We start from the raw sequence: 56,327 nt of genomic DNA on the forward strand, positions 1-56,327 counted from the left end.
GGTTATGGGGAGGGTGGGGCCTTGCGGGCGGAGCCTCGGTAGGTGTGGACCGGGTAGCGGTGCTCGACGCTGTCGAGTTTGGCGGCGGCCGCGGCCATCAGGTCGACGCCGAGGACGTCAGCCAGCCGCACGAGGTAGTTGGTCACGTCACCGAGCTCGGCGGTGATGCGGGCGAGCGTCTCGGGGTCGGGGGCGCGGGACTCCTCGGGCGTGAGCCACTGGAACTCGGCGACCAGCTCGCCCACCTCGCCCGACAGGGCCATGGCGAGGTTCTTGGGCGTGTGGAACTGCTCCCAGTCGCGCGCCGCCGCGAACTCCCGCAATCGTGCGGCATGCCGCTCCAAGTCCGTCACAGACCACGACCTTACGACGTCACAGGTCGGCGTCGTGGACCAGGATGGCAGCCTGGACGCGGTTGGTCAGGCCGAGCTTGGCCAGCACGCGGCTGACGTGGGCCTTCACCGTGGCCTCCGACAGGCGCAGCTCGCGGGCGATCTCGGCGTTGGACAGGCCGCGGGCCAGCGCTCTGATCACCTCTTCCTCGCGGCCGGTCAGCGAGGCGAGCTGCTTGCGGGCCGCCTCGGCGCGGGTGGGGGCCTTGTCGACGAAGGCGTGGATGATCCGCTTGGTGACCGACGGCGACAGCATGGCCTGACCGGCGGCGACCGTGCGCACGGCGGCGATCAGGTCGCGCGGCGGGGTGTCCTTCAGCAGGAAGCCGACCGCGCCGAGCCGCAGTGCCTCGTGCACGTACTCGTCGAGGTCGAACGTGGTCAGCATGATCAGCTTGGGTGCTCCGGGGGCGGCCAGAATGCGGGCGGCGGCGGTCAGCCCGTCCGTTCCCGGCATCCGTACGTCCATGAGGACCACGTGCGGTTTGAGGCGGGTCACGGCCGTGACGGCCTCGGCCCCGTCACGGGCCTCGCCGACGACCACCATGTCGTCGGCCGCCTCAAGGATCATCCGGAGGCCGGACCTGACCAGGGCCTCGTCATCGGTCACCAGCACCCGGATCATGCGGCCACCCCACGGTCGGCGGCGCGGGAGCGGGTCACGCGGGGGTCTCCGCCGGGATGGTGGCGGTGACGGCGAAGCCGCCGTCACCGTGCGGCCCGGCGCGCAGCGTGCCGCCGAGCAGTTCGACGCGCTCGCACAGCCCGACCAGCCCCCATCCGCCGCCCGGCAACGGCTCGCCGGCGCCGGGCGGCGGCTGCCGCGCGCCCGGTGGCGGGGCGTTGCGGACCTCGACCTGGAGCTCGCCCGGCAGGTAGCGGATGTGGACGGCGGTGTGGGCGTCGGCGGCGTGTTTGTGCACGTTGGTCAGTGCCTCCTGGACGACACGGTAGGCGGTGCGCTCCACGGTGCCGGCGAGTTGCCGGGCGTCGCCGTGGGCGTGCTTGGTGATCGTGATGCCGAGGGCCCGCGACTGGTCGAGCAGGCGGTCGAGGTCGTCGAGCGTGGGCTGCGGGGCGAGGGCGGGGGGCTGGGCGGGGCCGCGCAGGACGCCGAGGATCTCGCGCAGATTGGTCAGCGCCTCCCTGCCGATGTCGCCGATCATGGCGGCGGTGCCGGTGGTGCGCTCGTCGGCGGCGCCCACTTCGAGCGCGCCGGCGTGCAGCACCATGAGCGAGACGCGGTGCGCGACGACGTCGTGCATCTCGCGGGCGATGCGGGCCCGCTCCTGGGCACGGGCCTGGTCGGCGCGCATGACCTGCTCCCGTTCGAGCCGGTCGGCGCGCTCGCGCGCGGCGGCGAGCACCTCGCGCTTGGCGCGGACCCACAGCCCGAGCAGCAGCGGCAGCCCGACGATGGCGGCGGCCATGAGGGCGGCGTTGGCGGGGGTGGCGGTGATCATCTCCCGGGTGCCGCCGCTCGCCCGGCCGGCCAGCACCGACACGGCCATCATGACGGCGGCCAGGCCCAGGTAGGCGCCGAGCTCGCGCCTGGTGCGCCACCCGGTGCCCGCGTAGTAGGACGCCACGACGACCGGGGGCCAGATGACCAGCCACGGATAGAGCACGGCGCCGATGATCGCGAGCGGCCACCAGGACAGGCGGACGGCGACCGCCGCCGCGCCGCCCGGCCTGAGGGCGGCCGCGCCCAGCAGCGCGGGCGACCCGGACGCGGTGCCCCCGGTGACCGCCACCGCCGAGACGACGAGCACCAGCACGCCGACCAGGGCCGGCATGGCGGTCTCGATCCGTTTGCTCACCTGCACGTTCGCCAGGGTACGGCGGCGACCGGGGTGAGCGAATCCGACGTTCGTCTACCTGCGAGGTAGACGAAGGGCTACAGCGTTGACCAGGGGTCGTCGCAGTCGAGCGGGGTGAGCTCGAACACCGGGTGGCGTCCGGCCTCGGCGATGAAGTCCTCCACCGAGGAGTCCTTGGTGGCCTGGAAGGCCGATCGGGTGGGCGCCGGGAAGCTCGCGTAACGCTTCAGGACAGGTCCGGCCTCCACGGACGCGAGCTCCCGGACGGCGTAGGCGCGCGTGGTGCACCGGCGGCGCAGGATCACCTTTCCTGCGGCTCGGGCGTTGAGCACCCAGGAAACCGTCCCATAGGGGGCGACCAGGCAGCGCCTGCCCTCGAGTTCGACGATCGCCACCGGCTGGGTGCGCAGGCGGCCGCTCTTGCGGCCCCGGGTGGTCAGGAGATGCCCGCGGGGGATCGGAAGCGCCGGTCATCGGTCGGGCCGGAAGTGGTCGGCGTGTCTGGCGGCCCACTCGGCGTACGTGCGCGGCGGGCGGCCGGTGGCCTGGTGCACCCCTGGAAGGATCGGGGCGGTCGTGGCGGTGGCGGCGGCCAGGACGCCGACCATGGCGTCCGCGATCGCGGGCGGGTGGTCGGCGGCGAGGGCGGTGCGGAGCTCCTGCGGGGACAGCTCGGTGAAGCCCAGGTCCCGTCCGAGGACCTCGCCGAGGATCGCCACCCGTTCGACGGTGGTCAGCGGTTCGGGCCCGGACAGCTCGTACGTGTGACCCGCGCGGTCGTCGTCCAGCGAAGCGGCGGCGACGACCGCGGCGACGTCGTGTTCGTCGACCGGGGCCAGCGAGGCGTCGGGGAAGGCGTTGTGCACCGTGTCCCCGGCACGGATCGCGGGCGCCCATGACAGGTCGTCGGCCATGAACGCGGTCGGCCGGACGAACGTCCAGGGCAGGCCGGAGGCGCGTACGGCGTCCTCATGGGCCCGATGCTGCCGCTCGATCAGGCTGGGCCCGCCGGGCAGCGCCGCCGAGGACAGCAGGACGATCCGGCGCACGCCGGCCTTCCGCGCGAGCGCCAGCAGGTCGGCGACGGGCCACCCGGGCACGGGGAACAGGTAGGCCACGTCCACCCCCTCGAACGCCGGCTCGACGGACTCCGGCACCCGGAGATCGCCGGGCACGGCCACGGCTCCGCCGGGCAGCCGGGCCTCGCCGGGACGCCTGGTGAGCGCCCGCACCGCCGCTCCCGCCGCGGTCAGTTCGTGCACGACGCGCCTGCCTGTCCGGCCGGTGGCCCCGGTCACAAGTATCACGTGCTTGCTCCTTCCTCAGATGTTCAGCAGGGCGATGCTGTAGACGACGATCCAGGCGGCCCAGCCGAGCCAGCCCAGCAGGCCCGTCACCGCGATGCGGTGGGCGCCCTCGGCGTTGTACGGGGCGGCCGTGGAGGAGAGGAACAGCAGGGCCGCGCTGATCCAGCCCAGCCACGCGTGCCAGGCGGGGATGAACGCGAGACTCGCTCCGGCGGCGGTGAAGCCGAGCACCGCGATGGCCAGGAAGACCTGGTTGAACCCGAACAGCACGTTGCCGAACGCCCACAGTCCGGCCACCGAGCCGCGGTGATGCCGGGCGGCCGCGGTCGCCCCGAACCGCAGCGACTCGACCACCATGAAGGTGGCGTTCTGCATGAGGACGCCGGCGAACCCGGCCAGGGCCCAGATGTTGCTGCCGACCTGGTCACCGCGCCAGAGCACGGCGAGCAGCCCGGCGGCGAACAGCGTGGTGAACAGCCAGCTGACCGGCGCGAACACCGAGGGCGCGGCGATCCGCTTGCCGACGCCTGCCAGCGCGTCGGTGGCCGCGTCCAAGGACTGGCCGGAGGTGGGCAGCGGGAGTCCGGCGCGGACGTAGAGGACGTTGATGACGATCGCGAGCAGGACGAATCCCATGCCTGCCGCACCCGACAGACTGGTGATGGTCACGGTGACCACCAGTTGATTTTACGGCGCATATATTGAATGTAAGCCACGGAAAGACCAGATGCAATCATGGAGAACGAGACAGGGCGTCGTCGCTACAACTCACTGCGCCGCGTGACGCAGGCCCAGCGGACGCGAGCGGAGATCGCCGACGCCGCGCGCCGGCTGTTCGTGTCACGGGGATGGGCGGCGACCACCGTGCGCGACGTGGCCAGGGAGGCCGGGGTCTCCGTTCCGACCGTGTACGCGGCCTACCAGAACAAGGCGGGGCTGGTCCGGGCCCTGGCCGACGCCGCGGACCTGGCCGCGGGCCTGCCCCGGACGATCGACGAGCTGGAGGCCACCACCGACCCCAGGCGACACCTGGCCGCCATGGCCGGCTACGACCGGCGTCTCTTCGAGCGCGCGGGCGACCTCATCGCCCTGATGCGCGAGGCGGGCCGTACCGAGCCGGAGCTCGCGGACTTCTACCTGCTGGGCCGGCGACAGGTCGGCGAGCACCGCGCCCAGGTGTTCTCCTCCTGGCCGGACGGCACGCTGCGCCCCGGACTGGACGTAGCCACCGCCATCGACATCTACGCCGCCCTGTGCAACATCGACGTCTACACCACTCTGCTCACCGAACGCTCCTGGACGCCCGACCGGATCGAGCGCTGGTGGGGCGAGGCGCTGGCCCGCGAACTGCTGAGCCGCCCGGCCGGCGCCCCGTGAGATCAGCCGCCCAGCAGCACGATGCCGTAGGAGACGATCCAGGCCGCCCACCCGAACGCGGCGACCAAGCCGGCCAGCGCGAAGCGGCCGGTGCCGCCCAGGGTGTACGGAGTCGCCGAGGAGAAGACGGCCATCAGAGCGGCGGTCAGATAACCCAGCCAGGCATGCCAGGCGGGAATGACCCCGAGGGCGGCGCCGGCGGCGGTGAAGCCCAGGATCGCCATGCCCAGGAAGATCTGGTTGAAGCAGATCAGCGCATCGGTCAGCCTCCACAGGCCCGCCACCGAACCGCGGTCATGGACGGCGGCCGAGACCGCCCCGAACCTGAGCGCCTCCGCCGCGGTGAAGACGATGTTCTGCATCAGGACTCCGGCGAAGCCGACCAGCGCCCACGCGTCCGTCTCCATGTCGCCGCGCCACAGGGCCGACAGCGCCCGTAGCCGCCAAGGCGGTGATGGCCATCGGCGCCCCTTATTGACTTGACGATACCTCTATTGAATATCTGCAGAGATAAAGTCAACGGGCAACCACAGGGACGGGCGGGGCCGCCGCCTGGGGTACGCGGACCGGCTCGGCCCGGCGGCGGGCCAGGCGGTCGAGCAGGAAGGCGAGCGTGACCCCGTACACGACGTGAGCGGCGGCCATCACGGCGGGACGCCCGGGGTCGTCGCGGCCGATGGGCGGCAACTGGCTCAGCCGAGGCGCCCAGCCGGAGTAGCTGACGACCCAGATCGCCAGCGCGTAGCCGACGGCGAGCGGGGCGCGGTGGCTCCGGCCGCGTGACAGCAGCCCGAAGGCGGCGCCCGCGCCCGCGCCGAAGCCGAGGTGGGCCACGGCGCCGAGGACCCCCTCGCCGGGCTTGCTGCGGCGCTTGCCGCCGGGCAGCAGGCCGCGGGCGATGTGCTTGGGCGGCTGGCCGCGCATCAGCCCGGCCTTCTCGCCCGCCACCATGACGCCGCTCATCGCGACGGTGGCCAGCGTGCCGCAGGCGGCGCCGTTGACGAGGTCACGCATCATGCCTGTGCGGCTGCCCGCCGCCCCAGCGCCGAAACGCCGGGCAGCGCGGGCAGCGACGGACGCCGCGCGGTCTACACGGCGGCGGTGCTCTCCCGGACGATGAGCTCGGTGGCGAGCTCGACGCGCCGGGCCTCCGGCGACTCGCCCCGGCGCATGGCCAGGACCGTGCGGGTGGCCAGGGCGGCCATCTCCTGCAGCGGCTGGCGGACGGTGGTCAGCGGCGGCCAGGCGGACTCCGACAGCGGCAGGTCGTCGAAGCCGACGACGCTGAGGTCCTGCGGGACGCGCAGGCCGCGCTGCCGGGCGGCCTCGAAGACGCCGAACGCCATCAGGTCGGAGCCGGCGAAGATGGCCGTCGGCGGCTCGTCGAGGGCCAGCAGGGCGTGCCCCTGGTCGTGGCCGGAGTCGACGAGGAAGGTGCCGCGGCGGATGAGCTCGGGCGCGGGCGGCACTCCGGCGGTCTCCAGGGCGGCGCGGTAACCGTCGATCCTGGCCTGGCTGCACAGCATGTCGGCGGGCCCACTGATCATGCCGATGCGCCGGTGGCCGAGCTCCAGCAGGTGCCTGGTGGCGGCCAGGCCGCCGTTCCAGTTGGTGGCGCCTACGGACACGACGCCGGGGGCCGGCTCGCCGTCCGGGTCGACCACGACGAACGGCAGCGAGCGGGCGGCGAGCTGGTCCTGGACCCCGGCCGACAGGCGGGAGGCGACGATGACCACGCCGTCGGTGCGCCGCCCGGCGAGCCGGTCCAGCCAGTCGCGGCCGGGCCCGGCGTGGGTGTGCAGGACCGAGATGACGACGCTGGCGCCGGCCTCGTGGGCGGCGGACTCGGCGCCGCGCACGATCTCCATGGCCCAGGGCGACTCCACCTCGGCGAACACCAGGTCGATCAGCCCGGCCGGGGTGTCGTCCTGGCTGATGCGCCGCTGGTAGCCGTGCTTGTGGAGCAGCCGTTCGACGCGGTGCCGGGTCGCGGGCGCGACCTCGGGACGACCGTTGATGACCTTGGACACCGTGGGGATCGAGACCCCGGCCTCCTCGGCTATCAGGGCGATCGTCACCCGCCTCTTCGCAGACATAGATCAGAAGTTTAGCCGAAAGTTTCGGAATACGGGGTTACGAGGGTAGTGGGATCGCTCCCAGCACGCCTATTGACGCGTAACACGGCGTTTACCTATGCTCCGGACATCGAAAATATCGGGGGGTTCACGAAATTTTCGTTCGCTAATGAAGGGCACCCCTGAAATGAGACGAACGCTCACCTTGCTCGCGGCAGTCATGCTCGTCGCGGGCTGCGGAGGCGGCGAGGCACCGCAGCCCCAGTCCGAGGGCGGCGCGCCGCAGAAGGTCACGCTGGAGTGGTGGCACCTGTCGACCGCCGACCCGCTCAAGACGGTCTACGAGAAGCGCGCCAAGGAGTTCCAGGCCGCCAACCCGAACGTCACCATCAAGATGACGGTCCTGGAGAACGAGGCGTACAAGGCCAAGGTCACCACGCTCACCCAGTCCGGCAAGGCTCCCGACCTGTTCGCCACCTGGGGCGGCGGCGTGCTCAGGCAGCAGGTCGACGCCGGCCTGGTCAAGGACATCTCAGCCGACGTGGCCCCGGTGCTCGACACGTTCACCCCCGCCGCCATGGCCGCCTACCAGATCGACGGGAAGACGTACGCGCTCCCGACGGACATCGGCATGGTCGGGTTCTGGTACAACAAGAAGCTCTTCGAGAAGGCCGGCATCGCCGAGCCGCCCGCCACCTGGACGGCCTACCTCGACGCGGTCAAGAAGCTCAAGGCCGCCGGCATCACGCCGATCGCGCTGGCCGGCAAGGAGAAGTGGCCGGGCCACTACTACTGGGCCTACCTGGCCATGCGCATCGCCGGACTGCCCGCGCTCCAGCAGGCGGGGGTCGACCACGACTTCACCAAGCCCGAGTTCGTCCAGGCCGGGCAGCAGCTCAAGGCACTGGTGGACCTGCAGCCGTTCCAGAAGGGCTTCCTCGGCGCCGCCTACTCCACCCCCGACGGCCAGTCGGCCGCCGTCTCCAACGGCAAGGCCGCGATGGAGCTGATGGGCCAGTGGGCGCCCAACGTGCAGAACGACTCCGGCAAGGGCCTCGGCGAGGACCTCGGCTTCTTCCCGTTCCCGGCGGTCGAGGGCGGCAAGGGCGCGATCGGCGAGGCGTTCGGCGGCGGTGGCGGCATGGCCGTGGGCGCCGACGCGCCGCCGGAGGCGATCGAGCTGCTGAAGTTCCTCACGAGTGAGGAGAACCACACCAAGGCCGTCGCGGAGAACGCGGTGCTCCCGGTGCTCAAGGGCGAGGAGAGCGCGGTCAAGGACGCCAACCTCAAGATCGTCGCCGACTCCCTGGCGAACGCGACGGGCTTCCAGCTCTACCTGGACCAGGCCTACCCGCCCGCGGTCGGCGCCGAGGTCAACGACAGCGTCGCCGAGCTGTTCGCCGGCGCCAAGACCCCGGAGCAGGTGGCCCAGGACATCACCGAAGTGGCAAAGAGCGAATGACGACGATCACCCGTAAGCCGGAAGCCGGTCGGCTTCCGGCTCACGCCCGCCCGACGCGGGGAAAGCGGCGGAGCTGGGTGACGATAGCCCTGTTCGTCCTGCCGGCCCTCGTCCTCTTCCTGCTGCTGGTGGTGGCGCCGATCCTGGTGGCCGTCTACGCCAGCGGCTTCAAGTGGAACGGGTTCGGCGGGCTCCCCACCGACTTCATCGGCTTCGACAACTTCACCCGGCTGTTCGCCTCGGACATCTTCCTGACCGACATGTGGCACCTGCTGGTCCTGGTGCTGCTCTGCCTGGTGATCCAGCTACCGCTGGCGCTGGGCATCGCCATGCTGCTCAACCAGCGGATCCGCGGCCGGGCGATCTACCGGCTGGTGTTCTTCGCGCCGTACGTGCTGTCCGAGGTCATCACCGGCGTGCTGTTCTCGCTGATCCTGTCGCCCACCTCGGGGCTGGCCAACGGGATACTCGGGCTGGTCGGGCTGGAGTCGGAGTTCCTGGCGAACCAGGACACCGCGCTCATGTCGCTGTTCATCGTCATGACCTGGAAGTACTTCGGCTTCCACATGATGATCTACCTGGCCGGCCGGCAGAACATCCCGAACGAGCTGCTGGAGGCCGCCAGGATCGACGGCGCCACCGGCTGGGAGGTCTTCCGGCACGTCACGCTGCCGCTGCTCGGGCCGACGATCCGGATCAGCGTGTTCCTGTCGGTCATCTACACCGTCCAGCTGTTCGACCTGGTCTGGATCCTCACCGAGGGCGGCCCGGCGCACTCGACCGAGACGCTCGCCGTCACCATGTTCGACCTCGGCTTCGGCCGCTCCCAGGTGGGTTACGCCAGCGCGATCAGCGTCGTGATGTTCGCACTCAGCCTCGTCTTCGCCCTGGGATATCAGCGGTTCGTGATGCGCCGCGACATGGAGGGCGCGACCACCGCCATGGGAGACACCCGTTGAAGCGCACCACCCTGCCTCTGCACGCGATCGCCTGGATCGTCGGCGCGTTCATCCTGATCCCGATCGTGTACGCGCTGATCGGCGGCTTCAAGGACACCAGCCAGCTCTCGACCAATCCGTTCGGCCTGCCCAGCCCGTGGCAGACCGGCAACTACACCGAGGTGCTGGCCGCGGGGTCGTTCTGGCGCCAGATGTGGAACAGTACGTTCATCGCGGTGCTCACCACGGTCGTCACGGTGTCGCTGTCGGCGATGGCGGCGTTCGTCTTCGCCCGGTTCGCCTTCCGGGGCAGGGAGCTGCTGTTCACGCTCTTCACGGCCGGGCTGATGTTCCCGTTCGCGGTGGCCATCCTGCCGATCTTCGTCATGCTGCGCACGCTCGGCCTGATCGACAACGCGTGGGGCGTGATCCTCGTCCAGTCGGCCTTCGGGCTGCCGCTGACGATCATCATCCTGCGCGGCTTCTTCCGGAGCATCCCGGGCGAGATCGAGGAGGCGGCCACGCTCGACGGCTGCAGCTCGTTCGCCTTCTTCTGGCGCATCCTGCTGCCGATGGCCAGGCCCGCGATGGCCACGGTCTCGGTGCTGGCGATCGTCGGGAGCTGGAACAACTTCATGCTGCCGCTGGTGGTCTTCAGCGACGAGTCGAGCTGGACGCTGCCCCTCGGCATCCAGCAGTTCCAGGGCCAGTACAGCTCCGACACCTCCCGCATCCTCGCCTACCTGGTGCTGGCCATGGTGCCCGCGCTCGGCTTCTACGCCGTCGCCGAGCGCCACCTCATCGGCGGTCTCACCGCAGGAGCTACGAAAGGCTGACCATGCTGCACGTCTCCGGAACGCGGCTCCTCACGGCCGAGAACCAGCCCGTACGGCTGCGCGGCGTCGGGCTGGGCGGCTGGATGAACATGGAGAACTTCATCACCGGCTACCCGGCCAACGAGTCGTCGATGCGCGCCTCGGTCAGGCAGGTGCTGGGCGAGGATCGGGCCGCGCTCTTCTTCGACCGGCTGCTCACCTCGTTCTTCACCGAGCGGGACGCGGCGCTGCTGGCCGGGCTGGGCATGAACTGCGTGCGCATCCCGGTCAACTACCACCATTTCGAGTCGGACGACCGGCCCTTCGAGATCATCGAGTACGGGTTCCACCACCTCGACCGGGTCATCGGGCTGCTCGGCGAGCACGGCATCTACAGCGTGATCGACCTGCACGCGCTGCCGGGCTCGCAGAACCAGCACTGGCACTCCGACAACCCCACCCACATCGCCGCGTTCTGGCAGCACCGGCACTTCCAGGACCGGGTGGTGAACCTGTGGGAGGCCCTCGCCGACCACTACCGCGACCATCCCTGGGTCGCCGGGTACAACCCGGTCAACGAGCCGGGCGACCCGAGCGGCAAGGTCGTCGGCCCGTTCTACGACCGGCTGGTCAAGGCGGTGCGCGCGGCCGATCCCCGGCACGTGCTCTTCCTGGACGGCAACACGTACTCGACGGACTTCTCGATCTTCCGAGAGGTGTACGAGAACACCGTGTTCGTCTGCCATGACTACGCGCTGGCCGGGTTCGCGCACGGCGGCGGCTACCCGGGCTACACCCGCGGCGAGTGGTGCGACCGGGACGAGCTGGAGCGGACCTTCGAGCGGCGATCGCGGTTCCAGCGGGAGACGGGGACGCCGCTGTGGGTGGGCGAGTTCGGGCCCGTCTACACGGGGGACCCGGAGCGTGACGCCGAGCGGTACCGGATCCTGCGTGACCAGTTGGAGATCTATGACAGGCACGAGGCCGGCTGGGCGCTGTGGACGTACAAGGACGTGGGGTTGCAGGGGCTGGTCAGCGCGGCGGGGCCGTACCTGGAGCGGTTCGGGCCGTTCATCGCGAAGAAGGCGCGGCTGGGCGCGGACCGGTGGGGCTCGACCATGGAGGAGTCGGCGGACGTCGTCGGCCCGCTGCACGCCATGGTGGAGACCGAGTTCCCCGGCTGGACCCCCTACCCGTGGGGCGCCCGCTACCAGACCGACGACCTCATCAGGCACATCCTCATCGCGCAGGCGCTGCTGCCGGAGTACGCCGAGCTGTTCAGGGGCCTCGGCGACGACGAGGTGACGGCGCTGGCCGACTCGTTCGCGCTGGAGCGGTGCGTGCGCCGGGAGCCGCTGCTCAGCCTGCTGGCCGAGAGCCTTTCAGGGGGTCCAGGTAGCTGAGACGAGGGTGGGCAGCGCGCACTCGCCCGGGTCGACGAAGACGAGCACGGGCGAGGTGGCCGGGGCCGGCAGGTCGAGCTCCAGCGTGTTGCCCGCCGTGGTCCGGGTGGGCATGGGCAGGCCGCCGTCCTGGACGCTGAGGATCCGGGTCACGGCCGGCGCCGCCGAGCAGAAGACCTCGCGGGCGGCGTGACGCAGCCGCCGGGCCTCGCCGCCCGCCCGGCGGACGGCCCGCCGCATCAGCGCGCGGTCGCGGGCGGTGGCGGGGCGCAGAGTGGTGTCGGCCCGGCTGCCGAGCCGGATCGTCAGGCGCCCGCCCGAGCCGAAGACGCCGGGCGGCACGGGGTTGACCACGAACAGGCCGGTGCGGATCGTCCGGGGGCCGCGCCGGTTCGGGTTGGCCAGGCCGCCCGAGCTGATCAGCGACAGGACCTCGCAGCGGGCGCCGTCGAGCGTCTCACCGCCGCGGGCGCCGCCATCCTCACGGCCCTCCTCGCTGCCCTCCTCGAACGCGACGCCGTCGATGCGCAGCCCGGCGGTGCCGCCCGCCATGACCGCTTCCGCCACCGCTTCGCGCACCTCGGCGTCGACGCCGGGGCCCTCGGTGATGTCGAGCGCCTCCACGCACACCAGCCCGTCGTCGGGCACCTCGTCGGGCAGCAGGTCGAAGGTGGCCTGGGCGCTGCGGATGCCGCTGCCGCCCTTGAGCAGCACGCACTGGCGCAGCCGCCCCTGCGAGCGGACCTGGATGAGCCGGGGCCGCGTCGCCGCCCTGCCCTGCGCGTCCGGCAGGTGCCAGCCCGGCATGGACATGGCGTCCACGGCCAGCGACACCTTGACGCGCAACCGCCGCCCACGCGCGGCGACCTTGAACCCGGCCAGCCCGGAACGCTCGAAGCGGCCCACGATCTGCTCACCGCGATGCAGCTGATCGGCCACCTGCAGCGCCGCCGCCCGCCCGCTGAACACCTCGACCGGCGGGGACAGCGCGACGATCTCCTCGTCGAGGGACGTGGCGGCGCCGGGCAGGGATGTCGTGGTCATGATGTGCTCCTCGATGCGGTCAGGGCCGCGGCCAGCCCCGCTTGGTCCCGGAAGTCGAACCGGCTGAGCAGCGGCTCGCGCCGCTCCCACATGCGGCGCACCGCGCAGTGCAGCGGGTCGCCGTCGCGTTCGACGTGCCGCATGCTGACGGCCAGCGCCCGCAGGTACTCCTCGCCGTCGCCCAGCTCCCAGTGCGGCAGCAGCGGCGAGGACACGTCGGCGCCGCACCGGTAGAGCCACAGCCACAGCCGGGCCCGCTCGCGCTGCTCCGGCCCCAGCGTCGACTCGCCCTTGGCGTGCCGGGCGACGGCGTCGGCGAGCAGCCGCCAGTAGTCGGCCCGCGTCTCGGCCACGTCGGACAGGCCGCAGCCGCTCCACTCCGACCAGCCCGCCTGGATGACGGGGATGCCGAAGGCGGGCAGCTCGCTGGAGATGCTGCCGCGCACGGTGACGCCGGCGTCGGTCAAGCTCCACAGCATGTTCTTCGACAGGTCCGTGCTCGGCGCGAACGCCAGGTGCGGGCGGCCCGCGTAACGGGCGGCCACGGACTCGAAGTGCCCGGTGACGTCGTAGCGGGCCTGGCTGGGGTGGTCGAGGAGGAGCCAGCTCACCGACTCCTCCGCGGCGGCGAACTCCGCGGTCTCCTCGAACCACTCGGCCAGGTCGCCGAACACCTCGCGGTTGCTCCCGACCGCGTCGGACACGGCGTGGTTGAACACGGTGAAGATCGGCCGGTCCGGCTCGATGCCGAGCCGGTCGCAGGCGTGCCGCCGGAGCTGGCGGCGCTCGGTCTCGGTACGGACCTCGAACGAGCTCACGTTGCCGGCCCGCCACCAGCTCGGCCTGCCCAGGTTGCCCTTGGCGCGCCAGGCCACCAGCTCGGCGCCGGGCCTAATGAGCTCGCGGTTCGCCCAGACGTGCTCGTCGAAGTAGGCGGCGATCCGGCGGGTCAGCTCCTCGCGGAAGCCGCCCCGGCCGCTCCCCTCGCCGGGGAAGAGGGCGTACGCCTTCAGCGACCCGGTGCTCTGGGCGTGCACGACGGGGACGTCCCGGCGCATGGCGGTCTCGACGGCGAGCCCCCACTGGTCGTAGTCGACGTGACTGGTGACCAGGGCGGCGGGCGTGAGCTCGGCGAACAGGCGGTCGTAGACGGCGGAGAAGGCGCGCGCGCGGGCGCGGCGGGCGCGGTGGTGCTCCTCCTCGGCGTACGGCAGCCGGGGCACCAGGTCGAGCCGGATCAGCGTGGCCTTCTCCACGGCGTCCAGCGCCGCCGGATCGATCCCGGCGGCGGGCGTGCCGCCCTCGTCGGCGAGCCGCCGGTCGGCCAGCTCGTGCACGTCGACGACCTCGGCCGCGCCGAACGCCTCGGCCAGCCGCCGCACCCGCTCGACGTCGTAGTCGTCCCACAGCGTCCGGCTCCAGTCGCGGTCGGTGCCGACGAGCACCACCAGCCTGGCGCAGGTGAGGTCGCACAGCGCGTTCGCGAGCAGCAGATTGCGGACGATCACGCGGATGTCCTGGTGCATGGCCTCGGCGACCACGCAGCTCCCCGGCCCGGCGGGGCGCCTGCCCCAGTAGGCCCTCGCTGCGGAGAGCAGCCGGTCGAACTGCTCCCCATCCCCGGCACGTCGCATCTGGCCCTCCCGGCTCGTCGCGGCGCCGTCGACCCTGCCAGCCGGGACGGCGTGCCCGCCCGGCCGACACGCCATCCTTTGCCATCACCGCCGTGCGCCTTTACCTGCGGGAGCTCGGCTACCTGCGGGAGCTCGGCGTGAATACGTGCGCGTTGTCGCGCCGGTCCGGGTCCAGCCGCGTGACGGGCACGCTCACCCGGTACGACGCCCGCTCCCCGGCCACGCCGCGGACCGGGAAGGACACCTTGACGGGGACGCCGGGACGGACGACGGCGGCCATACAGGTCACCCGCCGCCCGCTCGCCCGGCAGCGTGAGCCCGGCGCCAGGCTCACGCCGTGCGGCAGCGCGAACGTCACCGGCACGTTCGCGGCCGCCGCCAGCCCGCGGATCGTCACCACCGCGGTCACCCGGGTGCCGCTGACCGACCCCCTGACCGAGAGCGCGTCGTACACGCCGCCGGGGTCCGCCCCCCGCACCAGCGCGCCGTAGCTGGCGCGGCCGAACGGGTTGGCGACCGCGTAGCCGGCCCTGGACGCGTCGGCCGCGCCCGAGGTCAGCACCCCGAGCAGCAGTCCGCTGGCCCTGTCGAGCCACGGCCCGCCGCTGTTGCCACCGAACAGGTGGCAGTTGGCGGTGTAGATGCGGCCCGCCACCCTGCGGTCCGGGCGCGCGTAGCCCGGCCAGGCCCGCGTCCGGCCCAGGCACCACAGCTGGCGGGTGCCGTCGTACGGCTCGTCGCTCGGGTAGCCGAGCGTGGCGACGGTGTAGCGGCCGCCCTCGTTGCGCATCGGCGTGTAAGCGCCCACCGTGCCCTGGAGGGTCCGGTCACCCTGCCGCCCGACCTCGATCAGCGCGAGGTCGTAGATGGAGTCCCAGTCCCACCGGCCGGCGCCGGTGAAGGCGCGCGGCTTCCAGACCCGCTTCGCGCCCCACACCCCGTACGGCGCCCGCTCGGCGGACGTCTTGCCGAGGCCGTCGTACGCGGGGACGAACGCCAGGTTGGACGACCACCGGCCCCGGCCGGTCCGCTTGGACACCCCGTACACGCAGTGCGCGGCGGTGGCCAGCAGGACCTTGGCGGCGGAGTTCACCACGGCGCCGCTGCACGAGCGGCGGGTGCCGTCGGCGTCCAGGAAGAACAGGCGGCCGGTGGCCCGGCTGTTGGCGGCCTTGGTGTAGGGCCTGCGCATCTGGCCGTAGCCGTTGGCGTCGGCGCCCGGAGTGAGCCGGTCGGCCTGCGGCACGCTGAGCGGCCGCCCGGCGCGTCCCGGTAGCGCCGGACGCTCGCGCGGCCGCCGGTCCGGCAGCACCATGGCCTCCGGCAGCTCGGCGGCGTCCGCCTTGGACTGCTTCCTGGCAGTCCAGTAGTCCACCGCGCGTTCCGGGTCCATCACCGGCGACGCCTCGGCCGGCGGCGCGGGCTCGGGCGCCGCGTGCGCGGGTGGCACGGGCGGCACGGTCCAGGCCGTGCCGGCGACGGCGAGCGCGAGCAGGGTCCTTCGGCGTGACATCGGTCCCCCTGTGCATCGAGTACAAATCCCCCTCAGCACAGTAAGTCACTGAAGCCTCACAATCAGTGAGCCGCGCGCTGCCGGGCCCACCCAGGCAAGATGATGCGATATGACGGAAATTTCGGGGCGAGTAACGCTCGTCCCCCTGACTGTCGCCGACGCCGACGAGATGGTCGACGTGCTCGGCGGCGACCTCTACGCGTTCATCGGCGGCTCCGCGCCCACCCTGGAGGAACTCCGCGCCCGCTATGCCCGCCAGGTCGCCGGCGGCCCGCCCGGCCAGGAGTGGCGCAACTGGATCGTCAGGGTGGAAGGACAGGCGATCGGCTACGTCCAGGCGACGATCACGCACGAGGGGCGGCGGGCCGAGATCGCCTGGGTGGTGGGCGAGCGGTGGCAGGGCCGCGGCTACGCGTCGGAGGCCGCCCGCGCCCTGGTCGACTGGCTCGACGAGCGCGGCGTCAGCACCGTCGAGGCGCACATCCACCCGGACCACACGGCCTCCGCCGCCGTGGCGCGCCGCGCCGGCCTCGTCCCCACCGGCCGCTTCGACGACGGCGAACGCCTCTGGCGGCGCGGCCCCGCCTGACCCGCTTTCCCCCGTCGTCCGCCGACAATGGACGAGGCAGACCGATCAGGGGGCATCACATGCACATCGACCTCACCGGCAAGACCGCGCTGGTCACCGGCTCCACCCAGGGCATCGGCGCCGCCATCGCCACCGGCCTGGCCGCCGCCGGGGCGACCGTCGCGGTCAACGGGCGTTCCGAGGCGTCCGTCGAGTCGGCGCTCGGCCGCCTCCGCGCCGGGCACCCGGACGCCGCGCTGCTGGCCGCCCCCGGCGACCTGGCCACCGACGACGGCGCCGCCCGGGTGCTGCGGGACCTGCCGCACGTCGACATCCTGGTCAACAACCTGGGCATCTTCGGCGCGCAGCCCGCGCTCGACATCACCGACGCCGAGTGGCGCCGCTACTTCGAGGTCAACGTGCTGGCCGCGGTCCGCCTGACGCGCGCGTACCTGCCGGGCATGCGGGAGCGGTCCTGGGGCCGGATCCAGTACATCGCCAGCGACTCCGCCGTCGTCATCCCCGCCGAGATGATCCACTACGGCATGACCAAGACGGCGCTGCTGGCGGTGTCACGCGGCTACGCCAAGGAGGCGGCGGGCAGCGGCGTCACGGTCAACTCGGTGATCGCCGGGCCCACCCGCACCGGCGGCGTGGAGGACTTCGTCTACCAGCTCGTCGACCGCGACCTGCCGTGGGAGGAGGCGCAGCGGGCCTTCATGCGCGAGCACCGGCCGCAGTCGCTCCTGCAGCGCCTCATCGAGCCCGAGGAGATCGCCAACCTGGTCGTCTACCTGAGCTCGCCGTTCGCCTCGGCCACCACGGGCGCGGCGGTCCGCGTGGACGGCGGGTACGTGGACTCGATCCTGCCCTAGAAATGTCGGTGCGCCCTGCCATCCTCCCGGCATGGAGATCGCGATGGCACCGCACGAGACCACCTGGGACGCGCTGCGCCGCCTCATCGACGCAGGTGACGTCCCGGGCACGGTCGCCGCCGTGGCCGCCTTCGACGACGCCGCCCGCCGCCTGGTGGCCCGCGAGCTCCCCGATCACATACAGGTCGCCCGCGACGACGCGCGGAAGGCCGAGGCCGCCCGCCGCGCCGGCCGGACCTCCTCCCGTCACGAGCCCGCAGCCCTCTCCACCTTCTTCCAGGAGCTGTGGCACTACAACCGCCCGTCGCACCTCCAGGCCCCCGGGCACGACGACCTCTCGCCCCGCCCCCAGGGCGTCTGGCTGGGCGACTCCTCCCCCCTTTTCCAGGAGCCCCGGCAGGATGACGCCCCGCGCCACCTCCAGGGCACCGGGCCGGGCGCCCCCTCCCCTCGTTTCCTGGAGCCCTGGGAGGACGAGGACGACTTCGACTTCGAGACGGACGCCGACCAGGGCTGGATCGAGCCGATGCGGCTCGCGGGCGCGGGCGTGCTGAGCCCGGCCGCCGCGGTCGCCTGGATCAACCGGCGCGACTTCGACCGCTGGGACCTGAACGGCTTCCCCGTGATCGCCGATCACCGTCCCCTCCTGGACGTGATCGCCGCCCGCCCGCCCGAGTGGCAGGCCGACGTCGCCGTGCGGCTCGCCCTCCGGGTCCGCCCCCGGCGCCGCGGCGGCCGGTCCGGGCGTGACCGTGACGGCGACCGCAACCTGGCCCTGGCCCTGGCGCTGCTGCGCGCCACCGGCGCCGCCCCGCCCGACCACGATCCCCTGGTGGTCGGTTACGTGTCCCGCGACGCCAGGCCGGGCAGCCTCCGCACCGACCCTCTGCTGCCCCACCTGCTGCCACGCCTGTTCACGGCGCAGGGCGTCGGCCGGGCGCTGCGCGACCAGCAGCACGGCCCGCTGTCGTGGCTCACCGCCCTGCGCACGCTGGCGCATGACGGCGTGGTGAGCCGCGACCTGCTGCTCGACGGCTGCCGCCGCCGCTTCCTGCTCGGCGGCGACGCTCACGACCTGCGCTTCTTCGCCCGGCTCCACGAATCCCTCTCCCCCACCGAGGCCGAGGTCGAGGGGGCCGCGATCGCCTACCTGCGCATCCTGCCGACCGCGCCTGGCCCGATCGCCGAGCTGGCGATGAGGCACCTGCGCCGGCTCACCACTCTCGGCCCGGCCGACATCGCCGAGGGCTTCGAAGGGCTGCTGTTCCGGGGCGAGACCGGCCTGGTCAGCGCCGCCCTGGCCTGGCTCGCCGCCGTCCTGCGCGACTCCCCCCAGCTGGCCGACGCCCTGGCCCCGGCGCTGACGCTGACGTTCGGCCACCGCTCGCGCTCCGTACAGGAGAAGGCGGTGCGCCTGGCCGTCCGGCACGCCCGCCACTTCACCCCGCTCGGCGCCGCCACGCTGAGCGAGGCCGCCGGCCCGCTGGACGACGACCTGCACAACCGGCTCGTCGCGGTCTTCGGCGGTGAGCCGGTCGAGGAGCAGCCGCGCACGCCCGCTGCCACGCAGCCCGCGTTCGTCCCCCGAAAGCTGCCCGTCCCACCGTCGCCCGCTCCCGCCGAGGCGCCGCCCCGCACCGCCCGGCACCTCGCCGGCCTCTTCCTCCAGGACGGATGGCGGGCGGGCGAACGCGCCCTGGCCGCCTTCGTCCGCCTCGCCGCCGAAGACCGCGACGGCCTGCGCGCGGCCCTCGCCCCGCTCGTCGAGCCGCTGTACGGGAGGCGCTGGCGCACCCAGCGGGAGTGGATGGTCGCCCTCGCCACCGAGCTGACCGCCCCCGGGACGGCGGCCCGGCCGCTGCCCTTCGACCAGCGCGTCAGCCCCATGGACCGCTTCATCATCCGCAGGCATGCCGAGATCCTCGCCGCCCTCGAAGCCGGCGCCCTGCCGCCGCTCCTCCTGGCCACCCCCACCGTCTCCACCGGCCATCTCGACCCGGCCGAGCTGGTGGCGCGCCTGTCCGAGCTGGAGGCTGCCGGAGCCACCCCGCTGCCCGCCGACTTCGAACAGGCCCTCCTGCGCCTCCCCCGGCACGTCGACCCCACGGTGGCCGCGCGGGCCGCCGCCCTCCGCTCCCCGCACGGCCGCCGGGCCGCCCACTGGCTGGCCGCCCGCTCCCATGACGGCCCTTCCGCCCACGGCGCCGTACGCTCCCCCGCTCCCGCAGCCGGCGCGCACGGCTCCGGCGAGCCCTTGCGCGATCCCGACGTGCGGGTGGCGTGGTCCGGGGCGGACGACGGGCTGGGGTCGCGGGTGTGGATGACCGTGACCGTGACCGCCCACCCGGCCGGGCTGCCGCTGGCCGACGAGATGCTGGCCGCGCCGCCGCCGCACGTCAACGTCGTGACCGACGGGCATCTCGGCGCGTTCCTCGGCTGGTGGCCCTCGGTGCTGCCCTCGCACCGGGAGGTGGTGGCCGCCCATCTCGTCCCGCACCAGCCGCTCGGCTACGGCGACGGGGTGCTGCCGTCCTCGATGCTGGGCGAGCTCGCCGGGGCCGGCGGGCCCGCGGGGGCCGCGTTCGCCGTGCTGCTGGCGCACCGGGTGATGCCCGTCCCATGGCTCGGCGCCGACCCTGCGGAGGCGTTCCTGGCGCTGCGCCGGCTGGCCGCCACCGGAGACTTACCGGCCGCCGAGTTCGGCGCCGAGCTGGCCCGGCGGGTGCTGCGGGAGGAGGTCCCGCTGCGTGCCGTGGTCGACCTGCTGGAGGCCGAGGCCGCCAACGGCGCTCACGAGGCGATGTGGCACGCGGTCGTGGCGGCGCTGCCGTCGCTGCTCCCCGCGCCGGGTGATCGTCCGACGTCCGCCCAGACCGGGCTGGTGACCCTGGCGGTCACGCTGGCCCGCTGCACCGGAGCCCGCGGCGCCATCCCCGCCGTCACCGCCCTGGCCGCCCGCCCCGGCACCTCCCGCATCATCCGCCAAGCCCAAGCCCTCCAGAACCTCCTGTCCCCCACCCCCTGACGACCCAGCGGGGGCGGACTTCCGAACGCAACCGCCGCCTCCGGCAGGCGACCGGAACGCCCGGCGCAGGCGACCGCCGCGCTCCTGGTCGGCGGCCGGGCGTAACCACCGCTCCGTGGCGGACGGTCAGACTGGAGGCCGTCGGGCAGGCGGGGGTCGGCACCGGTGCGCGGGTCGTGCCAGCCCTGCGGGACGGACACCCGGGCGGCGGCACCGTCGCAGGTTCCCCTTAAGGCGAACCAGAAGTAGTCGCGAGTGATGTTGATGCGTCCGCCATCTCCAAGAGTCGCTTGGGCCCAGCACATGGCGGGTACGCAACCGCGGCCCCGCGGTTTGCGTTTACGCGGCAAGGCCGCCGTCAGGGCGCGTGCGTCCGTCAGTGATTCAGCCTCGGTACGACCTCGCCCTGGGTAGAGGATTTGCTACACTTCTGGACGTGGAGGAGCGGGAGATCCGCGTCACCGACGAGATCCTGGCCTGGATCGACGCCCTGGACGAGCGATCCCGGGTGCAGGTCGTCGATGCCATCGACCGACTGGCCGAAGCCGGTCCGAGCCTGGGCCGCCCGCTGGTCGACAAATTGGAGGGCGCCCAGGTCCACAACCTGAAGGAACTGCGTCCCGGCTCGGCAGGGCGCTCCGAGATTCGGATCTTGTTCGTGTTCGATCCGTGGCGGTCGGCCATCCTGCTGGTCGGCGGGGACAAGTCCGGCGACTGGTCGGGCTGGTATCGGCGGGCCATCCCCCGCGCCGAAGAGCTGTACCTGGAGTACGTGACGGAACGCGAGGCGGAGGAGAAGGACCGATGACGAATTTTCCCAAATGGAATGATGTCCGCGCCGACATCGTGGCCACCTCCGGCGGCGAGGAGGCCGTGGCTGAGGCCCGGCGGCGCAATCAGGCCTACATCGATGGTTACCGGCTTGCCGAACGGCGCAAGAGCCTGGGCCTGTCACAGACCGAGGTCGCTGACCTGATGGGAGTGACCAAGAGCCGCATCTCCCAGATCGAACGCGGTGAAGTGTCCACCGTGGAGGTCATCGCCCGATATGTGCAGGCCCTCGGCGGACAACTCCAGATCTCGGCAGTGTTCGGCGATGACCTGTACATCCTGCGCGGTACCGACACCCACGCCGCATAACTCGAACACCATCTCACGGCCCCGATCAAGCAGCTCTTCGGGTACATCCGCTGGCCGGCCTGGCGCCCGCGCCTTCCAGCCCTGGGAGCTTCCGATCAACTCGGGGCGTCTCACCTGGGCGGTCATCTCCTCGACGGGCGGGCGCGACCCGCGACGCATGTCAGGGAGCTCCCGCCGGTCGAGGTCAGGGGGTGGGGTGCCAGGCGTAGGGGGTTGTGGTGGTGTGGCCGGTGGCGTTGGTGGCGGTGATGGTGATCCACGGGTGGCCGGGGTCGGGGTCGTCCGGGGTGAAGGGGGCCCAGGCCGACTGGAGGCCGTCGGGCAGGCGGGGGTCGGCACCGGTGCGCGGGTCGTGCCAGCCCTGCGGGACGGACACCCGGGCGGCGGCGCCTCCGGCCTGCCGGTAGGTGAACGTCAGGGTGCCGCCGCCGAGGTGGTAGCCCTCGACGACGACCCCGTCCCGGCCGCCGAACGCGGCCCGGTAGGCGTGCGCGATGATCGGCTCCCGCCAGCCGGCCGTGAGGTCGTCGGCGAGCGACGGCGTGGTGTGGTCGTGGCGGCAGGTCAGGAACGGGTCCCAGCCATAGGCGATGATCTTGCCGGCGTCCCGCCCGACCGCCGCGACCTGCGCGTCGACCCGGCTCTTGGTGGTACGGCCACGCAACGGAAACGGGTTGGCCCTGCCGCACTCGCCCGCCGCCTGGGTGGGCTCGAACACCTCCACGTTCACCCACAGCTCCACGCCGGGCGTCACCCGGCGGGCGGCGGCGGCCACGTAGTCGCGGGTCGAGCCGTAGTACGCCGTCGCGTTGGCGACGCGCCCGACGACCGGCTCCAGGCGTTCGTCGACCGGGGCGGCGGCCTGGTCGGCGCCGTGGACGGGGACCTTGCCGACGCCGCGCCCGTCCTGGATGGCGATGGCCATGGGCGCGCCCGCGCGGGTGGCGGCGATGTCGGCGAAGCCCTTGGCCACCTGATCCGGCTCGAAGCCCCGGCCGCGTCTGGCGTCCCAGAAAGGGCTCACCATGATCTTCTCGCCGGGCAGCCCCGCGGCGACCACGGCGTGCTGGGCGGCGTACAGGGCGATGATCGGGTCGTCGTCGGCCCGGTCGCGCATGGCCAGCTCGAACGACTGGTAGACGCCGCCGAGCGCGGGTGAAGCCCCGTACCGCCGGCGGTAGTCGGCCATGATCCGCGCGGTGAGCTCGTTGAGCGCCGGCAGGTGGGCCAGGTCGGGCAGCCATGGCTTGGCCGGGTGCTTGGGCGGCACCGGCAGCCCGGGGATGACCGCCATGCCGTACGCGGCGGCCTCGGCCAGCAGGTCGCCCACGCCGTCGCCGTCGGTCGCGATCAGCAGCAGGTCGAAGGCGGCGGCGTCGCAGGAGGGGGCGAGCATGAGCCGGTAGTAGGTACGCCTGCCGCTCTCGACGCGCCGGTCCAGGCCGGGGCAGCGCAGCACGGCGTCGCCGAACCGCTCGCTGGTCACGTACGTGTAGATCCGGCGGATCGGCTTGCCGGTCGCCCGCGCGGCCTCGTAGCAGGTGCGGCCGTCCTCCACGCAGCCGGCGGCAGCGGCGACCCTGCCGTGCGCGTCGGGCTGGGCGGGCAGGATGCGGGCGCCGAAGGTGATCAGCGTGTCGCCGCCGACCGCGTGCACGGCCTCGACGGTCCGCTGGGTGACGCATCGGTCGGGGCGCGGGATCACCCAGTAGCCGGTGATCGGGTAGGGCGCGGTCACCCGGGTGTCGCGGGGCGGGCAGCCGTCGTCGACGACGCTGACCTCGCTGTCCGGAAGGACGGCCAGAATCACGACGGTGAGCGCGACCGCAATTCGCAGGACCCGCTGGAGCACCCACTCAGGCTACGCGATCATTTGGGCCTGCCCCAGCGGTACAAGATCCGTTTACGCTGTGGAAATCTCTCGTTCAAGAGGAGTTCATGGATGAGGCGGAGATCCTTCCTGGCCACCACCGGAGGCGTGCTCGCCAGCGGCATAGCCATCAACACCCTGGGCGCGCACGCCGCCTGGGCGGACGCGGGACGGCGATCGTCCCGGTCCGATGACGCCGGATACGGCGAACTGCGGCGCACCCCCACGACCAACACCGGGGAGGAACTGCTCGCCCTGCCCGCCGGATTCTCCTACGTCGTCCTGAGCAAGACCGGCACCCCCATGTCCGACGGCGTGCCGACGCCGATGGCGCACGACGGCATGGCCGCCTTCCCCGGCACGCGCTCGGGAACGGTCCGGCTGATCCGCAACCACGAGGTGCGCACGCCGCCCGGCTACCCGGACGGCCGCGTGCACGTGCCGGGCTCGGAACGTTACGACGAGCTGGGCGTCGCCGGCACCACCACGCTGGAGGTGGACCTGCGCACCGGCGAGTTGTTACGCCACTTCGTCAGCCTCAACGGCACCATCGCCAACTGCGCGGGCGGCCGCATGCTGCACAACCGGGGCTGGCTGTCGTGCGAGGAGACGTGGGCCGGCCCGCAGCAGGGATGGCAGCGCAAGCACGGCTACATCTTCGAGGTGCCGCTGCACGGCCCCGAGCCGGGCAGCCCAGCCGCGTCGATGCCGCTCACCGCGATGGGCCGCTTCTCGCACGAGGCCGTCGCCGTCGACCCGTACACCGGTTACGTGTACGAGACCGAGGACGACCCGGGCAAGCCCGACGGGTTCTACCGGTTCCGGCCGCGCGACCCGCGTGACCTGTCGGCCGGCGGCGTGCTGGAGATGCTCAAGATCAAGGGCGTCGACCGCTACGACTGCCGCGAGGGCCAGCGGATGGGCGCCCGGCTGCCGGTCGAGTGGGTGCGGATCGACGACCCGGACCCCGATCTGGAGGGCGGCGCGGCGACCTGCGCGCAGCAGGGGCTGGCCAAGGGCGCGGCCAAGTTCAACCGGCTGGAGGGCTGCTGGTGGGGCGACGGGTCGGTGTTCTTCAACTCCACCAGCGGCGGCGACGCGAAGACCGGCGACGGGCCCGACGAGGAGGGCTACCTGAAGGGCTTCGGCCAGGTCTGGCAGTACGTGCCCGAGCGTCACGGCGGCGGGACGCTGGTGCTGGTGTACGAGTCGCGCGGGCGCAAGGAGCTGGACTCGCCGGACAACCTGACGTTCACCCCGCGCGGCGGCATCGTCCTGTGCGAGGACGACGCGTCGGACGACGACGACCCGCATCCGCTGGCTCCCGGGCTGACCAACGTCAACCGGCTGATCGGGCTGGACCCGCGCCGGGGTGAGCCGTTCGAGTTCGCGGTGAACATCGCCGACGACAGCGAGTTCGCGGGGGCGTGCTTCAGCCCCGACGGCTCGGTGCTCTTCGTCAACCAGCTCGGCGGCACCGCCTCACTCCATCCGCCGGGCCGGACGTACGCGATCAGGGGCCCCTGGTGGAGAGGGCCGCTATAGACATCGGCGCTCCCGTCGTCAACTGCGAGATTGTCCCAAATCTCGCACACACCCTGGGACAGCCTGGACTTCTCAGCGGGGAAACGCGGTAATACGTTTCCCTTCAGCACGCATCGGGGGATACGGGTGCTTCAGGCTGTCCCATGGGAAGTGCGACATGATCGTTCGTCTCCGTAAAGGCGTCATCCGTGCCCTCGCCGTGGCCACGGCTCTCGCCATGCCCCTCGCCCTCGCGCCACCGGCCCACGCCGGCGGGCACGTCGACGACGCCTTCGCCAGGCTGCTGGTGAAGAAGGTCAAGGGCACCGCCGTCAGCAAACATTTGAAGACCTTCCAGGCTCTCGCCACGGCCAACGGCGGCAACCGGGCGGCCGGCACGCCCGGATACGACGCCTCCCGCGACTACGTGGCCGACAAGCTGCGCAGAGCGGGTTACAAGGTCTCCCTCCAACCGATCAACTTCGTCGAGGGCTGGACGGAGAACACGCCGCCGGTGCTCGGCACGTACACCCCGAACGAGGACTTCTTCACCTTCCAGCCGTCGCCTCCCGGGGACGTGACGGCGGTCGTGCAGGGCGTGGACCTGACGCTGCCGCCGGCACCGGCGCCGTCGTCCACCAGCGGCTGCGAGGCGTCGGACTTCGCGGGCTTCCAGGCGGGCAACATCGCGCTCATCCAGCGCGGCACCTGCCCGTTCGCCACGAAGGTACGGCTCGCCGGGTTCGCCGGGGCGTCCGGGATCATCGTGTTCAACGAGGGCCAGCCTGGCCGGACCGAGGCCAACCCGCTGGACATCGGCGAGTGGCGGGCCGGGGTGCCGATGGTCTACGCCGACTTCGCCGTCGGCCAGGCGCTGGCCGCCACGCCGGGCACGCAGGTCCGGATCAAGGTCGACGCGACGCTGACGCTCGGCACCGACGAGAACGTGATCGCCGAGACCCGGCACGGCGACCCGCGCAACGTCGTCATGGTCGGCGGCCACCTCGACAGCGTCCCCGAGGGGCCCGGCATCAACGACAACGCCTCCGGCAGCGCCGCGATCCTGGAGACCGCGCTGCAGATGCGGCACTTCCCGGTCAAGAACAAGGTCCGCTTCGCGTTCTGGGCCGCCGAGGAGATCGGCCTGCTGGGCTCCGACCAGTATGTCGAGAGCCTGAGCCAGGCCGAGCGGGACCGGATCAGGGTCTACCTCAACTTCGACATGATCGCCTCACCCAACCACGCCACATTCCTCTATGACGGCGACGACTCCGACGCCACCGGCGCGCCCGAAGGACCGGCCGGATCGGCCCAGATCGAGGCCCAGTTCGAGGACTTCTACGACGCCCGGCGCCTGCCCACCATCGGCACCGACTTCGACGGCCGCTCCGACTACGGGGCGTTCATCGCGGTCGGCATCCCGTCGGGCGGCATCTTCACCGGCGCCGAGCAGATCAAGACGCCCGAGCAGGCCGCGCTGTTCGGCGGCACGGCGGGCGTCGCCTTCGACGCCTGCTACCACCAGGCGTGCGACACGCTGTCCAACGTCAACGCGACGGCCCTGGACGTGAACTCCGACGCGATCGCGGACTCCACGGCCAGGTACGCGTTCAACCTGCGGGACATCCCCCGCCGTTCGGCCGCCTCGACGACCTGGTCGGCGCCGGACGCCCGCGAGTAGCCCCCGTCCCGCCGGTCCCGGGCGCGCCCGGGACCGGCGAGCGGCCTGGTCAGGCCGGAAACGCGCCGAGCTGCCGCATCTGGGAGAGGACGTCGACGACCGCCCAGGTCTCGGCGATCCGGCCGTCGGCGAAGCGGGCGACGAGGATCTCCTGGTACGTGACGGGCTTGCCGGTAGGCGCCAGGCCCATGTACTCGCCCCGATGCGTTCCGGTGCACGTGTTCCTGGTGACGACCTTGTCCCCTTCGGCGATCATGTCCTCGATCTCGACGTGAAGGTCGGGGAAGGCGCGATGGAGCGCCACGAGCACCTCCTTCAGGGTCTCCACCCCCGTCGTGCTGACGGGCAGCGGCGTGCGGATCAGCACGTCCGGATCGACGATCTCGTCGATCGTCGTCGAAATGATCTCCGGGTCCCCGGAGCTGACGGCGTCATGGAAGCGCCGGATCGTCTCCTTGTTTCTTTCCGCGACGGTGCGTTCTGCGGCGTTGCTTTCCGCGACGGTGGGCATGGGGTTTCCTCTCGGTCGGGTTTCACCAGCCGTAGGGGCCGAACCGCCCCCAGGCGACGAGGGCGGCGAGCACGAACAGCACGGCGGTGACCCGCAGCCCGGCCGGCTCCTTGCGGCGGATGTGCATGGCCGCCGCCAGGGCCATCATGATCGCCAGCCCGGTCCCGGCGACCGGCGTCAGGACGGGTGCGACGCCGACGGCCGCCGGCACGACGAGGCCGATCGCGCCGAGCAGTTCCAGCACGCCGATGAGCCGTAGCGCGGTCCGGGAGAAGTCCCGCATCCACGGATGGCTGCCGGTCAGCCGGTCCTTCGGCCGGCCGGCCTTCACCGCGCCGGACATGGCGAACCCGGCGGCCAGGACGGCCTGCGCGATCCACAGGAGCACGTTCACACCCAGGCGACGAACGAGCGGCAGCCCAGGGGACAGCCGGGCCGGGGTGGATCAGAGCTGTTCGAGCCGACGGGTGAGGAAGCGCCGTTCCGGAGGCGAGACGGCCAGCTCCAGCGCCCTGCGGTAGGCGGCCTCGGCCTCGGCGTCGCGGCCGAGACGGCGGAGCAACTCGCCGCGGGTGGAGTGGAAGTAGAGGTAGCCGTCCAGGTCGAGCCGGTCGACGGCGCGCAGCGCGGCGGCGGGGTCGCCGGCCTGGGCGAGCGCCACGGCGCGGTTGAGCTCGACCACCGCCGAACCGGTCAGGTCGGCCAGCCGCCGGTACAGCTCGGCGACCTGCGGCCAGTCGACCCGCTCGCGCGTCTGGAGCGAGGCGATGGCGGCCTGGACGACGTACGCGCCGCGCCCGCCCAGCGCGATCGCCCGGTCGAGCACCGCCCGCCCCTCGGCGATCTGGCGCGAGTCCCACAGCGACCGATCCTGGTCGTCGAGCAGCACCAGGTCCTCACCGTCCGCACCGTCCGCACCGTCCGCACTGTCGGCACCGTCCGCGCCGTCCGGGCCGGTGAACCGCGCCCGCCGCCTGGCGTGGTGGATCAGCATCAGCGCCAGGAGCCCGAGCGCCTCCGGCTCCCCCGGCACCAGCGCGGCCAGCACCCGCCCCAGGCGGATGGCCTCGGCGCCGAGGTCGACGCGGCCGCCGTAGCCCTCGTTGTAGATCAGGTAGAGGACGGCCAGCACCGCGTCGAGCCGGTCGGGCAGCAGGTGCGCGCCGGGGACCGAGAACGGGATCCCGGCCGCCTTGATCTTGGCCTTGGCGCGGGTCAGGCGCCGTTTCATGGTCTCCTCGGACACGAGGAACGCCCGGGCGATCTCGGCGGTGTTCAGCCCGCCGAGGGCTCGCAGCGTGAGCGCCACCTGCCCGTCCAGCGGCAGCGCCGGATGGCAGCAGGTGAAGATCAGCTCAAGTCGCTCGTCCCTGATCAACGTGTCGTCGACCTCGTCCACGGTGGCCTCCGGCGCCGCCAGCAGGTGCATCTTCCCGGCCAGGGCGCGTTCCCGGCGCAGCCGGTCGATCGCCCGGTTGCGGGCCGTCGTCACCAGCCACGCCCCGGGCTTGTCCGGGACACCGGTCACCGGCCAGCGCCGCGCAGCGACGGCGAACGCCTCCTGCGCGGCCTCCTCCGCCCGGTCGAAGTCGCCGAGGAACCCGACCAGCGACGCCACGACCCGGCCCCACTCGTCGCGGAACGCCTCCTCCAGCATGGTCAGGGCCGCGCCACCGGCCTGATCTCCACCGGCCTGATCTCCACCGGCCTGATTTCCACCGTGCCGCCGAACCGCACCGCCGGGATGCGCGCGGCCAGCTCCGCCGCCTCGTCCAGGTCGGCCGCCTCGATCAGGCAGAAGCCGCCGAGCACCTCCTTGGTGTCCGCGAACGGGCCGTCGGTCATCAGCGTCCGGCCACCGGCCACCCGCACACAGGTCGCCGTCTCCGCGGGCTGCAACTGGGCGGCGCCGACATAGCGGTCGTCGTCGGCCAGCGCGAAGTAGTCGGCCCGGGCCGCCTCGCGTTCGGCGTCCGACAGCTTCTCCAGGTAGCCGGGGTCGGCGTAGATCATCAAGGCGTACCGCATCGCATCCTCCGCGCAGGGGGTTCCCATCTTCACGACGAACGGGCGGCGGCGGAAGGGACACCATCGCATCCCCTGCTTTCCGGAGTGTGGAGGCTGCCGCAGCCCCTGCCGAAAATCTGTCGCGGCCGTAGTAGACATTCGCGGGCGAGGGGGGTAATGTTCCTGACATCGCAAGGACGGATTCGCCGGGCGGCAGAAGTTAGCACGAGCACCACGACGAACCGCCCGGAGCAGTTGGATGGCAGAAGGTCGGACGAGACGGGCCAGCGCAGTAGACAGGGCCCTGACCGTGGACGCGCTGCCGGAGTTGAAGTTGGACAGAGGTCCGGAAGAGAGATGAAGGGAGTGTTGACGCCATCGGGATCGCCCGTTGCCGGCTGACTATCGCCGCTCGGGTACCGCAGTTCCACAGATAGGAAGGTGGTCTACGGTCACGCATCCGCGATCCGCGCATCACCGCCGCTCAGTGCGGCGGATGCGGAAAACAGTAAGCCGGTCTGATGGCCGGTAGATGGTGTTGAACTCTTCGGGGCCCCGGCGCGACATGGCGCCGGGGCCCCCTGTGCGCGTCAACGGAAAGGACTATATGGATCAACGTCGTTCGAATGCCGAGGGTGACACGCTCGCTCGCGGCACGATTGCCGAAACGGCCGAACTCACGGCCGAAGACCGGTTCGATGACGAGGACTACCCCGCTTACAGCATGGGCGCGGCCGCCGAGATGCTCGGCGTCACACCGACGTTCCTGCGGGCTCTGGGCGCCGCCAAGCTGATCGAACCGAAACGTTCCGGCGGTGGTCACCGCCGCTACTCCCGATACCAGCTCCGCCTGGCGGCCCGGGCCCGCGAACTCGTCGACCAGGGCACCCCGGTGGAAGCCGCCTGCCGGATCATCATCCTGGAGGACCAGCTCGCCGAGGCGCTGCGCATCAACGCCGCCTACGTACGCGAGCGCGCGGCGGAGGACCGCTAGCGCCGCGACCCTCGTCACCCTGCGGCCTGGTCCTGACTGCGCTGACCAGGCCACCCGGCGTGAAGGCACCCGGCGTCACAGCAGACGTCACAGCAGGCGCAGGTCGACGGCGTCGGCCATCGCCCGGTAGCCGGCGGCGTTGGGGTGGAGATGGTCGCCCCCGTCGAAGGCGGGCCGGATCCGGTCGGGGTCGGCCGGGTCGGCGACGGCGCGCTCGAAGTCGGCCACCGCGTCGAACTCACCGCTGGTGCGGATCCACGCGTTCACCGCGTCGCGGGTCCGCTCGGCCTCGTCGGTGTGGAACTCGTACCCCTTCGCGGGCAGCAGGGTGCCGCCGACGATCCGGACCCCGTGCGCGTGGGCGGCGCGGATGAGCTCGCGGTAGCCGGCGATCAGGTCCCCGGCGCCGACCTTGACCGCGGGCGTGGTGCAGGGAGTGGGGTCCTGGTAGCCCATGAGGATGTCGTTGATGCCCTCCAGCACGATCACGGTCCTGACGCCGGGCTGGGCGAGCACGTCCCGGTGGAAGCGGGCGACGCCTCGATCCCCCAGGCACGCCGAGTCGGCCAGCAGGCGGTTGCCGCCGATGCCGAGGTTGAGCACCGGCCTGCGGCCGTCCAGCCGGCGGGCGAGCGCGTCGGGGTAGCGCTCGTCGGCGTCCTGGGTGGCGCCGTACCCGTCGGTGATGGAGTCGCCGAAGGCCGCCACCGCGCCCCGGCCGGCCCGGACGTCCACGCCGGCCAGGTAGAACCACGAGATGTTGGTCTCGGTGAACGCGGCCGCGCCGGCGTCGCGGGTGTGGTCGCCGGCGGCCCGATAGGACGTCGCCACGGCGAGGTTGTGGTAGGTGGCCGGGCCGGTCGCGCCCCGGAAGTAGAGCGTCACCGCCAGCCGCTCGCCCGCCTTGACCGGGAGCCGCACCGGGTCACTGGCGGCGTGCCCGCCGGCCGGGATACGCACGGAGGCGGAGCGGTGGAAGGTGAGCGGGCGCAGCGTGCCCGGCCGCACGCCCGCACCCGTGTCCGCCCTGCCCACGCTGGCGCCGGTCAGCCGGAGGGGTGTGCCGCCATGGGCGTTCGACAAACGGACGCGGATCTCGGGGCCGCCGGCGGTCACCCGGACCACCTGGCGCACCGAGTGGTTCTCGAAGCCCTTCTCCGCCCACGTGGGGTACCACACGTCGGCCGACGGGCGCTGGACGGCGGTCGCCCAGGCACCCGTCCACCTGCCGGTTCCGGCGGCGGCGGTGGCCGGCGCGGCCATGAGGGCGGCCACCAGTGAGGCGGCCGTCAGGATCTTCAGCATGGAACGCTCCTTCGTCAAGGTGGTGTAACCCGGTTGACGGAGGCGCGCGGAGAAAGGTGACTCCTGTCCCGTCGAGCCGGACTTGTTCGTCCATGGGGTGACAGCGAATCCGGCAGAGGAGTTCACCATGGACGCCCGTTTCGACTACGCGGACACCCCGGTCGCGGCCAAGGTCGCGAAGTACGTCGTCTCCGCGAGCAAGGCCGTGCACGATTCGACGCTTCCCGCCGCGACGCAGGAGCTGGTGGCCTTGCGCGTCAGCCAGATCAACGGCTGCGCCGTCTGCGTCGACCAGCACACCAAGGACGCGGCGCACGCGGGGGAATCCTCCGTGCGGCTCAACCTGGTCGCGACGTGGCGGGAGGCGAAGGTCTTCACCGAGGCCGAGCGGGCCGCCCTGGAGCTGGCCGAGCAGGGCACCCGCATCGCGGACGCGGCCGGCGGCGTCACCGACGAGGTGTGGGCGAACGCGGTCAAGCACTACGACCAGGAGCAGCTCGGCGCCCTGGTGTCCACCATCGCCCTCATGAACACCTGGAACCGCCTCAACGTCATCACCCGGCAGCCCGCCGGCGACTACACGCCCGGCCAATGGGGTTAGGGGGCGCTTCCACGGACACGACAGGCGACGGCGGCCGGCGGTCGAGCGGGTGCCCCCGGCTCCGTCCCCCCCTGCACCGGCAGGCTCTCCTGGGGTTAGGCTCGCCCTGATCCGACAGGGGAGGGCGTATGCGTGTAGTCGTCACCGGAGCGCACGGCAAGGTGGGCCGGGCGGCGACCCGGGCGCTGACGGCGGCCGGGCACGAGGTGACCGCGGTCGACGTCACCCGCCCGGTGTGGGAGCGCCCCGACCCGGGCGAGCCGGCCTACAAGCAGGCCGACCTGACCGACGCCGGCCAGGCGTTCGCCGTCGTGCGGGGCGCGGACGCGGTGGTGCACGCCGCCGCCATCCCCGACCCGACGGCCAACGCCCCGCACGTGGTGTTCCACAACAACGTGATGGCCACGTTCAACATGGCCGAAGCGGCGATCGCGGCGGGCGTGACCCGGTTCGTGAACATCTCCAGCGAGACCGTCCCCGGCTTCTTCTTCGCCGAGCACCCGGCCCTGCCGGAGTACGCCCCGGTCGACGAGGAGCACCCGATCCGCCCGCAGGACCCGTACGCCCTGTCGAAGCACTTCGGCGAGCAGCTGATGGACGCGGCCGTGCGCCGTTCGCCGATCCGCTGCGTCTCGCTGCGCCCGAGCTGGGTGCAGCACGAGGGCAACTACGAGCGCAACCTGGGCCCGTGGGTGCGGGGCGAGGCCGAGGGCAGCTCGGGCCTGTGGAGCTACATCGACGTGTACGACCTGGCCGACGCCATCGTGCTGGCCACCGAGTGCGACCTGCCGGGTCACGAGGTGTTCTACATCGCCTCCCCCGACAACGGCGGCGGCCGTGACCTGGAGGCGCTCATCCGCAAGCACTACGGCGACGCCGTCCGGGTGCGCCCGCTGCCGAGGCCGGACGCCTCCGGCATCTCGTGCGCCAAGGCCACCCGGCTGCTCGGCTGGCAGCCCAGGCGCTCGTGGCGCGACTACCTGGACGAGAACGGCCGCAGCAAGGGGTAGGGGCCGCCGCCCCCGGCAGAAAGGCGGCGGCCCCGGTCTGTGTGTCAGCCGGTGAGCGGGCCGAACTCCTTGCGGGTGTCGATCACGTCGCCGAACAGCTCCCACCGCTCGCCCTTGAACCGCATGAGCTGCAGCGACTCGATCGGGAAGCCGTCACCCTGGCCGGTCTCCAGCTTGACGCCGGGCAGCAGCATGTCGACCTGGACGCCCTGCAGGTTGCGCACCGAGTCGCGCAGCCCTTCGCGCGTGGGGCACTTGGCGGCCTCCATCGCCTTGTGGAAGCTGCTGGCCGCGGCCCAGCCGAAGGCGTGGTAGGGCACCTGCGGGTCGGCGTCGGGCGCGTACTGCTGCATCTTGGCCTTGTAGAGCTTCATCTCGGCGTCCTCGGCCCAGGTCGGGTCGACCGGGTCCTTGTAGTAGGTGGCCGAGACGACGCCCTGCACGTTCTCGAAGCCGACGGGCTTGAGCACGGTGATGGAGGCGGCGACGTTGTTGACGATGTGCAGCGGGTTCCACGAGGCGTTCTTGGCGTCGGCGGCCAGCGCCTGGGAGCCGAACTTGGGTGTGGTGACGTTGAGGAACACGTCGGCCTTGGACTCGGCCAGGTTGCGCATCTGCGGGTCCACGGTGGGGTCGGAGACCTCGTAGCTCTGCTCCGCCGCGATCGTGATCTTGGTGCCGGAGATGGCGTTCTTGAAGCCGCCGAGCAGGTCCTTGCCGAAGTCGTCGTTCTGGTAGAGGACGGCGACCTTGGCGTCCGGGTGCTCCTTCTTGAGGAACTGGGCGTAGACGCGGGCCTCGGAGACGTAGTTGGGCTGCCAGCCGATGGTCCACGGGTGCTCGGTGTCGGTGCCCCACACCGAGGCGCCGGTGGCGACGAAGACCTGCGGCACCTTCTGCTGGTTGGTGTAGTCCCAGGTCGCGGTGGTGGACGGGGTGCCGAGCGTCTGGAAGAGGGCGAACACCTGCTCCTGCTCGACCAGCCGGCGCGCCTCCTCGACGGCCTTGGGCGGCTGGTAGCCGTCGTCACGCACGACGAACTCGACCTTGCGCCCGCCGATGCCGCCCTTCTCGGCGTTGACGTAGTCGAAGTAGGCCTTGATGCCCTTGGGAATGGCGCCGTACGCGGACGCGGGTCCCGACAGCGGGTAGATGCCGCCGAGCTTGAGACTCGTGTCCGTGATGCCGGTCGTCTGCTGGCCGGCGCACTGGCCGCCCGTGGCGCCGGTGGCCTGGGTGCCGCCGGCCTCGCCGCTGTCGCGCCCCCCGCAGGCCGCCGCGGCGATCAGCAGGGTGGCCGTCACCGCCGTACGGCCGATCGCAGATAAACGCATCCCATTACCCCTTCCGGAGGGTCTTCTTGATCGAGTTCGTCGCGCGCCCGGCCAGCCCGGCCAGCCCGGTCGGCGCGACGTACATGACCGCGATGATGAGGAGGCCGAAGATGACGCCGGGCGCGGCCTCGTTGATGTCCTGCGAGATGCTCGGCACGAACATCACGAACAGCGCGCCGAGCACCGGGCCGGACAGTGACCCGAGCCCGCCGACGACGAGGCCGGCCAGCAGGGTGATCGACAGGTTGACGACGAACGAGTCGGGCGAGACAAACCCGATCACCCACGTGTAGACGCATCCGGCGATCCCGGCGAACATCGCGCTCCACGCGAAGGCCAGCGTCTTGTAGTACGCCGGCCGCACGCCCATGACCTCGGCCGCGGCCTCGTTGTCGCGGATGGCGTGCAGCGCCCGCCCGACCCGTGACCGCAGCAGGCTCGCCGCCAGCAGGAACGCGGCGACGGTGACGGCCAGCGCGAGGAAGTACAGCCACTGGTCCTCGGCCAGCCCGGTCCACGCGGGCGGGGCGGGCTTGGCCAGCGACAGCCCCATGGACCCGCCGGTGACCTCCTCGAACCGCTTGAGCAGCGGCACCAGGAAGATCGCGATGGCCAGCGTGACCAGGGCCAGGTACAGCCCGCGCAACCGCATCGCGGGCACCCCGAACGCCAGCCCCAGCACGAACGCGACCAGGGCGGCGACGGGCAGCGTCAGCGGGTACGGGGCGTCCCACCGGTCGAGCAGGATCGCCGCGGTGTAGGCCCCGACGGCGAAGAACGCGCCGTGCCCGAGCGAGATCTGCCCGGCGTGCCCGACGAGCAGGTTCAGCCCGAGCAGCGCCACGGCGTAGATCAGCACCATGGTGAGCTGGAAGACGTGGAACGGCACGAGCTGGAAGGGCGCGTAGACGGCCGCCGCCAGCAGCGCCGCGGCCGCGGCCCAGCGCCACTTCGTCGCGCCCGGACGTACCGGGGCCTGCTCACGGGTCGTCGTACGGTCGCTCACCTGTGTCGACTCGCTCATGCCCGCTCCACCACCGCTCGCCCGAACAGGCCCTGGGGCCGCAGCAGCAGGACGCCGAGGATGATCGCCAGCGGCACCCCCACCTTGAGGTCGGGCCCGATGGCGGTGACGTAGGCGCCGGCCAGGGTCTCGGCCACGCCGACGACGAGCCCGCCGACGACCGCGCCGACCGGGCTGTCGAAGCCGCCCAGGGTGGCGGCGGCGAAGGCGTAGATGAGGACGCCGCCCATCATGTTCGGCTCCAGGAACAGCAGCGGCGCGACGAGCACGCCCGAGACCGCGCCGACGGTGGCGGCCAGCCCCCAGCCGAGCGCGAGCGTCCACCCGACGCGGATGCCGACGAGCCGCGCCGACTCGGGGTTGGTCGACACCGCCCGCATGCCCAGCCCGATCTTGGTGTGCTGGAACAGCAGGTAGAGCAGCCCCATGACGATCCCCACGACCGCGAAGACGCCGAGCGTGCCGAAGCCGACGCTGAGCCCGCCCATCTCCAGCGCGCCGCCGGGGAACGGGTTGGGGAAGTCCTTGATGAGGAAGGTCCAGATCCACCCGGCGGCGGCGTTGACGAAGATGAACAGGCCCACGGTGACGATCACCACGGTCAGCTCGGGCGCGCCCTCCACCGGCCGGATGATCACCCGTTCGATGAGCATGCCGCCGGCGAACGACACGACCAGCGCGAGCACCAGCGCCAGCCAGAACGGCACGCCCACGGCGGTGAACTGCCAGGCGACGTAGGCCGAGAACATGGCCAGCTCGCCCTGGGCGAAGTTGACGATCCCGGTGAACCGGTAGATGAGCACGAGTGCGAGGGCCAGGCTGGCGTAGATCGCGCCGGTGCCGAGCCCCACGATGACCTGTTGCAGGAATCCGGCCATGGCTAGACCCGGTATCCGAGGTAGGACTGGGCGACCTGCTCGTCGGCCCGGATGTCGGCCGCCGTGCCCGACAGCACGATCCTGCCGGTCTCCAGGACGTGCGCCTGCTGGGCGACGCCGAGGGCGAGATGGGCGTTCTGCTCGACGACGACCACGGTGGTCCGCTCCTGTTCGTTGATGGTCCGCACGATGTGGAACAGCTCCCGGGTGATCAGGGGCGCCAGGCCCAGGGACGGCTCGTCCAGCAGGAGCAGCCGGGGGCGGAGCATGAGCGCCCGGCCGAGGGCGAGCATCTGCTGCTCGCCGCCGCTGAGGCTGCCCGCCGCCTGCTTGAGCCGGGGTTTCAGGGCGGGGAAGTAGGTGTAGATGCGTTCCAGGTCGTCCTCGACGCCGGACCGCCGGACGTACGCGCCCAGGCGGAGGTTCTCCTCGACGGTCAGCGGCATGAACGTGCCGCGCCCCTCGGGGACGTGCGCGACGCCGAGGCGGGCCAGCGCGTCGGGCGGGCGGCCGAGCAGTTCGGCGCCGTCGAGCTTGACGCTGCCGCGCCCCTTGACCATGCCCGACAGGGCGCGCAGCAGGGTCGTCTTGCCCGCGCCGTTGGGGCCGAGGATGGCGCAGATCTCGCCCTCCGCCACGGTGAGGCTCACGCCGTGCAGCACCTGCGCGCCGCCGTACCCGGCGTGCAGGTCGTGGACCGCCAGCTCGCTCATACCGCCGTCCCCAGATAGGCCTCGATGACGCCGGGGTCGCGCTGCACCTGCTCGGGCGACCCTTCGGCGATCTTCTTGCCGAAGTCGAGGCAGACGATCCGCTCGCAGGTGCCCATGACGAAGCCCATGTGGTGCTCGACCACGACCACCGTCAGGTCGTGCTCGTCGCGCAGCGCGCTCAGCGTGCCGGCGAACTCCTCGACCTCGGCCGAGTTGAGCCCGTTGACCGGCTCGTCGAGCAGCAGCAGCCGGGGTTCGCCGATCAGCGCCCTGGCCAGTTCGACCCGTTTGAGGGTGCCGAACGGCAGCCCGGCCGCCGGGTGGTCGGCGACGTGGGTCAGCGAGAGCCGTTCGAGCACGGCGTCCGCCTCGGCCCGCAGCCGGCGTTCCTCGCCGCGCACGCCCGGCAGCCGCAGCGCGGCCGTGAGGAAGCCGGCGCGGCCCCGGTGATGCGCGCCGACCAGCACGTTGTCGCGTACGGAGACGCGCGGGAACAGGCCCAGGTTCTGGAAGGTCCTGGCGATGCCGAGCGCCGCGATCGCGTGCGGCGGCACCGCCAGGAGGTCCTTCCCCTCATACAGGACCGTTCCCTCATCGGCGGTGTAGCGCCGGGTGAGGCAGTTGAACAAGGTGGTCTTGCCGGCGCCGTTCGGTCCGATCAGCCCCACCATCTCGCCGGCCGCGACGGAGAACCCGACGCCGTCCAGCGCCGTGATGCCTCCGAAGCGAACCGTGAGATCGTGTACTTCCAGCATCCGGCCTCCTGGGGCGCAGCGAGCGGAAGATTGTTCTGCAATTGGGGTCAGCGTAGGATCCGGCCGTCGAAGACCGCATTGGGCACGGTGACCCAACCTGCGCCGGGAAGGTTGTCGTCCGAGCACAGCCTCTGTCTCGGACCGGTCACAACCCGTTGACCTCACCGCGACCAGCATGGATCATCCCGGGCATGTCCAGTGCTTCCGGTATGGAAACGTTCACTGGCGCCGGGCCTGTCCGCGCCGAGCGCGCGCGGATCCTCGCCGAGCTGCTCGCCGACCTCGACGAGCTGGCCGAGACCGCGGTCTCCGCCATGCGGGCCGAGATCCCCGCCTACGCGGCGCAGGGCCCGGAGTTCCTGGCCGACGTGCGCGACCAGGTGATGCGCCACTACGGCAGCAAGCTCGCCGTCCTCCTGGAGGAACGGACGGTGACCCTCGACGACATCGCCTTCACCCGCCAGGCCGCCATGCGCCGGGCCAGGGCCGGGCTCCCGCTGGCCGACTACATCAACGCCTTCCGGGTCGGCCAGCAGGTCTTCTGGGAGTCGGTCCTGGCCAGGGCAGGGCACTCGTTCGCCGGCCACGAGGCCGCGCTGTCGCTGGCCGCCATGGTCATGCGCTACTGCGACTTCGCCAGCACGCACGCGGCCAACGCCTACATGGAGTTCCAGCAGTACGCGGCCGCCGAGGCGGTGCGCGAGAGCCGTGACCTGCTGGAGACGCTGCTGGCCGGGGGGATGCCGACGCGCGGCCCGCAACTCGCCGCCGCCCAGGCGCACGGCCTGGCGCCCGAGTCGCGCACGCCGCTGCTCGTGGTCGTGGCCGTCGTGCTCGGCCTGCGCACGGCCGTGCCGAGGGGGCCCGACCGGGGCGCCGACGCCCGGCACGCGGCCTGCGCGGCGATCGCCAGGTCCGGCGGCCACGGCGGGCGGACGCTGTCGGTGGTGCGGCAGTCGGAGATCGTCGCCATCCCGGTGCTCGGCCCCGGCGGCGACGCCGGTGAGCTGTGCGACCGGCTGCAGGGCGTGCGCGAGACGCTGCTGGCCGAGGGCATCGTGCTGGCGATGGGCATCAGCACCGTCGGCGCGGGCACCGCCCAGATCCCGCAGGCCTACCAGGAGGCCCGCGCGGTGCTCGACTTCCTGCCGGAGGGCGGCGGGGTGGCGGCGCTGCCCCGGATCACCCCGTTCCAGTATCTGGCGCTGCGCGCCGACGACACCGCCCGCCACCTGGTCGATCCGCGCATCACCGCGCTGCTGGACGAGGACCGGGCGCGCGGCGGCGTGCTCACCGCGACGATCCGCGCCTTCGCCGCCGCCGACCTCAACCTGCGCACCGCCGCCGAGCGGCTGCAGATCCATCCCAACACCGCGCAGTACCGGCTGCGCCGCATCCAGGAGCGGACCGGGCTCAGCCTGCGCCGCATCAACGACCTCGTCGAGCTCCTGGTCGCCATCGCGTTGCAGGACGCGCTCCCTCCCACCAATCCGGACGGGAAAAGACTGGCCACCGCGACCAATGAGGACCGAGGGGAACCCGGCGTACGGTCGTTGCCATGAACCTCGCCGACCGGCTCCACAGATCCGCCGAGCGCCTCGGCGAACGGACGGTCGTCACGCTGGACGAGGCGGAGCTCAGCTATGCCGCGCTCGACCTGATGACCGCGCGGATCGCGACGCTGCTGCGGCGTCGCGGCATCGGCGCCGGCGACCGCGTGGCGATCATGCTGCCGAACGTGCCGGAGTTCGCCGCCGTCTACTACGGGGTGCTGCGGGCCGGGGCCGTGGTGGTCCCGCTCGACCCGCTGCTGCGCAAGCGCGAGATCGCCTCGTACGTGGGCGACTGCGGGGCCCGGCTGCTGATCGCCTGGCACGCGTTCGCGGAGACCGCCGAGGCGGGCACCGCCGGCACCCGCACCGACTGCTTCTTCGTCGTCCCCGACGAGTTCCGCCGGCTGCTGCGCGCCCTGCCGGAGGAGAACGGGGTCGTCCCGCGCGACGACGGCGACACCGCGGTGATCCACTACACGGCGGGCACCACCGGCCGGGCCAAGGGCATCGAGCTCACCCACGGCAACCTGGGCGGCAACGCCGCCACCGTGGCCCGCATGCACGCGCTCGGCGTGGACGACGTGGTGCTGGGCGCGCTGCCGCTCTACCACTCCTTCGGCCAGACGTGCTCGCTCAACGCGACGGTGCACGCGGGCGCCCGGCTGACGCTGATGCGCCGCTTCGAGGCGGGCCGGGCGCTGGAGGTGATCCGCCGCGACGGGGTGACGGTCCTGCAGGGCGTGCCGACCATGTACATCGCGCTGCTCGACCACCCGGGCGTCTCCGACCTGTCGCTGCTGCGGGTCTGCGTCTCCGGCGGCGCGCCGCTCCCGGTGGACGTGCTGCGCGCCTTCGAGTCGCGCTACGGCTGCCGCATCGTCGAGGGGTACGGCCTGAGCGAGACGTCGGCGCTCGCGGCGACGAACCGCAGCGGCGACGGCCGCCGGCCCGGCTCGGTCGGCTGGCCGGTGCGCGGCATCGAGATGCGGGTCGTGGACGAGGACGGCCACGAGGTGCCGTGCGGTGAGGTAGGCGAGATCGTCATCCGGGGCCCCAACGTGATGAAGGGCTACTGGAACAATCCGGCGGCGACGGCGGAGGCCATCCGGGGTGGCTGGTTTCATACCGGGGATCTCGGAAGGGTCGACGGGGATGGTTTTTTCTTCCTGGTGGACAGACGACGCGATGTGATCATCCGCGGTGGCTATACCGTGTACTCTCGCGAGGTGGAGGAGGTCCTCTACGAGCACCCGGCAGTCAGGCAGGCCGCGGTGATCGGGGTCCCCCACCCCGAGCTCGGAGAGGAGATCGCCGCCGTGGTGGCCTTGCGGATGCCTGTCGACGCGGAGACGTTGCGTGCGTTCGTGAGGGAACGGGTGGCGGCCTACAAATACCCCCGGCACGTCTCGTTCGTGGACGAGCTGCCGGTAACCCCGACCGGCAAGATCCTCAAGCGCGCCATCGCCCTGCCGCTCACCACGGGCGGGCAGCCGAGTCGTGGCTGAGCCACGCAAAGGGAACCCGTGACACCGATCATCCGCATCTTCGACGTCGACCCCGGGCACTACGACGTGTCCGTCGTGATCGGAGGCGCCACGACGCACGTGCTGGCCGAGGCCCGCCGGCTGATGGCGGTCGCCTCACCGGGCGACGGTCCGGCCAGCCATGCGTTCACCGTCAACGTCCGCACCCCGGAGAGCCAGCAGAACGGCTACGACGGCGACGGGTGCCCGGGGCTGACGCTGACGTTTGCCGGCCCCGCCCCCGAGGTGCGCTCGATCGAGCTGGCGCGCACCCGGGGCCGGGCGCTGTTCCTGGCGGGCGACTCCACGGTCACCGACCAGGCGACGGCCCCCTACACCGGCTGGGGCCAGCGGCTGCCGCGCCATTTCGGGCGCGGCCTGTCGGTCGTCAACCACTCGGGGTCGGGTGAGAGCTCGGCGTCGTTCCTGGCCAATCCGGCGATGTGGGCGCAGATGCGCGAGCAGCTCTGCCCCGGCGACGTGGCGCTGGTGCAGTTCGGCCACAACGACAAGCAGACCAGCGCCGTCGAGTTCCGCTCGAACCTGACCCGGATCGTGCACGGCGTCGAGGCCAGGGGCGCGACGCCGATCCTGGTGACGCCGGTGGTGCGCCGCCGCTTCAACGGCGCCTGCCTCGACCCCGACGGCCTGATCGTCAACGGGCTCGGCGTGGACCTGCCGGCGGAGATGCGCACCGTGGCGGCCGCGCAGGGCGTGGCGCTCATCGACCTGACCCGCGACAGCCGCGACCTGGTCGAGTCGCTCGGCCCCGAGGAGTCGAAGCCGCTCTACCTGTCACGGGAGAAGCAGGACGACACCCACACCTCCGAGCACGGCGCCACGGTCTTCGCCGACCTGGTCGCGACCGCCCTGAACAAGCTGGCCCTGCTCCCGGCCACGCACTGGGCGGCCTAGGCTCCCGACTTCAGCAGCCGCAGCGCCCCGTTGGACAGGGCGACGAGCACGTCGAGCACCTCCTCGACGTCGGGGTAGCGGCCCTCCAGGTGACCGAGCGCCAGGGCGTTGGTGGCCGCGTTGACGCCCTCGGCGATCATCTCCAGGCGCCGCCGGTCGTGCTCGTCGTCGGCGGTGTAGCCGAGCTCGGCCAGGTCGGCGGCGTGATGGTCGCGGTAGGCGGCGGCCGTCTCGACGGCGAACTCGCGCAGCGGCGAGGCCGGGTCGTGGCGGGCCCGCTGCAGGATGCGCAGCAGCTCCGGGTGCCGGCAGATGGCCTCGATCGGGATGCGGAACGCCTCGCGGTGCCGCTCGGCGTCGTGGGACTCGCGCGCCTGCCGCCGGACCTCGCGCATGGACCTGCGCAGCCGCTCGCCGCCCTCGTCGCCGAGCGAGCGCAGCAGGTCCTGCTTGTCCTTGAAGTGGACGTAGAAGGTGGACTGGGCGATGCCCGCGGCCTTGGCGACCTTGAGGGTGGTCAGTCCGGCCTCACCCTCCTTGTCGAGGATCGCCAGCGCGGCCCGGATCAGCCTGCGCCTGGTCAGCTCCTTCGCCTCGCTCCTGGTGAGCGGTGTGTGGGTCACGGGCACCTCCGCGACAACTCTAGCCATGGGGCTTGTGTCGAATTTCACCGATAGTACTATCGGTGAAATTGCTCTCGGGGGGCTAACCGGGAGGAGGCGTTGGATGAAACGCTGGAGAGGGCCGGCGGCACTGTCGCTGGCGACGCTGCTGCTTGTCGCGTGCAGCGGGCAACGGCCCGTCGCCGTGCCGGAAAACACGTCATCGGCGGCCCCGTCGGGCCCCGAGAAAGGCGGTCGGCTGGTCTACGGGCTGAGTGCCGACGCCAACGGGCTGAACCCGGTCACCGACCAGTTCGCCGCGCAGAGCTACAGCATGGTCGGCACCGTCATCGAACCCCTTGTCACCGTTGAGGCGAACGGCGAGTGGAAGCCGTACCTCGCCGAATCGCTCACGCCGAACGAGACCTACGACGAGTGGGCCGTCAAGGTCCGCCCCGGCATCTCCTTCCACGACGGCCTGGCCCTGACCGGCGACGTCGTCAAGGCCAACCTGGAGGCGCAGAAGGCCTCGCCGCTCAACAACGCGGTCCTGGTGCCGGTCAAGTCCTTCGAGCTCACCGACCCGATGACGGTCACGGTCAAGCTCAGCCAGCCGTGGGTGGCCTTCCCGTACTACCTGGCCGCCCAGATCGGCATGATCGTGCCGCCGGCGTCGCTGCGCGATCCGAAGACGGCCAGCCTCAAGCCCGTCGGCACCGGGCCGTTCGTCTTCAAGGAGTACGTGCCCGACAGCCGCATGGTCGTCACCAAGAACCCCGGCTACTGGCGGGACGGCCTGCCGTACCTGGACGAGATCGAGTTCCGCATCCTGCCCGACAGCCAGACCCGGGCGCAGACCCTCGAAGCGGGCGGCATCGACGCCATGGGCACCACCCGCGACGAGGACATCACCAAGTACGGCGGGCAGAAGGACGCCTACTCGGTGCACCGGGCCGAGGGCATGGCGGTGCCGGAGTACATGTTCCTGCTCAACACCGCCGTCGCCCCGCTCGACGACCTGCGGGTGCGCAAGGCGCTCGCGCACGCGCTGGACCGGGCGACGATCATCAAGACGCTGCGCGGCGGGCTCACCGAGGAGGCCGACGGGCCCTGGTCCAAGGACTCCAAGTGGTACGCCGACGGCGGCGCCTACCCCGACTACGACCTGGCCAAGGCCACCGCGCTGGTCAAGGAGGTGGAGGCGGAGAAGGGACCGGTCACGTTCGAGATCATCTCCACTCCCGACCCGAACACCATGCAGGGCATCGAGCTGGCCCAGGACATGTGGCGCAAGGCCGGCGTGGACGTGACGATCAAGCAGGCCGACCAGGCCGACCTGATCAACCGGGCGGTCACCGGCAACTACGCCGCCACGGTGTGGGTCCAGTTCTCCTCCCCCGACCCCGACGGCGAGTACATCTGGATGCACCAGGCGTACTCCAAGCCGGTCGGCCAGGTCTCGCTGAACTTCACCCGGCTGCGGGACGACAAGCTCAGCAAGGCGTTCGACGTCGGCCGGATGAACCCGGACGAGAGCGCCCGCAAGCAGGCGTACGCCACCGTCCAGGAGCGGCTGCGCGAGCTGGTGCCGTTCGTGTTCGTCGACCATCTCAACACCGGCGCGATCATCACCAGGACCAAGGTGCACGGCATCGGCGAGCAGCTGCTGCCCGACGGTGAGAAGGGGCTGGCGCTGACCGGCTCACCCGTGCCCTACCACCCGTTCTCGCAGCTCTGGGTCAGCAAGCAGTGATCATCCTGCACCGGCTCGTCCGGCTCGTGATCGTGCTGCTCGTGGTGACCTTCCTGTCCTACGCGATGCTCGCCCTGCTGCCCGGCGACCCGGTCACGCAGATCCTGGGCATCGGCGCGAACGACGAGGCCCGCGCGCAGCTCCGGCAGGAACTCGGCCTGGACGAGCCGCTGCTGGTCCGCTACGCGGGCTGGCTCGGCGCCCTGCTCACCGGCGACTTCGGCACCTCCCCCATCACCCGGGTGCCGGTCGCCGCCGAGCTGGCCGAGCGGCTGCCGGTCACGCTGGAGCTGCTGGTGGCGGCGCAGGTCGTGGCGCTCGGCCTGGCGATCCCGGTGGGCATCGCCGCCGCGCGCCGGGCCGGGCGGGCGCTCGACCAGGTGCTCACCGCGCTGAGCTTCGCGCTGCTGTCCACGCCGGTGTTCGTGCTCGGGGTGCTGCTCATCCTGCTGTTCGCGGTCACCTGGCAGGTGGTGCCCGCCACCGGCTGGACGCCGATCTCGGTGGATCTCGGGTGGAACATCACCTCGGTGCTGCTGCCCGCCGTCACGCTCGGCTGCGGGCAGCTCGCGGTGTACGCGCGGCTGCTGCGCGCCGACCTGATCGCGACCCTCCAGGAGGACTACATCACGCTGGCGCGCGCCCGGGGCCTGTCGCCGCGCCGCATCCTGTGGCGGCACGCGCTGCGCCCGTCGGCGATCTCGCTGATCACCGCGGTCGGGCTCAACATGGGGGCGCTCATCGGCGGCACCGTGATCATCGAGACGCTGTTCGGGCTCCCGGGCATCGGGCGGCTCATCGTCGACTCCATCTTTTCCCGCGACTACCTGACGGTTCAGGGAGGCGTCGTGCTGATCTCGGTCGGCTACGTGCTGGTCAACTTCGCGGTGGACGTCGTGTACGCCGCCGTGGACCCGAGGATCCGGCGTGCGTAGGCGGCTCGGGCTCGGGTTCTGGATCGCGACCGGCTGGATCGCGCTGGTGCTGGCCGCCGCCGTGCTGGCCGACGTGCTGCCGTTCGCCCGCTACGACGAGACGCTGGCCGGCCCGCCGCAGACGGGCCCCAGCGCCGCCCACCCGTTCGGCACCGACGGCCTCGGCCGCGACGTGCTCAGCAGGGTCGTGTACGGAGCGCGCGTCTCGCTCGGCGTGGGCATCGGCGCGGTCGTGCTCGGCCTGGCGATCGGCGCCCCGCTCGGCGTGCTCGCCGGATACCGCAAGCGGGCCGCCGACGCGGTGATCATGGCGGTCAACGACGTGGCGCTGGCGTTCCCGGCTCTGGTGTTCGCGCTGGCCGTGGTCGCCTTCGCCGGGGCGAACCTGCGCAACGTGCTCGTCGTCCTGGGCGTCCTCGGGGTGCCGGCGTGGACGCGGCTGATCCGGGGGGCGACGCTGTCGTTCGCCGAGCGGGAGTTCGTGCTCGCGGCCCGGGTGCTGGGGGTGCGCGACCGGCGCATCCTGTGGCGGGAGATCATGCCCAACGTCGCCGTCCCCGCGGCCTCGTACGCCTTCATCGGGATGGCGGTGGTGGTGGTCGCGGAGGGCAGCCTGGCCTTCCTGGGCCTGTCGGTGCAGGCGCCGACGCCGACGTGGGGCGGGCTGATCAACGAGGGCCGCACGCTGATGGAGACCGCGCCGCACGTGGTGCTGGCCCCGTCGGTCGTGATGTTCCTGACGGTGCTGTCGTTCAACCTGGTGGGCGACCGGCTGCGGGCGCTCAGCGACGTGCGGCAGAGCGGCCTGGAGCCGGTACGGCAGGCCGTCGCGGTCCTGCCGGCCGCCGAGCCGCGGCCGGTCGCCGGCGCGCTGCTCCAGGTCGAGGACCTGCGCACGCACTTCCTCACCCCGCGCGGCGCGGTCAAGGCCGTGGACGGGGTGTCGTTCACGCTGGAACGCGGGAAGACGCTGGCCATCGTGGGCGAGTCCGGCTCCGGCAAGTCGATGCTGATCCGGTCCGTCCTCGGCCTGCTGCCCGGCACCGGCGTGGCCAGGGGCGGCCACGTTCACCTGGAGGGCGACGAGCTGACCGCGTTCACCCCGGAGGAGATGCGCCAGGTGCTCGGCCGCCGGCTCGGCACCGTCTTCCAGGACCCGATGACCGCGCTCAACCCGGTGCGCACGATCGGCACCCAGGTCGCCGAGCCGCTGCGGGTGCACCTGGGCATGGGCCGCGGGCAGGCGCGCGAGGAGGCGGCCCGGCTGCTGGCCTCCGTCGGCATCCCCGACCCGGCCCGCATGCTCGGCCGCTACCCGCACCAGTTGTCCGGCGGCATGCGGCAGCGCGTCACCATCGCCATGGCGCTGTCGTGCGGCCCGGACGTGCTGTTCGCCGACGAGCCCACGACCGCGCTCGACGTCACCATCCAGGACCAGGTGCTGCGGCTGATCCACCGGCTGCGCGAGGAGCGCGACATGGCCGTGGTGCTCGTCAGCCACGACCTGTCGGTGGTGCGGCAGTGGGCCGACGAGGTCATCGTCATGTACGCGGGCAGGGTCGTGGAGCGCGGGACCGCGGCCGACGTGTTCGAGCGGACCCGCATGCCGTACACCGAGGCGCTGCTGCAGGCGGCGCCCCGGCTGACCGACCCCGCGCACCACCGGCTGCGCGTCATCCCCGGCCGGCCGCCGGACCTGGCCGCCGTGCCGGACGGCTGCGCGTTCCGGCCGCGCTGCGCCTACGCGCAGGACCGGTGCGCCGAGCAGGCGCCGCCGCTGCTCTCGGAGGGCGGCCACCTGCACGCCTGCTGGTACCCGACGGGTAGGACCATGACGGAGAACGAAGGGGCGGACAGCCATGGCCGGTAGCGGGACGGCGCACCTGCGTCCGCGTGACGAGGTGCTGCTCCAGGTGGAGGACCTGGTCGTCGAGTTCCCCGCCGGGCGCGGCCGTACGGTCAGAGCCGTGTCGGGGGTCAGCTTCGACCTGGCCAGGGGCGAGACGCTGGGCATCGTCGGCGAGTCGGGGTGCGGCAAGTCGAGCACCGCGCGGGCGCTCATCCAGCTCCCGCCGCCCCGGGCGGGCTCGGTGCGGCTGGACGGCGTGGAGCTGACCACGCTGCGCGGCGAGGCGCTGCGGCGGACCCGGCGGCGGCTACAGATGATCTTCCAGGACCCGATCTCGTCGCTCAACCCGCGCCGCCGCGTCCGCGACATCGTCGCCGAGGGCCCCCGCGTGTGGGGGGCCGCCGCCCCTGTTAACGGCGGCGTGAACGGCGGCGTGAACAGCGGCGTGAACAGCGGCGGGGCCGGCCGTGCGGACGGTGGCGGCCTGGACGAGCGTGTGGACGCGGTGCTGGAGGCCGTCGGGCTCGACCCGCGCACCGCCGCCGAGCGGCGGCCGCACGAGTTCTCCGGCGGGCAGTGCCAGCGCATCTCCATCGCCCGCGCGCTCATCCTGGAGCCGGAGGTGGTGATCTGCGACGAGCCGGTGTCGGCGCTCGACGTCTCGGTGCAGGCGCAGATCCTCGCCCTGCTGGAGGACCTCAAGGCGCGGTTCGGGCTGACGCTGGTGTTCATCGCGCACGACCTGGCCGTGGTGAAGAACGTCAGCGACCGCGTCCTGGTGATGTACCTGGGCAAGACGTGCGAGCTGGCGCCCAGCGAGGAGCTGATCGCGCGCCCCGCCCATCCCTACACGCGGGCGCTGCTCGCCTCGATCCCCGGCAGCGGCCTCGGCCTGCCGCCGGCCGACCGGCTGATCAGCGGCGAGCCGCCCTCCCCGGTCAGCCCGCCCTCCGGCTGCCGCTTCCGTACGCGCTGCCCACGCGCCGCCGACAGGTGCGCCGTGGAGGAGCCCGAGATCCGGCCCCTGAACGGCGGCGACCACTTCGTCGCCTGCCATTACCCCGATATCTAGGAGACTGTCATGGCCATCGACTTCACCCTCGCCCCCGAGCACGAGGAGATCCGCAAGCGTGTGCGGGCCTTCATCCAGGAGGTCGTGATCCCCGCGAGCGAGGAGCTGCGCGAGAGCGACCGGGACGCCTACCTGCGCGGCATCTTCAAGCTGCGCGAGAAGGCGAAGGCCGAGGGGCTGTGGCTGCCGCACATGCCCAAGGAGTGGGGCGGCATGGGCCTGGGCCACGTCGAGCTGGCCATGGTGCAGTCGGAGGCGGCCAAGACCCGCCTCGGGCCGTGGGTGCTCAACTGCCAGGCCCCCGACGAGGGCAACATGCACACCCTGCTGCACTGGGCCACCGACGAGCAGAAGGACAAGTACCTGCGTCCCCTGCTCGACGGCGTCAAGATGTCGTGCTTCGCCATGACCGAGCCGGAGGTCGCCGGCTCCGACCCGACGCTCATCCGCACCCACGCCGTCCAGGACGGCGACGAATGGGTCATCAACGGGCACAAGTGGTTCATCTCCAACGCCCGCCGGGCGAACTTCGCCATCCTCATCGCCAAGACCGAGCTCGACGTACCCGAAGGCGCCCGGGGCGGCAACACCGCCTTCCTCATCGACCTGCCGCAGGAAGGCTGGAACGACGTCCGTGAGGTCGAGACCATGCACGGCTCGACCGGCCACAGCGAGATCGTCATCAAGGACCTGCGCGTCCCCGAGAGCCAGATCCTCGGCGGCCGGGGCAACGGCCACCGCCTGGGCCAGTATCGTCTCGGCCCGGCGCGGCTGGCCCACTGCATGCGCTGGATCTCCCAGGCGGAGACGGCCCTCGACATGATGGTCGACCGCGCGCTCAACCGCTACAGCCACGGCTCGCTGCTGGCCGACAAGCAGGGCGTCCAGTGGCTCATCGCCGACTCGGCCATGGAGCTCTACCAGTGCAAGCTCATGGTCCTGCACGCCGCCTCCAAGATCGACAAGGGCGAGGACTTCCGCACCGAGGTCTCCATGGCCAAGCACTTCGTCGCCGGCAGCCTCAACCGCATCATCGACCGCGCCATCCAGGTCCACGGCGCGCTGGGCTACTCCACCGACACGCCGCTGGCCAACATGTTCCAGCACGCCCGCTGGGCCCGCTTCGCCGACGGCGCCGACGAGATCCACCAGATGCGCATCGCCGAGCGCACCATCGACGCCTACCGCTCCACCGGCTCCACCAACGCGGCCACCGGCGGCCTCCCCTTGTGAACAACCCACCCGCCGCTCTCCGTCCAGCGGAGCGGCGGGTTTCCTACGGCGATCCGCGAACGCGTCGGCCGCGCGACTTCTCCGCGTTCGTCACCGCCGCGGTGGAACGCGAGTTGCGGGGACAGATCCTGGACGAATACCTCGCGGACCACGAGCGCCGCAACGGCCCCGTCTCCGAGCAGGAGCAGGACAACGCACGCCAGGCCTTCGACGAGGTGTTCGCGGAGGATCACCAGCCCATCCTCGCCCTGGTCCCGGAGGCACGCAGCCGGGGCATGGAGGTCGAAGCCAGAGCCACGTCCGAACTCCTCCTCGACGCCGGCCTGCACGGGCACAGGTACGCCATCGACGCCGTGGTGGCGGAGAGGGCGCTACGACAGCACCGCCCGGTCGCCATGCTCACGTCGGACCTCGACGACATGGCCAAACTCTGTGGCGGCCGCGTCCACCTCATCGCCGTCTGACCAGGCGGCTCACGGCTCGACGCGCTCGCGGTGCACGGTGACCTGGTCGCCGCGCCCGGGGTAGGCCATGATGAGCAGGCGCTGGCCCGCCCGCTTCTCACCTTTCCAGGCGATCCAGGCGAAATGCACCCGGATGCGGTAATGGCCCTTGCGGCCGCGCAGGGCCAGGTCAGGGAGGACGACGCCGGACAGGTTGTCGACCAGGACGATCGTTCCACCGGTGCTGCGATGGCCGACCTCGACGACGTGGTGCCAGCCCTTGGTCTCGACCGGGGGGCGGCGGGCGTACGTCTCGGTGGTGATGCAGACCCGCCGGTTGGGGTCGGTGAGGACGACCAGGTGGCCGGGGACGGAGGCGACCAGGTCCTCGGTCCGCACCCCGGCCAGGCGCCGGTCGTCCCAGGGGTCGTCCTCCGACTCGTACGCGTGGAGGGGCAGTTCGGCCCAGAGGGGTTCGGGTTGCCTGACGGCCCGGACCGGCTGCAGAAGGGGGCGATGACGGGCGGCTCTGCGGCACTTGGCCTGCTCTTCGGCGTGAACGGCCCGCACCGCGCGTTCCTCCCGCGCGACCTCCGCCGCCCGCATCTCGGCGGCGCGGGGGCAGACCGGCTCCAGGAGGAGAGTGTGGTCGCGCGGGTCGACGCCGTGCGACCGCTGGAAGCGGACCGCCTCCTCGTGGTCGGCGCGGGTGTAGACGCCGCACATGCGGCGGCCGTACGCGAGCAGGCGGTGGTCGGGCATGCCTTCGACGGCGGGCAGGGCGGTGCCGGTGCGGACGGCACAGATGAACCTTCGCGCGGCGCCGGCCGGCGCGAGGTCGTCGTGGTGGGACCGGCAGTCCAGCGCCGTGGTGATCCTGCCCGTCGCCTGGTCGGCGCCGGGCACGAGGATGAGCGCCGCGACGGTGGCCGTGCCCGCCAGGACGACCTGGTACGGCCTGCGACGGGCGGCGCGGTCGCCGTACGCCATCAGCAGGAGGAGTGCGGACGCCGTGAGGGCGGCGCTGTGCCAGAGCGGGGAGAGTGCGGGGTCGCCGGTGAGCACCCAGTCCGGAAATATCGGGACTTGTTCATAGGACGGCGTCAGCCGGGACGCCGTCGCGGCGGAGAGCACCCCGGCCGCGGCCGTGAGGAGCAGGGCCGCGACCGCCACCGGCACGAGGCGCCGCGTACGCCACACCGCGGCGGCCAGCACCAGCCCCGAAGCCGCGCCCAGGCCGACGAGGACGTCGAGCGACAACCACAGGTGCCGCAGATACCACTGCCCGGCGAACCACGACGCGACGGCCCCGCGCGGCCCGATCCAGAGCACGGTCCCGCTCGCCAGGCCGGCCGCGGCGGGCAGCAGCGGCAGCGCCGCCGCGACCGCCTCCCACCGGCGCACCGGCCGGCGCGGCCGGACGGGGCGCGGGGCGCGCGGCGGGTTGCCGAGGTCGCGGGCGAAAGCGCCGATCCAGGCCAGCGTCAACACGTCGAAGGCCAGTTCGGCGCCGAACTCCCAGACGTACCGGGACGGGAACCCGGCGAAGCGGAAGAGCAGGCCGGAGACGACCGGCATCAGGAACGGCCGGGCGGCGATCACCGCACCGGCCCACAGCGTCGTGCGCCCCCATCGGCCGTCCCGTGCCTGGACGACCAGCGTGAGCACCATCCAGACCAGCCACGGCACGTGCCCGGCGGGAAGGTACAGGCCGGTCAGCCCGCTGACGGCGTCGTACAGCCCGGCCACCAGGGCGGCCCACCGCAACACCCGCGAGCCCCCGCGCGTCACCCGGTGGAACAGCACCACGACCGCCACCGTGGCGACGTCCCCGGCGACCTCCAGCCAGGCCAGGTCATGGTGATCCAGGAACTCGGCGGCCAGCCACACGTACAGGACGGCCCGCAACAGCCGGGCGTCCGGGTCCGGCCGCGCGGCGGCCCGTCGCCCGGGCAGGACGCGCCACAGCGCCCAGCCCTGGAGCACCCCTACCGCGACCAGCATCGCCACATGGTCCACGTGGACGTCCACCGGGCGATCGGGGGGACGGCGGTGGACGAGCAGCGCGCTCAGCCAGGCGTCGCCGGTCAGCAGGGCGACCGCGCCGGACACCAGGACGAGGGCCACGAAGGCGACGGCTAACCAGGCAGCGCGCACAGCGGATCACCCTAGTTGAACCGATCTTGTACGGGATACGTCAGGAGAGTCATGAGACGCCTTCTCGTCATGCTCGCGATCGTGGCGGGCTTCCTCGTGACCGGGGCCGGTCCGGCCGCCGCCTGCAGTTGCGCGATGCTGAAGCCCAAGGACCGGGTGCGGAACGCGGCGGCGGTGTTCACGGCCACGGCCACGGACGTGCGCGTGGTGGAGCCGATGCTGGAAGGCGGCGAGGTGGTGGCCACGCTGCGCGCCGACCACGTCTACAAGGGGGCGGTCGAGAGCGAGGTCGTGGTGACCACCCGGGCGCAGGGCGCCGCCTGCGGCTACCAGTTCGACAAGGGCACCCGTTACCTGTTGTTCGCCGGGAACGGGAAGAAGGGGCTGGACACGGGGCTGTGCTCGGGCAACCGGGCCGTGCCGCCCGGTGACGAGCCGTTGAGCCTGTCCGACGAGACGCACGGCATGGGCTCGCTCACCGCCGAGCTGATCAAGGCGCTGGGCACGCCGGAGCGGCCCCGGGCGGCGAGCCCGGAGCCCACCGGACCCGAGGGCACCACGAGCACCGCGACCGCCCAGGGGACGGCAAGCGCCGGCGACACGTCCGGGCCGGGCGCCGGGCTGATCGCGCTGGCGGCGTTCGGCGGGCTGGCCCTGGCGGTGGCCGTCGCGTGGCTGGTCGCGCGATCCCGCCACACGGCGGCGCGCGGGACCGGCGGGCAGGCGGGCGCCCGTTAGGATCGTCGGATGCACATCGCCATGGCCGGCATCCCCGCGATCAGCCACATCCTGCCCAGCCTGGAGATCATCCGGGAGCTGGCCGCGCGCGGCCACCGCGTGACGTACGCCAACGACCCGGCGGTGCGCGACGTGATCACGGCGACCGGCGCCGAGCTGGTGCCGTACCGGTCCACGCTCCCGGTCGCCGACCACGACTGGCCGGACGACCCGATCGCCGCCATGGGCGTGTTCCTCGACGACAACATCCGGATGCTGCCGCAGCTCCGGGCCGCCTACGACGACGACCCCGCCGACCTCTACCTGTACGACATCGGCGCCTACGCGGCCCGCGCGCTGGCCGAGTCGCAGGGCCGCCCGATCGTGCAGCTCTCCCCGGCGATGGTGGCCTGGAAGCAGTACGAGCAGGACGTCGCCGCCCAGCTGTGGCAGCTTCCCGGGGCGGACGCCTACCGGGCCAGGTTCACGGGCTGGCTGGCGGAGGCCGGCGCCACGACGACCGACATGGACTCCTTCTCCGGCCACCCGCCGCGCTGCGTCGCCACGATCCCCCGCGCCATGCAGCCGCACGCGGACGAGGTCGACGAGGCCGTGGTGACGTTCGTCGGCCCGTGCCTGGGCGCGCGCGAGGGCTGGACCAGGCCGCCGGGCGCCGAGCGCATCCTGCTGATCTCCCTGGGCTCCGCCTACACGCAGCAGCCGGAGTTCTACCGCAACTGCCTGGCCGCGTTCGGCGACCTGCCCGGCTGGCACGTGGTGCTGCAGATCGGCAAGCGCACCGACCCGGCCGAGCTGGGCCCGATCCCGGCCAACGTGGAGGTGCGCTCCTGGGTGCCGCAGCTGGCGATCCTGGAGCAGGCCGACGCGTTCGTCACGCACGCCGGCATGGGCGGCAGCAGCGAGGGGCTGTTCACCGGCGTCCCGATGATCGCCGTGCCGCAGGCCGTCGACCAGTTCATGAACGCCGACCGGCTGGTCGAGCTGGGTGTGGCCCGCCGTCTCGACACGGCCGACGCCTCCCCCGAGGCGCTGCGCGAAGCCCTGACGGCGCTCACGGCCGATCCCGAGGTGGCCCGCCGCTCGGCCCTGCTGCGTGACGAGACCCGTGCCGAGGGCGGCACCGCGCGGGCCGCCGACCTGCTGGAAGCGCTGGTCAGCTGACGATGCCGGCCCAGCGTGCGGGTCAGGTGCTCGACGAGCCGTTCGGCCGGCATCGTCGCCGGCGGCCCTTCCCTGACCACGTAGCGGCTGAACGTCACGCCGGCCAGGCCGACGCGCTCCTCGACGTCGTGCCTGGCACTACCGGCGACGGATGAAACTTTCACGCTTGTCCGGCGCCGATGGCCAGGCAGGCGGCGGGAAAGTTTCACAGGTGACGCGAAGCGCCCGTTGACGGGGTGGCAGCGGCGGCAAGAAGATCTGGGAGCGCTCCCAATCTCCCGAAGGACACTCCTCATGACCCTACGCCGGGCCGCGGCAGCGGCCCTCCTCCTCATGCTTCCCTTAGCCGCCACGCCGGCCCACGCCGACGAGGGACCGGAACAGATCGTGAACGGCACCTTCGACTCCTCCACCGCCCCCTGGTGGGCCACCGCCAACCTCACCCTCGAACTCGACGCCGGCCGCCTGTGCGCCGACATCCCCGGCGGCACCGCCAACCCGTGGGACGTCATCATCGGCCAGAACGACCTGCCGCTGGTCGAGGGTGAGACGTACGCCTACTCGTTCACCGCCTCCGCCGCCCCGGCCAAGGTCGGCCGGGCCCTCATCCAGCTCCCCGTGGACCCGTGGACGCAGTTCCTGTCGGCGGCCCCCGAGCTGAGCGTCTCCGGCAACGACTACTCCTACACCTTCACCGCCCCCGTCTCGCTGCCGAACGCCCAGGTCGCCTTCCAGCTGGGCGGCAGCGCCGACCCCTGGAGATTCTGCATGGACGACGTGTCGCTGAAGGGCGGCGCCGAGCCGGAGGAGTACGAGCCCGACACCGGCCCGCGCGTCCGGGTGAACATGGTCGGCTACCTGCCGAACGGCCCGAAGAAGGCCACCGTGGTCACCGAGGCGGCCGATCCCGTGGACTGGCGGCTCGACGACGCCGCCGGGGAGACCGTCGCCACCGGCACCAGCACGCCGCGCGGCCTGGACTCCAGCTCCGGACAGAACGTCCACACCATCGACTTCACCGCCTACGCCAAGCCCGGCGAGGGCTACACGCTCACGGCGGACGGCGAGACCAGCCGCCCGTTCGACCTGGCCGCCGGTCTGTATGACGACATGCGGGTGGACGCGCTGAAGTTCTACTACACCCAGCGCAGCGGCATCGAGATCCTGGACGAGCTGCGTCCGGGCTACGGCCGCCCCGCCGGTCACGTGGGCGTCGCCCCCAACCAGGGCGACACGGAGGTGCCCTGCCAGCCGGGCGTCTGCGACTACACGCTGAACGTCAAGGGCGGCTGGTACGACGCGGGCGACCACGGCAAGTACGTGGTCAACGGCGGCATCTCGGCCTACCAGCTCATGGCGGCCTACGAGCGGGACAGGGCCGCCTTCACCGACGGGCAGCTCGCCGTCCCCGAGAGCGGCAACGGCGTTCCCGACCTGCTCGACGAGGTGCGCTGGGAGCAGGAGTTCCTGCTGAGCATGCAGGTCCCCGCGGGCGAGCCGCTGGCCGGCATGGCCCACCACAAGATCCACGACCGGGCCTGGACCGGCCTGCCGCTGCTGCCGCACCTGGACCCGCAGCCCCGCGAGCTGCACCCGCCGTCCACCGCGGCCACGCTGAACCTGGCCGCCACCGCCGCGCAGGCCGCCCGCCTGTTCGCGCCGTACGACGCGGGCTTCGCCGCCCGGAACCTGAAGGCCGCGCGCGCGGCCTGGGCCGCGGCCAAGGCCAACCCGGACGCCTACGCCGACCCGAACGACGGCATCGGCGGCGGCTCCTACGCCGACGGCGACGTCAGCGACGAGTTCTACTGGGCGGCCGCCGAGCTGTTCATCACGACGGGCGAGAAGGAGTTCCAGGAGTACGTGCTCGCCTCGCCGCACCACACCGGCGACATCTGGCGCGAGCGCGGCTTCGACTGGGGATTCACCGCCCCGCTCGGCCGCCTCGACCTGGCCACCGTCCCCAACGCCCTGCCGGACCGCGAGCGCGTGCGCGCATCGGTCGTCGAGGGCGCCGAGAAGTATCTGGAGACCCAGCGCGAGCACCCGTACGGCATGCCGTACGACCCGCCGACGTACGACTGGGGTTCCAACAACCTGATCATCAACAACCTGGTCGTCCTGGCCACCGCGTACGACCTGACCGGGCAGGAGAAGTATCGCGCGGGCGTCCGCGAGGGCATGGACTACATCCTCGGCCGCAACGCGCTCAACCAGTCGTACGTGACCGGCTACGGCGAGGTGGCCTCGAAGAACCAGCACAGCCGCTGGTACGCCCGCCAGCTCGACGCGGCGCTGCCCAACCCGCCGCGCGGCACCCTGGCGGGCGGGCCCAACTCGGCCATCCAGGACCCGCTGGCGCAGCGGCTGCTGCAGGGCTGCGAGCCGCAGTTCTGCTACATCGACCACATCGAGTCCTGGGCCACCAACGAGCTGACGATCAACTGGAACTCGCCGCTGGCCTGGATCTCGTCCTTCCTGGCCGACCGGTCCGGCCGGGCCTCCTGCGAGGTCCGCTACACCGCGCACGGCTCGTGGCCGCGCGGCTTCACCAGCCAGATCGAAATAGAGAACACCGGTGACCGGGCGATCGACGGCTGGACGCTGCGCTGGTCGTTCCCGGGCGCACAGCGGGTCAAGGACGCGTGGGCGGCGACCGTCACCCAGGCGGGCCCGGTGGTGACGGCGAAGAGCCTCGGCTGGAACGCCCGGATCAAACCGGGTCGTTCGGTGACGTTCGGCTTCGTCGGCACCGCGACCCCGGGACCGAACCCGGCCCCGGAGGTCTTCCTCCTGAA

At 72.2% G+C, this 56,327-nt stretch carries 52 protein-coding genes (1 of these 52 running past the window's edge); 27 read left to right on the forward strand and 25 right to left on the reverse strand.

What is annotated here, in order from left to right:
* Window positions 1-2: 2 nt before the first annotated feature.
* From ADY59_RS19925 to ADY59_RS19950, 6 genes are all read right to left on the reverse strand, one after another.
* Window positions 3-353 carry a nucleotide pyrophosphohydrolase gene (locus ADY59_RS19925; protein WP_082310248.1) on the reverse strand — a complete coding sequence of 117 codons (351 nt, stop codon included), beginning with the start codon at window positions 351-353 and terminating at the stop codon, window positions 3-5.
* Window positions 354-372: 19 nt separating this feature from the next.
* Complete coding sequence (locus ADY59_RS19930; protein WP_049564259.1) at window positions 373-1,017, reverse strand: response regulator; 645 nt, start codon at window positions 1,015-1,017, stop codon at window positions 373-375.
* 34 nt (window positions 1,018-1,051) lie between these two features.
* Window positions 1,052-2,218 carry a sensor histidine kinase gene (locus ADY59_RS19935; protein WP_231618793.1) on the reverse strand — a complete coding sequence of 389 codons (1,167 nt, stop codon included), beginning with the start codon at window positions 2,216-2,218 and terminating at the stop codon, window positions 1,052-1,054.
* A 71-nt stretch (window positions 2,219-2,289) separates the two neighbouring features.
* Window positions 2,290-2,670 carry a nitroreductase/quinone reductase family protein gene (locus tag ADY59_RS19940; RefSeq protein ID WP_049564261.1) on the reverse strand — a complete coding sequence of 127 codons (381 nt, stop codon included), beginning with the start codon at window positions 2,668-2,670 and terminating at the stop codon, window positions 2,290-2,292.
* A 12-nt stretch (window positions 2,671-2,682) separates the two neighbouring features.
* Entirely contained in the window at window positions 2,683-3,519 is an 837-nt protein-coding gene (locus ADY59_RS19945) for an NAD(P)H-binding protein (RefSeq protein WP_063780715.1), read from the reverse strand.
* A gap of 15 nt (window positions 3,520-3,534) precedes the next feature.
* Complete coding sequence (locus ADY59_RS19950; protein ID WP_156325609.1) at window positions 3,535-4,188, reverse strand: hypothetical protein; 654 nt, start codon at window positions 4,186-4,188, stop codon at window positions 3,535-3,537.
* Between the two features lie 66 nt (window positions 4,189-4,254).
* Here ADY59_RS19950 and ADY59_RS19955 point away from each other — a divergent pair, with 66 nt between their 5' ends.
* Complete coding sequence (locus ADY59_RS19955) at window positions 4,255-4,896, forward strand: TetR/AcrR family transcriptional regulator (protein WP_049564263.1); 642 nt, start codon at window positions 4,255-4,257, stop codon at window positions 4,894-4,896.
* A gap of 2 nt (window positions 4,897-4,898) precedes the next feature.
* Here the strand turns inward: ADY59_RS19955 and ADY59_RS19960 are convergent, their stop codons facing one another.
* The 3 genes from ADY59_RS19960 to ADY59_RS19970 form a co-directional block, all read right to left on the reverse strand.
* Complete coding sequence (locus ADY59_RS19960) at window positions 4,899-5,303, reverse strand: hypothetical protein (RefSeq protein ID WP_053174931.1); 405 nt, start codon at window positions 5,301-5,303, stop codon at window positions 4,899-4,901.
* A 109-nt stretch (window positions 5,304-5,412) separates the two neighbouring features.
* The gene (locus tag ADY59_RS19965) at window positions 5,413-5,913 is read right to left on the reverse strand and encodes a DUF6789 family protein (RefSeq protein ID WP_049564265.1); all 501 of its coding nucleotides are present in this window, start codon (window positions 5,911-5,913) and stop codon (window positions 5,413-5,415) included.
* 71 nt (window positions 5,914-5,984) lie between these two features.
* The gene (locus ADY59_RS19970) at window positions 5,985-6,992 is read right to left on the reverse strand and encodes a LacI family DNA-binding transcriptional regulator (RefSeq protein ID WP_049564267.1); all 1,008 of its coding nucleotides are present in this window, start codon (window positions 6,990-6,992) and stop codon (window positions 5,985-5,987) included.
* A 166-nt stretch (window positions 6,993-7,158) separates the two neighbouring features.
* Between ADY59_RS19970 and ADY59_RS19975 the strand changes: the two genes are divergently transcribed.
* The 4 genes from ADY59_RS19975 to ADY59_RS19990 all read left to right on the forward strand — a co-directional run bounded on the left by ADY59_RS19975 (window position 7,159) and on the right by ADY59_RS19990 (window position 11,589).
* On the forward strand, window positions 7,159-8,433 hold the full coding sequence (locus tag ADY59_RS19975; RefSeq protein ID WP_156325610.1) for an extracellular solute-binding protein: 1,275 nt from the start codon (window positions 7,159-7,161) through the stop codon (window positions 8,431-8,433).
* Window positions 8,434-8,510: 77 nt separating this feature from the next.
* A complete protein-coding gene (locus ADY59_RS19980) occupies window positions 8,511-9,392 on the forward strand; it encodes a carbohydrate ABC transporter permease (RefSeq protein ID WP_231618795.1) in 882 nt (293 codons plus the stop codon).
* Window positions 9,389-10,207, forward strand: a complete 819-nt coding sequence (locus ADY59_RS19985) for a carbohydrate ABC transporter permease (protein ID WP_049564273.1) — start codon at window positions 9,389-9,391, stop codon at window positions 10,205-10,207. The genes ADY59_RS19980 and ADY59_RS19985 overlap by 4 nt, the downstream gene beginning before the upstream one ends.
* A gap of 2 nt (window positions 10,208-10,209) precedes the next feature.
* Entirely contained in the window at window positions 10,210-11,589 is a 1,380-nt protein-coding gene (locus ADY59_RS19990; RefSeq protein WP_049564275.1) for a glycoside hydrolase family 5 protein, read from the forward strand.
* Here the strand turns inward: ADY59_RS19990 and ADY59_RS19995 are convergent.
* The 3 genes from ADY59_RS19995 to ADY59_RS20005 form a co-directional block, all read right to left on the reverse strand.
* The gene (locus tag ADY59_RS19995) at window positions 11,569-12,633 is read right to left on the reverse strand and encodes a hypothetical protein (protein WP_049564277.1); all 1,065 of its coding nucleotides are present in this window, start codon (window positions 12,631-12,633) and stop codon (window positions 11,569-11,571) included. The two genes, ADY59_RS19990 and ADY59_RS19995, sit on opposite strands and share 21 nt — an antisense overlap.
* Window positions 12,630-14,267 (reverse strand): hypothetical protein, encoded by a 1,638-nt coding sequence (locus ADY59_RS20000; protein ID WP_049564279.1) that lies wholly within the window; start codon window positions 14,265-14,267, stop codon window positions 12,630-12,632. The genes ADY59_RS19995 and ADY59_RS20000 overlap by 4 nt, the downstream gene beginning before the upstream one ends.
* 118 nt (window positions 14,268-14,385) lie before the next feature.
* Window positions 14,386-15,780: a trypsin-like serine peptidase gene (locus ADY59_RS20005; protein WP_049564281.1), complete on the reverse strand. Its 1,395-nt coding sequence runs from the start codon at window positions 15,778-15,780 to the stop codon at window positions 14,386-14,388.
* A 109-nt stretch (window positions 15,781-15,889) separates the two neighbouring features.
* On the opposite strand from ADY59_RS20005, the gene ADY59_RS20010 reads away from it, so the two are divergent.
* The 5 genes from ADY59_RS20010 (at window position 15,890) to ADY59_RS20030 (ending at window position 21,388) form a co-directional block, all read left to right on the forward strand.
* Window positions 15,890-16,369 (forward strand): GNAT family N-acetyltransferase, encoded by a 480-nt coding sequence (locus ADY59_RS20010; RefSeq protein ID WP_049564283.1) that lies wholly within the window; start codon window positions 15,890-15,892, stop codon window positions 16,367-16,369.
* 59 nt (window positions 16,370-16,428) lie between these two features.
* The gene (locus ADY59_RS20015) at window positions 16,429-17,223 is read left to right on the forward strand and encodes an SDR family NAD(P)-dependent oxidoreductase (protein WP_049564285.1); all 795 of its coding nucleotides are present in this window, start codon (window positions 16,429-16,431) and stop codon (window positions 17,221-17,223) included.
* A 31-nt stretch (window positions 17,224-17,254) separates the two neighbouring features.
* A complete protein-coding gene (locus tag ADY59_RS20020) occupies window positions 17,255-20,248 on the forward strand; it encodes a DUF6493 family protein (RefSeq protein WP_049564286.1) in 2,994 nt (997 codons plus the stop codon).
* A 436-nt stretch (window positions 20,249-20,684) separates the two neighbouring features.
* The gene (locus ADY59_RS20025; protein ID WP_197093749.1) at window positions 20,685-21,056 is read left to right on the forward strand and encodes a type II toxin-antitoxin system RelE/ParE family toxin; all 372 of its coding nucleotides are present in this window, start codon (window positions 20,685-20,687) and stop codon (window positions 21,054-21,056) included.
* Entirely contained in the window at window positions 21,053-21,388 is a 336-nt protein-coding gene (locus ADY59_RS20030) for a helix-turn-helix domain-containing protein (RefSeq protein ID WP_049564288.1), read from the forward strand. The genes ADY59_RS20025 and ADY59_RS20030 overlap by 4 nt, the downstream gene beginning before the upstream one ends.
* 184 nt (window positions 21,389-21,572) lie before the next feature.
* Here ADY59_RS20030 and ADY59_RS20035 read toward each other — a convergent pair whose 3' ends face one another.
* Complete coding sequence (locus ADY59_RS20035; protein ID WP_049564289.1) at window positions 21,573-23,240, reverse strand: DUF4434 domain-containing protein; 1,668 nt, start codon at window positions 23,238-23,240, stop codon at window positions 21,573-21,575.
* A gap of 90 nt (window positions 23,241-23,330) precedes the next feature.
* Between ADY59_RS20035 and ADY59_RS20040 the strand changes: the two genes are divergently transcribed.
* Both ADY59_RS20040 and ADY59_RS20045 read left to right on the forward strand, forming a co-directional pair.
* Window positions 23,331-24,803: a PhoX family protein gene (locus ADY59_RS20040; RefSeq protein ID WP_049564291.1), complete on the forward strand. Its 1,473-nt coding sequence runs from the start codon at window positions 23,331-23,333 to the stop codon at window positions 24,801-24,803.
* Between the two features lie 157 nt (window positions 24,804-24,960).
* Complete coding sequence (locus tag ADY59_RS20045) at window positions 24,961-26,463, forward strand: M28 family metallopeptidase (RefSeq protein ID WP_049564293.1); 1,503 nt, start codon at window positions 24,961-24,963, stop codon at window positions 26,461-26,463.
* Between the two features lie 49 nt (window positions 26,464-26,512).
* On the opposite strand, the gene ADY59_RS20050 is transcribed toward ADY59_RS20045, so the two are convergent.
* The 4 genes from ADY59_RS20050 to ADY59_RS20065 are packed head-to-tail and all read right to left on the reverse strand — an operon-like array spanning window position 26,513 to window position 29,002.
* Entirely contained in the window at window positions 26,513-26,974 is a 462-nt protein-coding gene (locus ADY59_RS20050; RefSeq protein ID WP_049564295.1) for an ester cyclase, read from the reverse strand.
* 22 nt (window positions 26,975-26,996) lie between these two features.
* A complete protein-coding gene (locus ADY59_RS20055) occupies window positions 26,997-27,362 on the reverse strand; it encodes a DoxX family protein (RefSeq protein ID WP_231618796.1) in 366 nt (121 codons plus the stop codon).
* A 57-nt stretch (window positions 27,363-27,419) separates the two neighbouring features.
* Window positions 27,420-28,631: an RNA polymerase sigma factor gene (locus ADY59_RS20060; RefSeq protein ID WP_049564298.1), complete on the reverse strand. Its 1,212-nt coding sequence runs from the start codon at window positions 28,629-28,631 to the stop codon at window positions 27,420-27,422.
* Between the two features lie 2 nt (window positions 28,632-28,633).
* Window positions 28,634-29,002, reverse strand: coding sequence for a YciI family protein (locus ADY59_RS20065; protein ID WP_049564299.1), 369 nt, complete (start codon window positions 29,000-29,002; stop codon window positions 28,634-28,636).
* A 562-nt stretch (window positions 29,003-29,564) separates the two neighbouring features.
* On the opposite strand from ADY59_RS20065, the gene ADY59_RS20070 reads away from it, so the two are divergent.
* On the forward strand, window positions 29,565-29,975 hold the full coding sequence (locus ADY59_RS20070; RefSeq protein ID WP_231618797.1) for a helix-turn-helix domain-containing protein: 411 nt from the start codon (window positions 29,565-29,567) through the stop codon (window positions 29,973-29,975).
* Window positions 29,976-30,062: 87 nt separating this feature from the next.
* Here ADY59_RS20070 and ADY59_RS20075 read toward each other — a convergent pair whose 3' ends face one another.
* Complete coding sequence (locus ADY59_RS20075) at window positions 30,063-31,280, reverse strand: SGNH/GDSL hydrolase family protein (RefSeq protein WP_049564301.1); 1,218 nt, start codon at window positions 31,278-31,280, stop codon at window positions 30,063-30,065.
* Window positions 31,281-31,407: 127 nt separating this feature from the next.
* On the opposite strand from ADY59_RS20075, the gene ADY59_RS20080 reads away from it, so the two are divergent.
* Complete coding sequence (locus tag ADY59_RS20080) at window positions 31,408-31,881, forward strand: carboxymuconolactone decarboxylase family protein (protein WP_049564303.1); 474 nt, start codon at window positions 31,408-31,410, stop codon at window positions 31,879-31,881.
* Window positions 31,882-32,009: 128 nt separating this feature from the next.
* Window positions 32,010-32,891 carry an NAD-dependent epimerase/dehydratase family protein gene (locus tag ADY59_RS20085; protein ID WP_049564304.1) on the forward strand — a complete coding sequence of 294 codons (882 nt, stop codon included), beginning with the start codon at window positions 32,010-32,012 and terminating at the stop codon, window positions 32,889-32,891.
* Between the two features lie 44 nt (window positions 32,892-32,935).
* Here ADY59_RS20085 and ADY59_RS20090 read toward each other — a convergent pair whose 3' ends face one another.
* Genes ADY59_RS20090 through ADY59_RS20110 form a run of 5 tightly spaced genes read right to left on the reverse strand, consistent with a single transcriptional unit; the run spans window position 32,936 to window position 37,595 of the window.
* The gene (locus ADY59_RS20090; RefSeq protein WP_049564306.1) at window positions 32,936-34,225 is read right to left on the reverse strand and encodes an ABC transporter substrate-binding protein; all 1,290 of its coding nucleotides are present in this window, start codon (window positions 34,223-34,225) and stop codon (window positions 32,936-32,938) included.
* Window positions 34,226-34,229: 4 nt separating this feature from the next.
* The gene (locus tag ADY59_RS20095; RefSeq protein WP_063780716.1) at window positions 34,230-35,249 is read right to left on the reverse strand and encodes a branched-chain amino acid ABC transporter permease; all 1,020 of its coding nucleotides are present in this window, start codon (window positions 35,247-35,249) and stop codon (window positions 34,230-34,232) included.
* Window positions 35,246-36,127 (reverse strand): branched-chain amino acid ABC transporter permease, encoded by an 882-nt coding sequence (locus tag ADY59_RS20100; protein ID WP_049564310.1) that lies wholly within the window; start codon window positions 36,125-36,127, stop codon window positions 35,246-35,248. The genes ADY59_RS20095 and ADY59_RS20100 overlap by 4 nt, the downstream gene beginning before the upstream one ends.
* Before the next feature lie 2 nt (window positions 36,128-36,129).
* On the reverse strand, window positions 36,130-36,840 hold the full coding sequence (locus tag ADY59_RS20105; protein WP_049564311.1) for an ABC transporter ATP-binding protein: 711 nt from the start codon (window positions 36,838-36,840) through the stop codon (window positions 36,130-36,132).
* Window positions 36,837-37,595 carry an ABC transporter ATP-binding protein gene (locus ADY59_RS20110; protein ID WP_049564313.1) on the reverse strand — a complete coding sequence of 253 codons (759 nt, stop codon included), beginning with the start codon at window positions 37,593-37,595 and terminating at the stop codon, window positions 36,837-36,839. The genes ADY59_RS20105 and ADY59_RS20110 overlap by 4 nt, the downstream gene beginning before the upstream one ends.
* A 209-nt stretch (window positions 37,596-37,804) precedes the next feature.
* On the opposite strand from ADY59_RS20110, the gene ADY59_RS20115 reads away from it, so the two are divergent.
* The 3 genes from ADY59_RS20115 to ADY59_RS20125 are packed head-to-tail and all read left to right on the forward strand — an operon-like array spanning window position 37,805 to window position 41,586.
* The gene (locus ADY59_RS20115) at window positions 37,805-39,157 is read left to right on the forward strand and encodes a PucR family transcriptional regulator (protein WP_063780717.1); all 1,353 of its coding nucleotides are present in this window, start codon (window positions 37,805-37,807) and stop codon (window positions 39,155-39,157) included.
* Window positions 39,154-40,653: a long-chain-fatty-acid--CoA ligase gene (locus ADY59_RS20120; protein WP_049564314.1), complete on the forward strand. Its 1,500-nt coding sequence runs from the start codon at window positions 39,154-39,156 to the stop codon at window positions 40,651-40,653. The genes ADY59_RS20115 and ADY59_RS20120 overlap by 4 nt, the downstream gene beginning before the upstream one ends.
* A gap of 18 nt (window positions 40,654-40,671) precedes the next feature.
* Window positions 40,672-41,586, forward strand: coding sequence for a rhamnogalacturonan acetylesterase (locus tag ADY59_RS20125; RefSeq protein ID WP_053174934.1), 915 nt, complete (start codon window positions 40,672-40,674; stop codon window positions 41,584-41,586).
* Here the strand turns inward: ADY59_RS20125 and ADY59_RS20130 are convergent.
* Entirely contained in the window at window positions 41,583-42,209 is a 627-nt protein-coding gene (locus ADY59_RS20130; RefSeq protein WP_049564316.1) for a TetR family transcriptional regulator, read from the reverse strand. The genes ADY59_RS20125 and ADY59_RS20130 overlap by 4 nt on opposite strands.
* Window positions 42,210-42,312: 103 nt before the next feature.
* Here ADY59_RS20130 and ADY59_RS20135 point away from each other — a divergent pair, with 103 nt between their 5' ends.
* The 6 genes from ADY59_RS20135 (at window position 42,313) to ADY59_RS51540 (ending at window position 49,494) form a co-directional block, all read left to right on the forward strand.
* Window positions 42,313-43,941, forward strand: coding sequence for an ABC transporter substrate-binding protein (locus tag ADY59_RS20135; protein WP_049564318.1), 1,629 nt, complete (start codon window positions 42,313-42,315; stop codon window positions 43,939-43,941).
* The gene (locus ADY59_RS20140; protein ID WP_049564319.1) at window positions 43,938-44,876 is read left to right on the forward strand and encodes an ABC transporter permease; all 939 of its coding nucleotides are present in this window, start codon (window positions 43,938-43,940) and stop codon (window positions 44,874-44,876) included. Before ADY59_RS20135 ends, ADY59_RS20140 begins: the two co-directional genes overlap by 4 nt.
* Window positions 44,869-46,746 carry a dipeptide/oligopeptide/nickel ABC transporter permease/ATP-binding protein gene (locus ADY59_RS52645; RefSeq protein ID WP_049564321.1) on the forward strand — a complete coding sequence of 626 codons (1,878 nt, stop codon included), beginning with the start codon at window positions 44,869-44,871 and terminating at the stop codon, window positions 46,744-46,746. The genes ADY59_RS20140 and ADY59_RS52645 overlap by 8 nt, the downstream gene beginning before the upstream one ends.
* Entirely contained in the window at window positions 46,736-47,797 is a 1,062-nt protein-coding gene (locus tag ADY59_RS20150) for an ABC transporter ATP-binding protein (RefSeq protein ID WP_049564323.1), read from the forward strand. The genes ADY59_RS52645 and ADY59_RS20150 overlap by 11 nt, the downstream gene beginning before the upstream one ends.
* Before the next feature lie 9 nt (window positions 47,798-47,806).
* On the forward strand, window positions 47,807-49,030 hold the full coding sequence (locus ADY59_RS20155) for an acyl-CoA dehydrogenase family protein (RefSeq protein WP_049564325.1): 1,224 nt from the start codon (window positions 47,807-47,809) through the stop codon (window positions 49,028-49,030).
* Between the two features lie 113 nt (window positions 49,031-49,143).
* Window positions 49,144-49,494, forward strand: a complete 351-nt coding sequence (locus tag ADY59_RS51540; RefSeq protein ID WP_197093750.1) for a hypothetical protein — start codon at window positions 49,144-49,146, stop codon at window positions 49,492-49,494.
* A gap of 9 nt (window positions 49,495-49,503) precedes the next feature.
* Here the strand turns inward: ADY59_RS51540 and ADY59_RS20165 are convergent, their stop codons facing one another.
* On the reverse strand, window positions 49,504-51,630 hold the full coding sequence (locus ADY59_RS20165; protein ID WP_049564327.1) for a hypothetical protein: 2,127 nt from the start codon (window positions 51,628-51,630) through the stop codon (window positions 49,504-49,506).
* Window positions 51,631-51,681: 51 nt separating this feature from the next.
* Between ADY59_RS20165 and ADY59_RS20170 the strand changes: the two genes are divergently transcribed.
* The 3 genes from ADY59_RS20170 to ADY59_RS20180 form a co-directional block, all read left to right on the forward strand.
* A complete protein-coding gene (locus tag ADY59_RS20170; protein ID WP_156325612.1) occupies window positions 51,682-52,368 on the forward strand; it encodes a hypothetical protein in 687 nt (228 codons plus the stop codon).
* 9 nt (window positions 52,369-52,377) lie between these two features.
* Window positions 52,378-53,529, forward strand: coding sequence for a macrolide family glycosyltransferase (locus ADY59_RS20175; RefSeq protein WP_063780718.1), 1,152 nt, complete (start codon window positions 52,378-52,380; stop codon window positions 53,527-53,529).
* Between the two features lie 333 nt (window positions 53,530-53,862).
* Window positions 53,863-56,327: the 5' portion of a glycoside hydrolase family 9 protein gene (locus ADY59_RS20180; protein ID WP_269433624.1), read on the forward strand. 19 nt of this gene lie beyond the right edge of the window; the window shows 2,465 of its 2,484 coding nt (coding positions 1-2,465); it begins with the start codon at window positions 53,863-53,865; its stop codon lies off the right edge, out of view.

Source organism: Nonomuraea sp. SBT364 (assembly GCF_001083785.1).
Classification (GTDB): Bacteria; Actinomycetota; Actinomycetes; order Streptosporangiales; family Streptosporangiaceae; genus Nonomuraea.

Bases quoted from the DNA above. Each gene is read 5' to 3' on its own strand.
- ADY59_RS20015 (WP_049564285.1), top strand. From the start codon at position 16,429: ATGCACATCGACCTCACCGGCAAGACCGCGCTGGTCACCGGCTCCACC.
- ADY59_RS20090 (WP_049564306.1), bottom strand. From the start codon at position 34,225: ATGCGTTTATCTGCGATCGGCCGTACGGCGGTGACGGCCACCCTGCTG.
- ADY59_RS20040 (WP_049564291.1), top strand. From the start codon at position 23,331: ATGAGGCGGAGATCCTTCCTGGCCACCACCGGAGGCGTGCTCGCCAGC.
- ADY59_RS20030 (WP_049564288.1), top strand. From the start codon at position 21,053: ATGACGAATTTTCCCAAATGGAATGATGTCCGCGCCGACATCGTGGCC.
- ADY59_RS20115 (WP_063780717.1), top strand. From the start codon at position 37,805: ATGGAAACGTTCACTGGCGCCGGGCCTGTCCGCGCCGAGCGCGCGCGG.
- ADY59_RS20000 (WP_049564279.1), bottom strand. From the start codon at position 14,267: ATGCGACGTGCCGGGGATGGGGAGCAGTTCGACCGGCTGCTCTCCGCA.
- ADY59_RS20065 (WP_049564299.1), bottom strand. From the start codon at position 29,002: ATGCGGTACGCCTTGATGATCTACGCCGACCCCGGCTACCTGGAGAAG.
- ADY59_RS19990 (WP_049564275.1), top strand. From the start codon at position 10,210: ATGCTGCACGTCTCCGGAACGCGGCTCCTCACGGCCGAGAACCAGCCC.
- ADY59_RS20110 (WP_049564313.1), bottom strand. From the start codon at position 37,595: ATGCTGGAAGTACACGATCTCACGGTTCGCTTCGGAGGCATCACGGCG.
- ADY59_RS20100 (WP_049564310.1), bottom strand. From the start codon at position 36,127: ATGGCCGGATTCCTGCAACAGGTCATCGTGGGGCTCGGCACCGGCGCG.
- ADY59_RS19955 (WP_049564263.1), top strand. From the start codon at position 4,255: ATGGAGAACGAGACAGGGCGTCGTCGCTACAACTCACTGCGCCGCGTG.
- ADY59_RS20085 (WP_049564304.1), top strand. From the start codon at position 32,010: ATGCGTGTAGTCGTCACCGGAGCGCACGGCAAGGTGGGCCGGGCGGCG.
- ADY59_RS20075 (WP_049564301.1), bottom strand. From the start codon at position 31,280: ATGCTGAAGATCCTGACGGCCGCCTCACTGGTGGCCGCCCTCATGGCC.
- ADY59_RS20080 (WP_049564303.1), top strand. From the start codon at position 31,408: ATGGACGCCCGTTTCGACTACGCGGACACCCCGGTCGCGGCCAAGGTC.
- ADY59_RS20005 (WP_049564281.1), bottom strand. From the start codon at position 15,780: ATGTCACGCCGAAGGACCCTGCTCGCGCTCGCCGTCGCCGGCACGGCC.
- ADY59_RS20175 (WP_063780718.1), top strand. From the start codon at position 52,378: ATGCACATCGCCATGGCCGGCATCCCCGCGATCAGCCACATCCTGCCC.
- ADY59_RS20095 (WP_063780716.1), bottom strand. From the start codon at position 35,249: ATGAGCGAGTCGACACAGGTGAGCGACCGTACGACGACCCGTGAGCAG.
- ADY59_RS19960 (WP_053174931.1), bottom strand. From the start codon at position 5,303: ATGGAGACGGACGCGTGGGCGCTGGTCGGCTTCGCCGGAGTCCTGATG.
- ADY59_RS19995 (WP_049564277.1), bottom strand. From the start codon at position 12,633: ATGACCACGACATCCCTGCCCGGCGCCGCCACGTCCCTCGACGAGGAG.
- ADY59_RS20020 (WP_049564286.1), top strand. From the start codon at position 17,255: ATGGAGATCGCGATGGCACCGCACGAGACCACCTGGGACGCGCTGCGC.
- ADY59_RS19975 (WP_156325610.1), top strand. From the start codon at position 7,159: ATGAGACGAACGCTCACCTTGCTCGCGGCAGTCATGCTCGTCGCGGGC.
- ADY59_RS19970 (WP_049564267.1), bottom strand. From the start codon at position 6,992: ATGTCTGCGAAGAGGCGGGTGACGATCGCCCTGATAGCCGAGGAGGCC.
- ADY59_RS19965 (WP_049564265.1), bottom strand. From the start codon at position 5,913: ATGATGCGTGACCTCGTCAACGGCGCCGCCTGCGGCACGCTGGCCACC.
- ADY59_RS20050 (WP_049564295.1), bottom strand. From the start codon at position 26,974: ATGCCCACCGTCGCGGAAAGCAACGCCGCAGAACGCACCGTCGCGGAA.
- ADY59_RS20010 (WP_049564283.1), top strand. From the start codon at position 15,890: ATGACGGAAATTTCGGGGCGAGTAACGCTCGTCCCCCTGACTGTCGCC.
- ADY59_RS20120 (WP_049564314.1), top strand. From the start codon at position 39,154: ATGAACCTCGCCGACCGGCTCCACAGATCCGCCGAGCGCCTCGGCGAA.
- ADY59_RS20155 (WP_049564325.1), top strand. From the start codon at position 47,807: ATGGCCATCGACTTCACCCTCGCCCCCGAGCACGAGGAGATCCGCAAG.
- ADY59_RS20135 (WP_049564318.1), top strand. From the start codon at position 42,313: ATGAAACGCTGGAGAGGGCCGGCGGCACTGTCGCTGGCGACGCTGCTG.
- ADY59_RS20105 (WP_049564311.1), bottom strand. From the start codon at position 36,840: ATGAGCGAGCTGGCGGTCCACGACCTGCACGCCGGGTACGGCGGCGCG.
- ADY59_RS20060 (WP_049564298.1), bottom strand. From the start codon at position 28,631: ATGCTGGAGGAGGCGTTCCGCGACGAGTGGGGCCGGGTCGTGGCGTCG.
- ADY59_RS20150 (WP_049564323.1), top strand. From the start codon at position 46,736: ATGGCCGGTAGCGGGACGGCGCACCTGCGTCCGCGTGACGAGGTGCTG.
- ADY59_RS20045 (WP_049564293.1), top strand. From the start codon at position 24,961: ATGATCGTTCGTCTCCGTAAAGGCGTCATCCGTGCCCTCGCCGTGGCC.
- ADY59_RS20170 (WP_156325612.1), top strand. From the start codon at position 51,682: ATGAGACGCCTTCTCGTCATGCTCGCGATCGTGGCGGGCTTCCTCGTG.
- ADY59_RS19930 (WP_049564259.1), bottom strand. From the start codon at position 1,017: ATGATCCGGGTGCTGGTGACCGATGACGAGGCCCTGGTCAGGTCCGGC.